Annotated in this window: 33 protein-coding genes; 14 read left to right on the forward strand and 19 right to left on the reverse strand. The window is 35.5% G+C overall.

Annotated elements, in window-relative coordinates; all coding sequences use genetic code 11:
• Positions 1–92: 92 nt before the first annotated feature.
• The 14 genes from B2145_RS00005 to B2145_RS00070 form a co-directional block, all read right to left on the reverse strand.
• Entirely contained in the window at positions 93–3,548 is a 3,456-nt protein-coding gene (locus B2145_RS00005; protein WP_291096855.1) for a DEAD/DEAH box helicase family protein, read from the reverse strand.
• A gap of 43 nt (positions 3,549–3,591) precedes the next feature.
• Positions 3,592–5,352 carry an ATP-binding protein gene (locus B2145_RS00010; protein WP_291096858.1) on the reverse strand — a complete coding sequence of 587 codons (1,761 nt, stop codon included), beginning with the start codon at positions 5,350–5,352 and terminating at the stop codon, positions 3,592–3,594.
• A 94-nt stretch (positions 5,353–5,446) separates the two neighbouring features.
• Positions 5,447–9,148, reverse strand: a complete 3,702-nt coding sequence (locus tag B2145_RS00015; RefSeq protein WP_291096861.1) for a hypothetical protein — start codon at positions 9,146–9,148, stop codon at positions 5,447–5,449.
• 191 nt (positions 9,149–9,339) lie between these two features.
• Positions 9,340–9,921 carry a super-infection exclusion protein B gene (locus B2145_RS00020; RefSeq protein WP_291096863.1) on the reverse strand — a complete coding sequence of 194 codons (582 nt, stop codon included), beginning with the start codon at positions 9,919–9,921 and terminating at the stop codon, positions 9,340–9,342.
• A 12-nt stretch (positions 9,922–9,933) separates the two neighbouring features.
• Positions 9,934–11,115 carry a restriction endonuclease subunit S gene (locus tag B2145_RS00025; RefSeq protein WP_291096866.1) on the reverse strand — a complete coding sequence of 394 codons (1,182 nt, stop codon included), beginning with the start codon at positions 11,113–11,115 and terminating at the stop codon, positions 9,934–9,936.
• 325 nt (positions 11,116–11,440) lie between these two features.
• On the reverse strand, positions 11,441–12,622 hold the full coding sequence (locus B2145_RS00030; protein ID WP_291096869.1) for a PDDEXK nuclease domain-containing protein: 1,182 nt from the start codon (positions 12,620–12,622) through the stop codon (positions 11,441–11,443).
• Positions 12,623–12,651: 29 nt separating this feature from the next.
• Positions 12,652–14,217 (reverse strand): HsdM family class I SAM-dependent methyltransferase, encoded by a 1,566-nt coding sequence (locus B2145_RS00035; protein ID WP_291096872.1) that lies wholly within the window; start codon positions 14,215–14,217, stop codon positions 12,652–12,654.
• Between the two features lie 436 nt (positions 14,218–14,653).
• Complete coding sequence (locus tag B2145_RS00040; protein ID WP_291096874.1) at positions 14,654–15,925, reverse strand: DUF2130 domain-containing protein; 1,272 nt, start codon at positions 15,923–15,925, stop codon at positions 14,654–14,656.
• Between the two features lie 236 nt (positions 15,926–16,161).
• On the reverse strand, positions 16,162–16,815 hold the full coding sequence (locus B2145_RS00045) for a hypothetical protein (RefSeq protein WP_291096876.1): 654 nt from the start codon (positions 16,813–16,815) through the stop codon (positions 16,162–16,164).
• Positions 16,816–16,945: 130 nt separating this feature from the next.
• Complete coding sequence (locus tag B2145_RS00050) at positions 16,946–17,554, reverse strand: ATP-binding protein (protein WP_291096878.1); 609 nt, start codon at positions 17,552–17,554, stop codon at positions 16,946–16,948.
• Between the two features lie 72 nt (positions 17,555–17,626).
• Entirely contained in the window at positions 17,627–18,511 is an 885-nt protein-coding gene (locus tag B2145_RS00055; protein ID WP_291096880.1) for a transcriptional regulator, read from the reverse strand.
• Positions 18,508–18,828: a DNA-binding protein gene (locus B2145_RS00060; protein WP_291096882.1), complete on the reverse strand. Its 321-nt coding sequence runs from the start codon at positions 18,826–18,828 to the stop codon at positions 18,508–18,510. Before B2145_RS00060 ends, B2145_RS00055 begins: the two co-directional genes overlap by 4 nt.
• A gap of 233 nt (positions 18,829–19,061) precedes the next feature.
• On the reverse strand, positions 19,062–19,904 hold the full coding sequence (locus B2145_RS00065; protein ID WP_291096884.1) for an RteC domain-containing protein: 843 nt from the start codon (positions 19,902–19,904) through the stop codon (positions 19,062–19,064).
• Between the two features lie 170 nt (positions 19,905–20,074).
• A complete protein-coding gene (locus B2145_RS00070) occupies positions 20,075–21,325 on the reverse strand; it encodes a site-specific integrase (RefSeq protein WP_291096886.1) in 1,251 nt (416 codons plus the stop codon).
• A 469-nt stretch (positions 21,326–21,794) separates the two neighbouring features.
• On the opposite strand from B2145_RS00070, the gene B2145_RS00075 reads away from it, so the two are divergent.
• The 14 genes from B2145_RS00075 (at position 21,795) to B2145_RS00140 (ending at position 37,483) form a co-directional block, all read left to right on the forward strand.
• A complete protein-coding gene (locus B2145_RS00075; RefSeq protein WP_291096887.1) occupies positions 21,795–23,027 on the forward strand; it encodes a phage integrase SAM-like domain-containing protein in 1,233 nt (410 codons plus the stop codon).
• 45 nt (positions 23,028–23,072) lie between these two features.
• A complete protein-coding gene (locus B2145_RS00080; RefSeq protein WP_291096888.1) occupies positions 23,073–23,927 on the forward strand; it encodes a hypothetical protein in 855 nt (284 codons plus the stop codon).
• Positions 23,928–24,012: 85 nt separating this feature from the next.
• Positions 24,013–24,300, forward strand: a complete 288-nt coding sequence (locus tag B2145_RS00085; protein WP_291096889.1) for a helix-turn-helix domain-containing protein — start codon at positions 24,013–24,015, stop codon at positions 24,298–24,300.
• A 3-nt stretch (positions 24,301–24,303) separates the two neighbouring features.
• The gene (locus tag B2145_RS00090) at positions 24,304–25,914 is read left to right on the forward strand and encodes a DNA primase family protein (RefSeq protein ID WP_291096891.1); all 1,611 of its coding nucleotides are present in this window, start codon (positions 24,304–24,306) and stop codon (positions 25,912–25,914) included.
• Between the two features lie 444 nt (positions 25,915–26,358).
• Positions 26,359–28,401 carry an N-6 DNA methylase gene (locus B2145_RS00095; protein ID WP_291096893.1) on the forward strand — a complete coding sequence of 681 codons (2,043 nt, stop codon included), beginning with the start codon at positions 26,359–26,361 and terminating at the stop codon, positions 28,399–28,401.
• A gap of 14 nt (positions 28,402–28,415) precedes the next feature.
• Positions 28,416–30,809, forward strand: a complete 2,394-nt coding sequence (gene hsdR, locus B2145_RS00100; RefSeq protein ID WP_291096894.1) for an EcoAI/FtnUII family type I restriction enzme subunit R — start codon at positions 28,416–28,418, stop codon at positions 30,807–30,809.
• A gap of 137 nt (positions 30,810–30,946) precedes the next feature.
• A complete protein-coding gene (locus B2145_RS00105) occupies positions 30,947–31,177 on the forward strand; it encodes a DUF2158 domain-containing protein (RefSeq protein WP_291096897.1) in 231 nt (76 codons plus the stop codon).
• A gap of 1 nt (position 31,178) precedes the next feature.
• Complete coding sequence (locus B2145_RS00110; RefSeq protein WP_291096899.1) at positions 31,179–31,823, forward strand: hypothetical protein; 645 nt, start codon at positions 31,179–31,181, stop codon at positions 31,821–31,823.
• Between the two features lie 131 nt (positions 31,824–31,954).
• The gene (locus tag B2145_RS00115) at positions 31,955–33,112 is read left to right on the forward strand and encodes a DUF3800 domain-containing protein (RefSeq protein WP_291096901.1); all 1,158 of its coding nucleotides are present in this window, start codon (positions 31,955–31,957) and stop codon (positions 33,110–33,112) included.
• 110 nt (positions 33,113–33,222) lie between these two features.
• Positions 33,223–33,423: a hypothetical protein gene (locus B2145_RS00120; protein ID WP_291096903.1), complete on the forward strand. Its 201-nt coding sequence runs from the start codon at positions 33,223–33,225 to the stop codon at positions 33,421–33,423.
• A gap of 2,413 nt (positions 33,424–35,836) precedes the next feature.
• Positions 35,837–36,592 (forward strand): hypothetical protein, encoded by a 756-nt coding sequence (locus B2145_RS00125; RefSeq protein WP_291096905.1) that lies wholly within the window; start codon positions 35,837–35,839, stop codon positions 36,590–36,592.
• 1 nt (position 36,593) lies between these two features.
• Positions 36,594–36,989, forward strand: coding sequence for a DUF5675 family protein (locus B2145_RS00130; protein WP_291096907.1), 396 nt, complete (start codon positions 36,594–36,596; stop codon positions 36,987–36,989).
• A 55-nt stretch (positions 36,990–37,044) separates the two neighbouring features.
• Positions 37,045–37,320 (forward strand): hypothetical protein, encoded by a 276-nt coding sequence (locus B2145_RS00135; protein WP_291096909.1) that lies wholly within the window; start codon positions 37,045–37,047, stop codon positions 37,318–37,320.
• Positions 37,310–37,483: a hypothetical protein gene (locus tag B2145_RS00140; protein WP_291096911.1), complete on the forward strand. Its 174-nt coding sequence runs from the start codon at positions 37,310–37,312 to the stop codon at positions 37,481–37,483. Before B2145_RS00135 ends, B2145_RS00140 begins: the two co-directional genes overlap by 11 nt.
• A 223-nt stretch (positions 37,484–37,706) precedes the next feature.
• On the opposite strand, the gene B2145_RS00145 is transcribed toward B2145_RS00140, so the two are convergent.
• The 5 genes from B2145_RS00145 to B2145_RS00165 form a co-directional block, all read right to left on the reverse strand.
• Positions 37,707–38,441, reverse strand: coding sequence for a hypothetical protein (locus B2145_RS00145; protein ID WP_291096913.1), 735 nt, complete (start codon positions 38,439–38,441; stop codon positions 37,707–37,709).
• Between the two features lie 144 nt (positions 38,442–38,585).
• Positions 38,586–38,765, reverse strand: coding sequence for a hypothetical protein (locus B2145_RS00150; RefSeq protein ID WP_291096915.1), 180 nt, complete (start codon positions 38,763–38,765; stop codon positions 38,586–38,588).
• Positions 38,766–38,886: 121 nt separating this feature from the next.
• Positions 38,887–39,309 (reverse strand): DUF6943 family protein, encoded by a 423-nt coding sequence (locus B2145_RS00155; protein ID WP_291096916.1) that lies wholly within the window; start codon positions 39,307–39,309, stop codon positions 38,887–38,889.
• A gap of 58 nt (positions 39,310–39,367) precedes the next feature.
• Positions 39,368–39,583 (reverse strand): hypothetical protein, encoded by a 216-nt coding sequence (locus B2145_RS00160; RefSeq protein ID WP_291096918.1) that lies wholly within the window; start codon positions 39,581–39,583, stop codon positions 39,368–39,370.
• Positions 39,584–41,346: 1,763 nt separating this feature from the next.
• Positions 41,347–41,551: hypothetical protein (locus tag B2145_RS00165; protein WP_291096920.1), on the reverse strand; the 205-nt coding region annotated here is incomplete at its 5' end.

The following is a 41,551-nucleotide window of genomic DNA, read 5'->3' on the forward strand; positions in this document are numbered from 1 at the left end:
GTTTTTCAGCAGACCCTAAATAAATGGGCAACGCACTTTGTCCATCGTCCCTCGACTGCGCTCGGGATGACGCGCTTAGGATAACAGCTCAGTTAAGCATAACCCGCATTTCCATTGACCTGATTGATTACCCTGATGATGGTTTCAAATTTATCTTCTTCCGGGAATATTCCAAAAACGCCTTGATCGTGTTGTTCATTAAAAGGAGATTGCGTCAGCAATTGTTTTTCAATAACTCCTTTTTGGTTGAGGTAGGTTATGATTTTTTGAATGAACGTAATTTGGTTGGCATTCAAATTCCCTTTGGAGATAAAATCAGCAAATAACTGATTGGTTACTTCAATATCTAAACCAACAATATTACGGACAAACTTTCCTAATGGTTGCTCACCGTATTCTTTGATAAAACGGTCTTTGCTTTCCAATGCTTCTTTCAGTAAAAACAGTTCCAATACTTCCAATTCCTTGGAAGTGATAGGCAAGTTTTTATACAATTTGTCAATTACCAGATGCGATCTGTTTTTTCTAATAAAGGCTTCTACACGGTCTTTGTAGCTTTTCAGACTGGTATAGGTTCCCATAACATCCACTTCTTTTACCTGGTCTAAAAGGAGTACATCCGTGAAGTCCGTGTAAACCGGGGTTTCTTTGTCTTCATCTTTAAGGAACTGTATTAAGCTGCGCAATTCCGTTCTTATTTTTTCTAATTCCGTGATGGTTATGGTTGGCCAAAAGCCGTCTTTTTTGATTTGCTCGATTAACGTGATTTTGGCGTAAACTGCCGGAATATTTCTTTTGGTGAATAGCAGTTGTGCAATGGTAACTATATTTGAAATCAAGCCTTGCTGTGCTTTTGACTGATTGATTAATGCCAGTTGTAATTTTCCTATCAGTACATCAAAACGCTTTGCCAGTTCGTCGGTGTCTTCTTTATAGGAAACCAGATGGGACAGGTTGTTTTTGATGTCTAAAACAGCGCTATTGGTCAAATTATTCCATCGGTTTCTTGCTTTGTATTCCATTACATATTTCCAATGCTTCCTTACTTCAAAACGATTTTCATCTAAAACCTGAATTGTTTTTTGCAAATCATCCTTGATTAGCGAACAGTAGTTTTCCTCTTCTTCCGTTGGATTTTGATTGTTGTAGATTGCCATTACAATATCCAGCTTGGTTTCAAATATCAACTGCGACAATGATTTTGTGGCTTTGGGAGTAAATCCATCCGGGAATTCATCGAAGAACTCAAAGTTGGCGCAGATATCAAAAATCAGGAAAAATTCTTTGTCTTTGCCGTTTCCGAAAAGGTTCTTGCACAATCTTGTTCCGCGACCAATCATCTGCCAATATTTAGCAAAGGATTTCACTTCTTTGAAAAACACTAAATTCAATACCTTTGGTGCATCTACACCCGTATCCATCATATCGACCGATACAGCGATTTGCGGGTCTTTTTCGTCACCTTTATCAAAACAGAATTTTTCCAATAAATCTTGTGCTTTGTCCTCGTAGTTGTCAATTACTCTTAAAAAGTTACCGCCTAAATCGGGATAATTTTTATTGAAACGTTCTTCTATGAAAACGGCGTGACGGTGGTTTTTAGCAAAAATGATGGTTTTTCCCAACTTATCTTCGCCTTCCACTTTTTGGCCGTAGTTCATCAGGTAATCTAAAACGGTATCTGCAGTATTGTTGTTGAACAGAAAAGTATTGATTTTACTTTTGTCTATTTCCGGAATTCCTGTAGGTTCGCCGTCTTCGGGAATTCCAAAAATTTCCTCGTAATGTCGTTTGTCTTTTTCGGAAAGTTCGGCGTATTTAATACCTTCTCTCGGGAATTTTACCGGTACCGTTATGGCTTTTGGCGGTACCAAATATTTGGCATCTACCGCTTCATTGAGTTCATAGGCAAAGGTTGGATTGTCATCTTCAATTTCAAAGAGCGAATATGTATTTCGGTCAATATCTTTTTTTGGTGTTGCCGTGAGTCCGATCAGGATGCTGTCGAAATAACTGAAAATCGCCTGGTATTTTTGATAGACTGAACGGTGCGCTTCGTCAATAATAATCACATCAAAATGTCCAATGCCATACAATCGCCCATCTTCATTTTTGAGACTGTCGATTTTATTCATTATCGTTGGATAGGTCGAAAATACCACACGAGTTCCATTATCTTCTTTTTCCTTGGTTAAGTCAATTGCAGATAAATGAGGGAGGTATTCTTTGAAGGCGTTTTTGGCTTGAGATACTAATGCGTTTCTATCTGCCAGAAACAAGATTCGTTTTGCCCAATTGCATTTGGTAAACATATCCACGATTGCAGCTGCCGTTCTTGTTTTACCACTACCCGTTGCCATCACCAATAGCACTTTTCGGCTTTTCCCTTTTAGTTGGTGTTGGTTTGTCGTCACCAATGTTTCTGCCACCCGTTGAATGGCCAACAATTGGTATGGTCTTTCGACAATAGCCGTGTTTACCCGAAATGCCCTTAGGTCTTTTCTGGAAAAACGTCTTTCTATTGCCAGTTGTAACTCTTCTTTGGTGTAAAAACCTTGTACTTTCCTGTCTGGATAAAAGGTATCGTCCCAAAGGTGGGTTTCAAAGCCATTGCTGTAAAAAATAATTGGTCGTTGCCCCGTACTTTTTTCTAAACAATCGGCGTATAGGCTGGCTTGGTGTTTTCCTTTGTGTGCATCGTGCAAGGTGCTTTTGGCTTCAACAACTGCCAGTGGCAACCCATTATCTCCCCATAGCACATAATCAACATATCCTTTTCCGGAAGGATTGGTCGATAGGGGCATTCCTGCCACTTCAAACTCTTTTTCTTTTCCTTCTCTCAAATTATCCCAACCCGCTTCGCGCAATAGTAAATCAATGAGCAGTTTGCGTGTTTCTTGTTCCGAAGTTAATTCGGGAATGGCTTGTTCTACGGTTGTTTCCTGAAAACGAATTTCTTTACGTTCTGCAATGAGCTGTAATTGTTCTTCCAATTGCCGGCGCAAGCCGTCGTTTTCTTCGGCTAATCTTTCTTGTGTTTTTAACGCTTTTTGTGCTTCGGAACGTTCCTGTTCCAGTTTTTCGGCGAGTTCCTGAAGTTGCTTGGCGTTTTTATCATTGGTATCTCCGTAGGGAATTATTCGTTCATCAAACTCGGGAATGTCGGGATTGTTCTCGCTGTAGTATTTGCTTAGAAAAGACAGAAAGCGAAAACTGTTTTTTAAGGAATGTAAAGCATCCAAAGCTTTTACGGTTTTGCCGTGTGCGGCATTGTTTCCGTTGAGGCGCACGATATCCAGTTCGACCAACATACTTGGTTTTAGTATGTTTTTGAAGCTCTCGTTGTGGAGTAAGGCACCTAATTTAGTATCATAGGGCAATTCTAAATCTTCATCATTTTTATACAACCAAAACAAAGTTTTCTCCAACGCACTGCGACACAACAAGGCTGCATAACGTGGTGCCGTGAAGGTGTGTTTTTCGGCATCTGCAATCTCACGATAGATTTCTGGGAATTCCTGTTGAAGAAAGGTAAAGTTGCTTTGCATATTTTTTTATTGATGCGTCTAAAATACTACATTATTTTTGATTTTACTGAGTTATCAGTTTATGAAGTATTTCTCCCTGAATGGTGCGTTTGTATTTTTGGTCTTTATGAGTTGGTTTTTCCGGAATGGTCAATTCTATCCATCCCAAATTTACCAATGGGTTTAAATATTTTTCTCGGTTAAAACTATGATTTGTGAGTCCAATATGTTCCAATATTTCTACTCTTCTTTTTGCTTCGGTCAGGAAATTAAGAATTGCTAAAACCTTGTCATTAAGATTGCTTTCTATGATTTCAATAGCTCGTTTACTAGCTCCGACAGTAGCTCCGACAGCGATATCTTTAAAATCGCTATTTTTCTTTATTTTATTGGGCTCAGCTCCGACAGTAGCTTGGTCACTAGCTAGGTTAGTAGCTCCGTTAGTAATGCTTTCAAAATTTACATTTTCCTTGATTTCATTGGGATTAGCTAGGTTAGTAGCTACGTCGTTCCTGTTTTTTAAATAACGACTAAGCTCTTCCAAATTTGTAAACAAAATATCTTTTTTATCGACTTTAATTATTTGTTCTTTTGCTTGTAACACCGAAAGGAAATAGGTGCTTTGTTCGTCTGTTTCAAAAATAGGTTCCGGTGAATTATTTTCCCTCATAGCGTTTCTTATGGTAGGAAAACCCGTGCCACGTCCTTCGGTCAGGTGTAGCTCTTTGAGTAAATCGCCAATGCGGCGGTTGCGGTAATCGCGTGCCACGATGCGTTTATTTTGTTTTAATATTTGTGCATCTACTGGTGGAACCGGACCAGGGAAACTGAGAATTTCTATTCTGTCCGGCCATAATTGGACCTCAATAGGTTTGTCCATTTCATAGCTTTTATGATATACCGCATTGGACAAAGCCTCTTCTATGGCTTCGTAAGGAAAATTAAAATGGCGGTTAGCTTCTGCTTTATGGGCTACTTTTTCGACTGCTTCTTCGATGATATTGTTTTTGAAATAGTCTAAGACGGCTCTTAGTTGATGATGAATGGGGCCTTTGAAATACTTTTCGGAGAAATTTTTACCGGTTTTGTCTTTGTGAATGACCAATTCAATCCAGGAACGTTCGAGAAACTTCTCCGGATTTCGAGAAAAAAATAACAGTCCCACATTTAACGGACGCAATGCCTCTTTTGGACCATTTACAATTTTCATATTGAGACACAAATCGGCAAAAGGAATTTGCTTGCTTTCTTCGTATAAATCGCTTTTTACTTCCTGAAGAAACGCTTGAATTAATCCTAAATCTAAATCGTCAATGGTTGCTTTGCCGTTTATTCTGTCGTCAAAAGGAATTCGTGCTGTCAGTTCTTGTAATCGTCTTAAATTATCATCCTTGGCAATGATGCTGCGGGAGCCAAAACGAATATAAGGATAGCGTTGTGCTCCTTTTCCTTGCGTGATTGGCGCAGTATAAGGGCGATTGTCACCGGCAGGACACCATAACACTAAAATGTGTTGTCCTTGCAGGACATAAGGTTGTATTAAAGGGAAATAATTGGGAAGCAGTTGATAGGCAAGGGTCAAGACTTCGCCTTGAATTTTGTCCAGACTTTCGGGAGTTAAACCAGCAGGAGGGAGGATAGGTCTTCCATCCTTTTCTGCAATGCCCACAATGATGTAGCCACTGCCCCAATTGTTGATGTCATTGGCAAAGGCACAAATAGTATGCACAATTTCTTCGGGATTCCAGCCTTGTTTGAATTCAAGACGTTCCCATTCTATAGATTGTCCGTTGACTAAATCGTTTATGTTTATTGGTAATGCCATATTATTATAATGCTTTAAAATAATAATCTATAACTCAAAATTAATACAATATACATTACTCTTGAATAAGATTAAAAGCTAATCGTGTTTATTTTTATTTTCTTTTATGATTTATTCTGAAATCATTTTCAAGTACCGAAACTGATGATATATAATTTTTATCTTCCAATATTTTTAAAAGTTGCCTATTTTCTTCACTTTTTGGAATTCTTGCTTTTGAACTAGTATCCGTTATTGGAGAATAAATACCACCTAAGCTTTTCAGAAAAGGTTCTAGATATGAAATATTGTATTTGCTTGAATTTTTAATAAATAGTTTTATCCTATCTATTACAGGTATATTAGTGCTTGAAATGATAGCATTTAAGACTGTATCACTTACAACAAAAGAATTGTCAACAAGCAAAATTGAGCTTAATAGTCTTAAATTGTTATTTGTGATAATTGTTTCTTCGGCACAATAATTTAGAATTTGCAATTTTTCAGAATTATTCAGCATTGTAGATTTTAGGACTAATTCTAAATCGTTACTATCAAATGTAATTTGGTCTAGGATCTTAAAATATTCGCTTTTCCGTTTTTCAAATAGTGATATATTCAAGCCATTCAAATTTTCCTTTAAGGAAACAAAGCTTTTTAATATTGGATTTATACAATTATTGTTTATCAATGATTTGATCTTGTTTTCAGATAAATTTTCAAAATTCAAATCACTATACCACCATGAATTTGATTTAGTAATTAAATCATATGATTGATCAGTTATTTCATTTGATTGAATTAGTTTTTTCCAAAAATCTTTATAAACATCTGTTTCTTTAGGGATTTTTACTTTTGATAATTCCTCAGCATTTTCAAGAATATTAATAAAATTGATAGTAGATGCTGAAATTTCGTTTTCAATTAATTCATCTTCTTCCTGCTCCGTATTTTGACTATTATAAACATGTAGCAAATTTTCCCAAGAAGATACCAATTTGTTTTTCTCAAGTAAAACAGGGTACAATCCCGAATGATTAACTTTTGAGAGTTTTACAATTTTGGTTTCTACTTGTGAGATGATTGATGTTTTATTATTTATTTCTAAATCTTTATTGTTTAATAATTCAACAAGAGATTCTTCTTTTTCATTAATATTACTTGAAATTTTCAGATAAATATCTTCAATGTATTTATTGATGTTTTTCTCAATATATTCAATTAATTGATCTGCTTTCGAATTCTTTATTGAAGAGAAGTTAGAATTGTCAAATTCTACCTGATTGAATTCTCCATATTTTTTAATTATAGAAGCAATCATTCCGATATTAAGCTCATAGTGATTTTTCTCATATATGAAATTCAGCATTTCATCTGGTGAATTTTCAAAATCAATTTCATTAAAATTTAATCCTAATTCTACGATAACTTTTTTAAGTTTCGGATAGTTATTTGTGATATTTAAAAATAGAGGATTGGATATGATTACTTTCTTGAATGTGGATTGTTTAGCAATATTTAGTATAGCGTTTATGTCTCCGGATTCTATGATGCTTTTAAAAATATCTTGTTTTAAATTTTCCAAAAAATCAGGATTAGATTCGATGAATCCCCATATATTATACCATTTGTTACAAAGTAATTTTATAAAGTCTTCCTGCTTTTGAGAAATTTCAAAATATCCTTTAATAAATTCAACAGACTCTTTTGATTCATCTTTAAGTTTGTTAAAAATGGCTTCAATCTGTATGTTATAATTACTGGAATGTATAAGTAAATAATCTAAGAGATCAAAATTCAGTATATATTCCGTTTGAAAATCGAAAGGGTTTATCTTAGGAATTAATTTTTCAATTTTTGAAAGCTTGTAGTCAAAAGGTTGTCTGTTACCATTCTTAATATTGATATAGAATTGATAATCTGAACGAGTAATACTTTCTTCGTGAAATAAGGAAATATAATCTGTATAATCTTCCGCGATATAACCATTTCTCAATAAAATTAGTATAAGATTTCTATTAAGGTTTTCACTTATCTCGATTTCAGATGATTGGTTAGATATTAGTAATTCCGATATTTTGAAGTTCCTTACTGTTTGCTTTTGTTTTTCTAATTCCTGTATTTTATTTTTTAAAGCATTGATTTTACCGTTTTTAATTTCAATAATCTCCTTTTCTCTGTCAAGATATAATCTTGAAGGATTCACCAATTTTTCTATTTCTGTAAACTCAAAATCATGTTGTTTTACTTGTATAGAATCTCTTCTGTAATAACTGTCATATACCATCTGATTATATGAGAAATTATTAGCTTTTAGGTATTCAAAATTTTGGTTTTCAACAATTTCTTCTATTGAGATATTCGTTTGATTTACAAGGAAAGATTGAAATCCAGGTAATTTTTCAATGATTCGGGCAACATACAAAAGGCGAAGGTCTTTAGTATTATCTAAATAAACATTTTCAAATACAAGAATCTGTCCTTTATATACTTCAGTTTTGCTTTCGATTTCACTAATTATTTTTTTTATGTAGTTAGTTTTAGAAGAAAATATATTGTAAAGATCTCCTTCGTTACAACTCAATTTCATGAAATCGTTTGGATAAATATTCTTATAAGTAAGAATGGCGAACAATTTATCATGGATTAAATTTTCATTGAGTTTTTCTTTATACAAATAGAATTCATTTGATATGTTATGAAGTAATCGCATGTCATCAATAAAGAATGAAATATCTTCAATTAAATTATCGCTTAGTTTGTATTGAAGCTGGTTTCTTTTCTTGAATAATATCTCACTTGAATTCGAAGAATTGATAACCGGAATAACTGGGATAATAAAATCAAAAAATTTTGTACGTTCTTTATCCGTAAACATATCATCCCTTACTGCATAGACAAAGGTGATTTCTTTTTTCTTGGTTTTTTCGGAATTGTTTAGCAGTAGGTTGACTTCTCTTAATTTAGTAAATATTTCAGTTTCCTGAAACCTGTCTAAATCTTCAATTATAATAACATTATATGGACAAACTGTGAAAAAGTAAAGTATCTCATCAATGTGATGATTAAGAATAGACTTATTCAAATTTTCTCCGATACTAATTTCGGCATTCTGAAATTTAAGTTTATTGACAGTAATGGCACTTAAAATTCTAACTGATTTCCGAATTATAAAGAAGACACCCAATGCAATTATTAATATTTCACCATAATGAATAATGTCGCATATAGTGCTGTTGATTGCAATATCTTTAAAGACACTTTGGATGAAATAAGGGTTGAAATAGTTATAAATGGCGACTAAAAATAATAGATAACCGAATGAATAAAGGGTTAATTCAATAGTGCTATAACTTTTTATTTTTTTAAACCTTGAATCAGGTATTTTTTCATCTTTTTCATGATAAAAAATTTGTTCAAGTATGCTTATTTCAATTAGCCTTAACAGTTCCGTTTTATCGACTTCAATTTTATTACCTTTTTCATCGAATTGAGATTTTTCTTCTTTGAATGTTGCCAAAGAAATATTAAGGAATTTTAAGTCATTTCCTTTATAATTTTTTTGAAATGTTTTCAGAATACTACTTTTACCAGATCCATAAGGTCCTGTCAGAGCAATGTTTTTGATATCTTCCTTTTTTCTGTTTTTTAAAGCCCATAACAATGCTTTTGAATAATGCCCGTCTTCATCCCCATTATCAATAGGAGATAATGAAGAATATGTCATTTCATCTAATTTTGTTAAAGAATATTTGTAATGCAAAACTTCTAACCAAACTATTATTTTTTTTAGAAAAATGAGAAGCTTTTCTTTCATGAATATTTTTGATTTATGTTAATATAAAAAATGATAATAGTCAAAGTTTTGAAATTTAAAATAGATTGATTTTTAATTTAACTCCCCCTTAAACACCTGTTGCAACAGTCCGTTAAACAAATCCTCGCTTTTTACCATTGTTTCTTGTGCTTGTTGTTTTTTGTATTAAAAGCTGTTTTTTGACAATTTTTTTAATACCTCCAATTATTATTAACCCACTCAGGTCTGTTCTCTGAAATTAAATATTTTTCTTCCTCAGTAAGCTCTTCTTTTAAATCAAGATGCTCTAGTTTGATAATTTTTGAAATATACTTAGTCATTGACATAGAAACTTTTGTTCCATTTGCAATGAAGGAGTTCCCTAATTGTTTATTAAACCTTAAAATCCCTTTATCAATTAAGCCTGAAACGACTGTGTTATCATAGGGCATTGTAATTGAATTTTGACTTTGAATTGCAAATTCTCTCAACACTGCTTTTTCTTTAGGATCTAATTGTGTTAGGATTTGTTTGTATTCAGCTTTTAATTTTTTTAGCTTGTATTCAAAATGTAATTTGTTGAATATCCATATAATTAGATTTACTATTACAAGAACAGTAGAAAATAAAAAAGCCAAACCTACAAATCCTTCGTACGTTTGAAATTTATCCAAATGGAGTTTCTTTAAAATTTCTGATCCAGAAAAAATAAATACTCCCGTGACAATTGAAACAACAAGAAAAATCTTTGTTGGTAGCTTCGTTACATCAAAAAATGATTTAAAAAAATCCATAGTGTTTTGTTTTTAATTTAGCTCTCCCTTAAACGCCCGTTGCAACAACCCTTGAAACAAATCCTCGCTTTTTACCAAGGCTTCTTGGGCTTGTTGTTTTTGGGTTTCTATCAGTTGTACTCGCTCTGCGAATTGGTTTTGAAGTTCTAAAGTTGGTTTTATCATTAAAATTTTTTCAAATTCACCTTTCGTAAGCATTCGTTTCATTCCATTTGAAGCGTGATTTTGTATGTGTTTTTTTGAAATTTTAAAAAGGTTGTATAAATATTTTGGATTAACATCATCAAAAGGTTGAATAGCATTTATTTGTTGATTAAATGACACTTTTCTATCTGTTAGCGAAGCTCTACCGATTGATTCAATACTACCAGCAATACAAGCCACCAGTAATGCGCCATTTTCTACAAATCGGGCTTTAGAAAATCCTTTCTCAGATAAATATTCTTTTGCTTGAGTTACATTTACATATTTATCATTGATGTTGTCAGTTTTTAACCACTCAATAAAATTTGATGAATAATTTTCATCATCATTTCTTGGAGGAGTATTTCCTGTAATTATTTTCCCAAATTTTTTCAGCTCTAACTTCTTCCAACCTTTTTCATTTCTCACCGGATCCCCAAACATATCCAGAAACAAACTTTGCATTAAGGCATCGTATTTTTCTATGAGTTTTTGGTTGTATTGGCGTAGTTCATCCGCTTTGTCGAGAATGGCGGCAATTTTTTGTTGAGTTTGAAGACTGGGGAGGGGAATTTGAAGTTCTTTTACATATCTTTCTAATTTAAGATTTATAATTCCAGTTGTTTTGTTTTGGTAATTATTTGTAAATCCAAATAAATGACTTATGTATAATTGGTATAGTAAATATTTAGGAAATACTTTATCTTGTTTTGGTCTTAAAACAGAAGTAAAATTGTTACATAAATAAGTGCCTTCTAAATCGAAATATACAACTCTTCCAACTGGTTGTGTTGGGCTTCCTCCAGATTTTTCAATAATGATGTCACCTTTCTGAAGTTTTTTATTTTCAACTTTTTTCAAGTCAATATTTCTAAGCACAATGTCTTTTAAATTTAATCTTCCTTCATTTGAAAAATTAGTTGTTCTAATGACTGGTATTGTTGTTCCGTCTGAACCCCATTCACCCGAAATAGGTTTTTCAATTAAATTTATTAATTCAACTTTCTGCATTAGTTCTATAATTTTGTATATTCGTTTTATTATTAATTCAATCGCTCGTTAAGAGCCGTGTTTTAGAGTACCTGCCTCTTCTAAGCAGATAGTCGTCGGTCGAAGGTTCGAATCCTTCTGCGATTACTAGGGTTTCTGGTTCGAACCCTGTCGCGGTCACCTTGTTAATTAAATGGTTACTGGTTTGCACTTCGACTGTGCTCAGTGTGACAAGTCAAGGTTACCCCTGTATCGAATCCCTTCCTCTCTGCTATTATTTTCCCGGGGGTCAGAATCCCTCTTACTCCGCATTTCTTCTAAATTTGTCATTGCTTTTGAGTATTCATTATTCCAACCGTTTTAATTCGTTTTCGATAAAGGCTTGCAATACTTCTTTGCTAGGCAGTTGCAACAAATATTTAGAAACAAATAGTTTTTCGTCCATTCCCGAAAGGGCATATTCTACCAGTTTTGTTCCTTTTTGGGTACCAAGTAAAATGCCTATTGGCGGGTTGTCATCGGGTTGTTTTACTTCTTCCCTGTAATAGGAAACATAAGTGTTGAGCTGCGATAAATGTTCGTGCTTAAATTGATCCGCTTTCAGTTCTATTAAAATATGGCATTTTAAAATACGGTGGTAAAAAACTAAATCTACAAAATAGTATTCCTCATCTATGAGGATTTTCTTTTGCCGTGCTTCAAAGCAAAAGCCATTTCCGAGTTCAACTATAAATTCCTGTAAATGATTTATCAGTGCTTGTTCGAGCGTGTTTTCTTCAATTAAATTGTAGTTGCCTAATTTTAGAAAATCAAAAATATAATGGGATTTTATAGAATCTATAGGGCTTGAAGGCTCAATTTTTTGCAATAATTCGTCAAAACCCAATGCCGTATTTTGAGACAAACCGACTCTTTCAAATGCCAGGGAATGAATTTGTTTTTTTAATTGCGCCACTGAGGGTTGCGTTTTTAAAATTAATAATTCATAAAACTGTCTTTGTGTTGGGTCTTTTATTTTAATGAGCTCAACAAAATGGGTGTATGAAATACGTTGAATGGCTTTTTTATTATACTCTAAAAGCTCAAGATTATTATTGTGGAATTTTGGGGTTGGCAACCCCAAAATGTTTTTATCATCGTTTTGGAATTCTTGGGTTACCAACCCAAGAATTCGATTTTCTTGATTTTCCAATTTTGCGGTTGGCAACCGCAAAATGTTTTCAGCAATCAAATGGGTATATTTTTGATGAATTATATCTGAATAAAAAGGATAGGTGGTGTAGAATTGCCTACATCTCGATAATTCAGGGGATGTTAATCCTTTAATGGCAATTGTTTTGGATAAATTAGCCAATAACTTATTTCCATACGTTGCTCTATCTTTTCCATTTTGTTCAAATTCAATAATATAAAAACCAATTAACCAATTGCGAACCGTCAAGGAAATATTAATCGCCTTAACGCTTTCTTGTTGCAAAACGGTGTGTGTTTGCTGAATGGATTGTGCTAATGTGTCAAAATTTATCATAGCATGGTTGTTTTGAGAATTCCGGTTTTTTATCCTAACATTTTTTCTAAATCAGCCATCGCTTTTTGTCGTTTGCTGTCTATTGCTTTAATATCCGCAATGAGTGTTTGTGGCTTTTCATATACTACTTCATCATAGACAATTTCTTTGTAGCGATTGATGCTGAGGTCGTAATCGTTGGCTACAATGTCGGCTTTTGGGATTAGGAAGGATTTTTGGGTGCGGTCTGTCCCCACCCCAGCCCTCCCCAAAGGGGAGGGAGTTGTGCCGATTGATTTCCAGTCTAGTAAAATATTAGGAATATCGCATTTGCCCTTGAATTCTTCCAACACAGTTTCCGGGTTGGCGAAACATTGCTCGAATACTTCTTCCGAGAGTTGTGCGCTCCGTTTGTCGTCGAGGCTAAAACCATCGGCTTGCATATCGTAAAACCAAACGTTATCCGTGCCGCCCGAGTTGGTTTTGGTAAAGAATAAAATGGCGGTGCTTACTCCGGCATAGGGTTTAAAAACGCCGCTTGGCATCGAGATTACAGCTTGCAGTTGTTGGTTTTCGACCAATTCCTTACGAATGTTTTGGTGTGCGCCACTGCTGCCAAACAATACGCCATCAGGCACTATCACGGCGGCACGACCACCGAGTTTGAGCATTCTTAAAATCAAGGCCAAGAACAGCAATTCGGTTTTCTTGGTTTTGGTCACCGCCAATAAACTGCTTTCTACTTCGTCATAATCGAGTGCTCCTTTAAACGGAGGATTGGCCAAGACCAAGGAATACTGGCTGCTGATGCCGTTGCTTTCGCTCAAGGCAGAATTTCCAATTAAGGTTGGATTTTCCATCCCGTGCAATTGCAAGTTCATAGCCGAAATACGCATCATAGAGGGGTCAATTTCAATTCCGTTGAACATAGTGGAATTATAATGGTCCCGAAAGTCCTGATTCATAAACCAGTCTTCGTGTTTCTCGTGGATATATTGGGAAGCGGCGACCAAGAAACCTGCTGTTCCGCAAGCGGGGTCACAGATGGTATCGTCTTTTTTGGGTTGGGCCATTTCGACCATCATGCGGATGATGTGGCGTGGTGTACGGAATTGTCCGTTGGTTCCGGCTTCGGCAATCTTGCCCAACATGTATTCGTATAAATCGCCTTTGGTATCACGATTGTCCAGCGGTAATTTGTCAATTTGCTGCACGACACGATCTAACAGTTTCGCCGTTGGAATCATAAACGTAGCCCCCTTGATGTATTCGGTAAACGCACCGCCATCTTTGCCCAGGGTTTTCATAAAGTCAAAAACGGTGACGTCATTCAAATGGCGTTGTGGACGTGTGAACAAATTGAACATTACTTCCGGATCTTTGTCCTTGAAGCTACTCCAACGCAATTCTTTTTGTTCTGGAGTATAAATAGGCTTGTCGGTAGTCACGCCGAGCATATTGGTTCTTTTCTCAATCAGTGTTTGCTTGTCGTCCAGTTGTTTCAGGAAGATGAGGTAGGTAAATTGTTCGATTACGGTCAACGGATTTGAGATTCCGCCTGTCCAGAAGTCGTTCCAGATTTTGTCTATTTGAGATTTTATTTCGCCTGTGATCATTCGTTTTATTGCTATTATTTATTAATTTAAACTTCGACTGCGCTACCATTGACATTTTTAATTAATATATTGAATATCAATTAAATGGTAAAATAAAATTGTAAGAAAACACATTATTGTATTTTAATAGCAATTCTACAAAAGACTAGCAATGTGATTCTAATTGCTAGTCGTTCTTTTTTGCATTGCCCAAAAAAGAACCAACGAAACACTTAGCCCTGAAAAAAACTGTTCGCCGACCCGCAATTTTCTCAATTCTGAAATCCAACGAACTCGCTACGCTCAAACAGCGTTGGATTTTTTCAGAATCTTCGAAAAGCGGGTGCCCGGCTGCCACAGTCAAGGGGCGTAGGAATAAAAAAAACATTAAATACGTCATTTTATATTGCTTTTTTTAGAATAAAAATTATACCTCAGTGTGACAGTACCAATTTTATTATTCTAATTCTTCAATTGTTTCGTCGCTATCGTAATCTTGTTCCAAAGCTTTAACGGTTTGAACAGCGTTACCTGCAATTCCTCTGATGGAACCGTACATGTGAACGGTATTGCTAACTACTTTATGAATTTGTTTTTCGCGTTTTTTCCAATGTGCCATCATCGACCTTTTCTCGGCGGTTAAATCAGCTTCCATTTGTGAAAATCCTTCGACAATGCCTTCCATCTGCAGACGGAATTCGTTGCTGGTTAAAAATTCATACAACATGGCCATTTTATCGCCTTTGTTCTCCTGTCCCTGAACGGCTTGGTTTACCTGTATCAACGAGTGGCGCAGTACCGCACTTAATGCTTTAAATTCCTCGAAAGTACAGATGTAAATGCCGTCTTTCATTCCCATTCTGTCCATGTCATTCGGCATGACTTTGGTGACCAAGACGCCTAAATTAGCTTTTTTATCCCGAATATCATTCTTGAATTTCTCAATCCAGCCTATTGTAAAATTTTTGGCATTCTTGCTTTCATAGTAAATGGATCCGCAATTTTGTAGTTCTCGAGTATTTACAATTTGCAAGCAATCGGCACCATTGACTCCTTTTTTTACTTCACCAATTGTATCTAAAGGGAATTGAGAAGCGAGCCATTCCTCAATAGCCAGTTCCATAACTTCTCCTTGCAACTGCATAGAACCTTGTTCCTGCTTGCGTTTCATTTCTTCGATCAGTTTATTTTGATCATCCGATTTTTTCTGAAATTCTTTGATTTTCATTTCATTTTTTTCGGCTTCCTGTTTGACTATTTTTTCTCTTTCCACTTCTAAAATAGCATTCAATTTGATTTGATTTTCGGCTTCGATGGCCTCTTTCATTTCCAACTTTTCTCGATGCAATTTGGCATTTTCGGCTACCATTTTATTGTAATCGATAAGCTTTTCCGATTTTTCAGTAAGTTCTATTTCCTTAGCCAAGAAGAGTTCTTTGTTTTCCTCTTCCAGTTTGATTTTGATTTTTGCAGTAATTTCTTTTTCAGAAACTTTTTTGGCTTGCTCCAACCGGTCTGCAAACATTTCATTTTCCAGTTTCTTCTTGGCTTCAAATTCGGCTTTGGCTTTTTCCAATTCCTCCTTTTTAGAGGCTAATTCTTTAGCTTGTGCACTTGCTTTTTCTTGGTATTCTAAACGGATACCGTCTTCTAATTGGTGTTTTAGAATATCATTCACATCGATAACAGTACCACAATTTGGACATTTAATAGAAGTTTGCTCAGCCATGAGATTTAAGTTTTATTGGTTTACACTACAAACGTATGACGTTGAGGTGCAGAGGGTGTGCATCGGTAGCTTTTTTCTTCAAATTTACTTTTAAACTTTGTAAAAATCTTCGAAAATAAAAGAAGATTATGAATTTTTGCTAAGGTATTTAAAATCTGATAAATAAAAATGAAGAAAGCCGTAAAGGAGTTTTTTTTTAATCAAAGAAGGACAAATTGAATTGATTCCAGATTATATTATATCAGTATTGTTTTTTTTCTTGAATTAATCTTGTAGAGGTAGTCTATTAAATCCGGAAGCTCCACCAGGCTTAATAAGCCATTTGTTGATTGCGGCAGTTGGTTTAACTGAATGTGTTTGATATGTTTCCTGAAGGCTATTTCACCCACAATTTGCATCACAATCCAATCAAGATTTGATTTTAAATCTTTGTATTGTTTTATCTCGTTGTAGTAGGGTAGGTAGATGTTGATTTTTATTTGCTTGGTATTGATGTTGTAATCCATTAAAGCCATTTGTATTTCACTAATTTTGATTTCATAATTTTCGCAGATACAGGGTGAGTCTGTACCATTTTTGTACTTTGTAATATCCTCTAATGGTTTTATAAAAGCTTGAGCGGTAAAGTATTCCAGCGGTGGAGCTTGTTCTTCTAAGGCAATGATTTTTGGGAATAGTTTACGGTAGCCATACCCTGTGAAAATTATGGTGCATTTGTCTTGGTTGTTTGATGGTTTTGTTATTTCAAAACCAATTCGTTTAGAAATGTAGTTAAGTTTATTTATGAATTGGGAGTAGATTTCTTCGGTATTGATTCCGAGAAAGAAAGCGTTTATTATTTCTTGTTCGTTTTTTTGGAAGTAGTTCCAGAAGGTGGTGATTTTTTTCATGGTAAGTAGTGAGAAGTGAGAAGTGAATAGTGAGAAGTTATCGGTTGTGTTTTCAATTTTAAGAGTTACACACCCCTAGCCCCTCTCAAGAGGGGAATTAGGAGTGCTTTTCGATAGAGTTGGGATTTCATTATCGTTTGTCTTTGGTGTTTTTGTCGAAGGCGATGAGGTTTAGCATATTTCGGAGGCGGGAGCGAACCCGGTTGCCGTAGGCGGTTTCAATTTCGGTGGCTGATAGGTTGGTTGTGATGTGGGTGTAGATTTTCTTGGAGATAAAAATGTCGTATCTGGAGAGGATTATCTCCGCCATAACATTGCATTCATTCCCGAAGTATTTGAGGTTCTTTTCGGTACCTAAATCATCGAAACAGTAGTTTTTATGTTCTGCATGGGTGTTGTGTCCGTGACTGTACCGATGGATGACTTCGTAACCGTCCTTGATGAATTCAAAGCTGATATCACGACAGGGTTTCAAAAAGAACTTTTTGTTTGGCTGCGGTACGTATCTCATTAATGCCATTAGGGTCGTTTTGCCACAACCCACAGGACCCGAAAGCAAAATTCCCTTGGTAAGATCTAAGTCGAATTTGGCTGCAGTAGTTTCGTCATCCAGGAAATAGGAGATGAGTTTTGTGATGTTGGGGATGTCCTGCTCGAGAAAGCGGAATTTGTTTCCAAAGTCTTTTTTACCTTTTTGTTCGAGCCAAGAGATTAATTCGGGGTAGTTGTAGTATTCCATAGTTGTAGGTTGTAGGTTGTGGTTTGTGGGTTCAACAGATTGCCACGTCGTTCCTCCTCGCAATGACGGGAATCAAAGAGGTTCGGCATAGTTTTTATCGATTACCGCATGCAAATTATAGGCTCGGGATTGTTCTTTTCGGGGAATGTTCTGAGGAACGTTCACCACGAATTTTGTGGTGTTCAGCATCCAGTTTCGTGCGGAAGCTTTCCAATCTATCATTTTTGTCTTTCCTCCAATGAGCCAACCGTTGCTGGAGTAGTAATTGAAAAAACGTTCTGCCTCGAATTCGGAGTATTCCTGGAACTTGAAATAGTCTTTGACTAATTCCAATGTGGGTTTCTCGTCCCTCAACTCCGCTCTGGATGACACGCTCGAAATGACAGATTTGACTTTTTCTTTTTTTGCGGAACTTTTTTCTTTTTGTTTTTTTTCGGGCTTAGCGAATTGGGAAAGCATTTCATTTTGATTTTTTTCTTGATTTTCTAAAAGGAAGGAATCATCTAAAATTTCAAACTCGGGTTCTATATATATGTTTATATTGTTTTTATTAGTTTTATTATTATATATATAGGGCAGTACATTACCCTGTCCATTACCCTGTCCATTAGCCTGTCCAAAATTTGTACTGTCGGAGGGTTTTATTTTAGATTTCGATTTTATTTCGCATGAAAAATCGATCATATTGATTTTGGTTCCTAAATAGATATTAAAAGAAGGGAAATACTCAATAAACCCAAGGAAATTCAGTTCTCTCATACATTTATGATAGGTGACTTTTGAATTTATTTTGCTGGCACTCATGGTTTCCGATCGTGAAATGTAAATAGGGTTTTGGAAGCGGTTTAGGTTCCAGTATTGGAAGAGCGCCAAATAGAGCGAAATGTGTGTTGGTTTAAAGTTTTGCTGCTGACTTATCTTGACAAAAAATCCCGTAAGGTGTTTGATGTAATTCATGGCTTTTGGGTGTGTGTTTTGTCCAGTATTTTTTGAATATCCTCACTGCTATAGTAGAAAATGCTTCCTATACGGGTATATTTTATGGAGTTATTGACGCGAAAATTTTGAAGCGTCGCAGAGGAAATATTCAGCAAATTCCTAACGTCAACAGACCTCAGCCATTTTTTCAATGGTTCGGCTGCAGGTTTATTCAATTGTATCTCCCTGATGAGCAAATTGCTGAAATTGAGAAGGTCTTTTTTGGTCACCAATTGGTATTGCAGCAGTTCAGGGTTTTGAACTTCCGGGAATAGTTTTTTTTCATTGAGTTCCATAATACAAGATTTGATTGTTATGGAGCAAAGCAAGAAAAAGGAAAAGGATATGTTTGCCAAGTTGTTAGCAACTTGCTAAACATTTGTGTATAAAATGACCTAATTAGTAAGAAATAACAGTCATTTGTCAATTGATTTATTTTGGAATTAGAATGATATTCCATAAATTATTAGACACCATAAGATCCTCTCCAACCTATTTAAGGTTTCGGTTTTACAAAAAAGAACGCGATCTAATGATTTTCCGATACCTCTTTGTAATCGAGTATACCGTTTCTTAAAATATCTGTATACTGTGTGGGATTTTCTCTGATTTTGATGTTCCTGAATATTCTGGAATAGTCGTGTAGCTCTATCTTTAAGATAAATTCAAAGGCTCTGACGATTTCCTTGATCGTTACTTTACCATTGTTGATCGATTTAGAACTATGGATCCCATAAATCATTTCGATAGCATTCGTTTTAGTATCAGTCCACACTAAATTGAAACTGTTTTCATGATTATTCGCCGAATTGGTAAGTGAAGAAGTAAGGGTTTTAATTTTATTTTCAATGTAGGCTTTAAGTTTTTTATTTGCCAAAAGAGTGGCTACTTTGTTTCCTTGCGAGGTGGTAAAAACGGGATCATAATCATAGAACGTCATGTCTGGATTGTTCTTGATATCAAACCGATTCCTAACAAAATATTGTTTGTCCAAACCGGTATTCCCAATCCTATAATACCTTAAAAATTCTGAATTCAATTCTAAAAATTGTTCTAATTTTTTGAGGTGTTTTTGGAAGTATCTAATATTTTTTTTGATACTTCCCTCCGGTATTCGGCTTTCTATGTCGTGAATCCCCTGGTAGTAAATTAAATTAGAAGTGAATTTAGGTTTGATGTGCTTAAAGAACTGGATTTCTTCTTCTTCATCGGTAAAGCTATTGATTGTTAAAAATTGCTTCAACTTTTCTACGAATTCAAAACACATCCAAAAAGCATTTTCACTAGTTTTTAAGGGGTCAACATATTCAAAGTCAACATTATTATTTTCGATTTCAAATTCACATAAAAGGTTAGAACTAAATGCTATCATAATTTTAGAGTTATCAAAATGAGTATGTTAGATGTAATAAAATATACTGAGCATTAAATCTAAACTAACTATATTGATAAAAAAATCCTGTTAAAGTATTTGTATTCAATTTATTATATTAAATTGAAGCCGAAATTTAATTTTTTTCTTTGTTTATGGGCATTAACAATTTAAGAGCCGCTTTTTGTCCACTTTTTTTCTGTTGATAAGTTTTTAAATTTGTTTTTCAGCGCCATCATATCATCGCTTACCTTGGAGTCCAGAATCTTAGCGTAATGCTGGGTAGTCTTTAAATTGGTGTGTCCAAGCATTTTGCTGACCGTTTCGAGAGGGACACCATTAGAAAGCGTAACAGTCGTGGCAAAAGTATGGCGGGCGATATGGAACGTCAGTTCTTTGTTGATTCCACACACCGCTGCAATTTCTTTCAAATACGCATTCATTTTTTGATTGGACAAGATCGGCAGCAGAACATTATTAACTCCAGCCTGGGGATGATTCTCATAGTGACTGATAATCTCCTGAACGATAGGCAGCAAAGGAATTTTAGAGGCCGTGTCCGTTTTTTGGCGGGTGGTGAAAATCCACTTGTCCCCGTCAATCCCCATACTGATGTTTGCCTTGGTGAGGTTTTTGACATCGACGTAGGCCAGACCCGTAAAGCAACTGAAGATGAAAATGTCCCGTACCAGAGCGAGGCGATTAATGCCGAAATCCTTGTTGATCATAGTGTGAATTTCGTCCTCGGATAAATACTCGCGGATGACTTCGTTTACTTTTGATTTGTATCTAGCAAATGGGTTTTTAGTCAGCCACTCGTTGTCGATACACTGGTTAATAATCTTATGGAAATTTTTGACGTATTTCACCGCTGAGTTGTTATTGCACTTGCGGACAGTGCGCAGGTAGAATTCAAATTCGGTTATAAAGGCATAATCAATTTTCTCAATATTAATGTCGGATATTTTGAATTTCCACAGTATGAAATTTTTGACGTGCCTTAGGGATGTTTCATAACGTTCCAGAGTTCCGGCAGCATATTCAGTGCCTATTAATTCTTTTATTTTGCGATTGTGTTCTTCAAAAATGGGAACGAGCATAAATTTACGATCCGAGACACCGAGCAGCTCTTTTTTTAGCGTCTCAGAATTCAGTAAAATGCCTTTTTGGAACAGGTTTTTCTGCGCATCATTAATTTTGGATTTAAGGTGTTCCAGGTGACTGTTTGTTGATCTGGCTTCCTCAGAAGTACCCTTGGCTTTGGCACCCTCCTGTGACCATCTTTCAGGAAGGATTGATTTGTTGGCGCTAAACTCAAAACGTTTGGAGAGGATGGTTACTCTGGCGTAAATAGGGCAGGTGCCGTCGTTACAGGGTTTGGTTTTTTTGATGTAAAAGAGGACAAAGATTGGAGTGTTCATGTTTGGTAGCCTTTTAGTTATTATTAAATTTAAACAAATGAATAACTGTACACAAGATGTCCACTTTTTGTACTGGTGGAAAAATCGTCAAATGGACAGGTTGAGGAGTCGTGGAGGTGTCACTAGATTTTCGAAAACCAAGTGACACCTTTTGAGACACCTTTCAAATGAGATTTAATGAATAATATGGTATACCACAAAAGCAAAAAACCCCACTAAATCCTTGAATTTAGTGAGGTTTGCGATTTAATGTATCTCTACCAGCGGAGAAAGAGGGATTGCAATTTATCAAATCTTCAAAAATGTAAAAACCCTGTTAATACATATAGTGTCAATAAATTCAATGCTTAACAAGGGTTTTTAAATAATTGTCTTTGGATAATTTTGGATAAATTAGGATATATTTTGATAAATGTGGACTAAATGTGGACTAGATTTTGTATTTTTACGGTATATAAAAAGGGAAAATATGGCTTCTATTTATCTACTTCTTCAAAGCAAAAAAAATCCTGCAGTAATCTATGTTCGCTTACGTGATGGAAGAACTTTAGACATCAAAGCTAAAACAAATTATCATATCGATCCCGCAAATTGGGATGAAGCAGAACAGCGACCAACAAAGAAAGCTATGAAGTTAATCGACTTTGCAAACCTGGACACAGATTTAGCTACCTTAAAAACCGACCTTTTGAAAGAGTATAACAAAAGTAAAGGTATTAAAGTTGTTGATGCATTATGGCTTAAAGATTTTGTAAACCCACCACAAGTAGGAGAGAAGTACCCCGACAAATTAGTGGACTACATAGATACGTTTATAGAGTTCAAAAGGGTTGATGTTAAAAGTACTACCATTGTTAAATGCAACGTCATTAAGCACCTCTTGCAGCGTTACCAGAAGCATATAAAGTCTATTTTATACATACGTGATATTGATGCAAAATTCAAAATGGATTTCGAGAAATATAGCCTTAGTGTTGGTTATGCTCCGAACACCACAGCAAGAAACATTCGTTTTATAAAAACCTTTTGCAAGCACGCAAAAACCAACGGTGTAGAAACCCACCATCAACTAGACAGTATCAAAGCTAAGTACTTTAAAGTTGAAAGCATCTATTTAAACCCACAGGAAATTGAAAGTATAGAGAAAGTCAAAGCGAAAGATTTAACCGAAGGATTAGAAAACGCTCGCGATTGGTTATTGATAAGCTGCTATTGTGGTCAGCGGGTTTCTGATTTTTTACGCTTTGAAAAGTCAATGATTAGATACGAGAAAAACAAAGCCGGACAACTAAAACCTTTAATCGAGTTTACACAGGTTAAAACTGATAAAATAATGACTATTCCCTTGCACTCAAAAATTATGGAAATACTCAAAAAATATGATGGTGATTTCCCTCGAAAGATTTCAGATCAAAAGTATAATGAACACATAAAAAAAGTTTGCAAAGCAGCCGAAATAAAGCAGCCTACACACGGTGTGAAATTCGACAAAGACACAAAGAAGAAAGTAGAAAAAAACTATGAGAAATGGGAATTAGTGTCGAGCCATATTGGACGTAGGAGCTTTGCCAGCAACAATTATGGCATTATCCCAACCTCGTTTTTGATGTATATCACTGGTCACACAACCGAAGGAATGTTTTTAACATACATTGGAAAGAGCAACAAAGATATTGCAATGGAGTTGACAAGCTACTTTTAATTAATTTGTAAACCAACTATTACTAACTATACTATACCTTCATCAATGATTCCAGAAGAAAACGTTTCTACACAAAATAGACCAATTGCAAATTTTGAATACCTCTTTCAATATGATGGTTTTAATGATATACGTCAGAGGTTTATGAATACCGATGAGGAGGGTGATTCCTATGATCCTGATACTGATACTAAAACTTCGAGATATCTTAATGGCAGTACCTTAGAGTTTTATTATGCTAAAAAAACGTTTAAAGAGCATTATAGCAGTATGTTGAATAAGCAGTATGGATTAAGTTGTAAAAACATTGATAATCATTACTATGAGCTTAAAGACGACGTTGTAATTATGAATTTCTTTAAAAGTACCCTTTTACTACTAGATCATCTGCTAACTGATGTAGAAAATAGTAAAGATTTAAATGTTTACCCTGAGAATATAGCGGTTCTGAATAAATTAATTAAATTCATTTGCATTAAATATGAACCTTACATACCAAATGGATTATCTGAAAAAAAACTAGGTACAGATCTAAATGCCGACAAAGATGATGATCAAAACGACATTCTAAAATCGACTATTGAAGATTATCTTGAAGAGTTCAAAGATGAGATTAATAGTGATGGCTATGAAAGACTTGTTGGTGCTTTATCTGAATATTTTGCAAAGGGTGCATTCCCTGTATTAAATAGCAAAATTAATTTTAAAAAGATAAATAAAAAAAGGGTAGGTTGGGCTTTAAAAGAGCTTTATAAATCTGAAAAAATCGAAGATTTAGACATTGAATATTTTCGTTTTGCTAAAGAGAGCATTAATCTATTCGCTAATGAAGTTATAGTAACAGAAGGGTTTAATAAATCAAACTTTTATAAATCATTCACTACAAACCCAGCAAAATAATACATACACCTAATACACTTTTGTTACACTTCTGACCACCAGATACACTTTGGATGTTTGCAGCTCAAACTTTAAATATTGAGTTATGCAAAAAAATGCTATTCTTCTACAAGATCTATCACTGGAACAACTTCAACAACTGATAGGCACATCCGTTAAAGCCGGAATTCAGGAATTTCAAAATGAACTTCAAACAAAAGACAAGTCCGAGGAATTACTTTCCCGCGATGAAACCTGTAAATTTCTCAAAATCGACAGCAGTACGCTATGGGCTTGGACCAATAATGGTAAAGTCAAAGCGTATGGAATAGGCGCAAGAAGATACTACAAAAGAAGTGAGTTGATGGACTGTCTAACATTACTAAAAAAATAAGCGATGGATAGCACTAACATACTAACCACCGCCCAATCTGCTGACGCTGACAAAGATACAAATAATTTAGAAAACACATTTATTACTAAAAACAAAATTGAAGTACCCCTCCCAAAAACTGCAGATGAGATATTTCAAGAGCTAATAAAAGGTGTGGAAAAAATAGATTTTGAAAGTTTAGCCTATAATGGATCTTGTGAAAATAATATTGAAGAATCAACCCCAAACGATGAAGTTATTTCTTTGAAAAAAGAAGAAAAGGGAATAAGTGAAAAAAGTGAAAAAGGTGTAAAGAAAGAGCAGCAAAAGAAATTGAGCAGTTTTACACTTACAAAGAACCACTATATTATTATTTGTGTTGAAGAACTTATTAAAGTAGCCAAATTAAATAATTGGGGTTTATGTAAAAAAAACGGCAATATCTACCTCTATAATGGTGCCTATTGGACTGAAATTGAAAGAGAGCGTTTCCAGTTTTTCTTGGGAGAAGTCGCTTTAAAAATGGGTGTGGAAAAATTCAAAGGAAAGATCCACACATTCAAATCCGATTTGTATAAGCAGTTTATGGCAGACTCATTTATGGCTGTATCCCCAAACAATAAAGATGACGTGTTAATCAACTTACTAAATGGTACTTTTGAAATTATGCCTGCCAAAAGAGGGTTAAGGGATTTTGATCAAACTGACTTCTTAAAGCACCAATTGTCGTTTGAGTATAATATAGTAGCACCTGCTCCACTATTTCAAAAGTACTTAGACGAGGTTCTGCCGGATAAAGACAAACAAAAAGTACTTGCAGAATATATGGGTTATATATTTATTAAGCCAAGTCTTTTGAAACTTGAAAAAGTGCTTTTACTTTTTGGCACAGGCGCTAATGGGAAAAGTGTATTCTTTGAGATTATTAGTGCTCTTCTAGGGAATGAAAATATGAGCAACTATTCATTACAAAGCTTGACTAATGAAAATGGATATTTCAGGGCAAAATTAAGTGGAAAGCTTCTGAATTATGTATCTGAGTTAAATTCTAATTTCGAGACATCAATCTTCAAACAACTGGCGTCTGGAGAACCAATTGAAACACGTTTGCCGTACAAAGAACCTTTCATATTAACTGATTATGCAAAGTTAATGTTCAATTGTAATGAATTGCCCAAAGAGGCGGAACATACAAATGCCTTTTTTAGAAGGTTTTTAATCATCAAATTCGATGTAACTATTCCCGAAAGTGATCAGGACAAGGAGCTTTCAAAAAAAATTATTGTAGCTGAATTGTCTGGGGTTTTCAATTGGGTTTTGGCAGGGCTTGACAGGCTATTGAAACAAAAGAATTTTAGTAAGTGTGCTGCAATCGACAATGCTCGAAGCGAATATGAAAAACAAAGCGACAGTGTACAGCTTTTTGTTATTGAAAATGGTTTTGAAGTTTCAACAAGCAAGTATATTTTGATTTCTGAGCTACATAAAATATATAAAACATTTTGCCTTGAAGATGGTTATAAACCCTTAGGGAAGTCTAAATTTATTGAACGTCTAAATTATCTAAACTTATTTGTTAAACGCTTAAACGCAGGCAATGTAGTTTATCTGTCAGGTGATGTTCCAAAAACTTAAAGACAATTTTTAAAGGTTTGGTTTTAGCTACACATTTTACACTTTTTGCACGATTTTATAAAAATCTGTAAGATGTTAATTTTGTCGAAGGTGTAAATAGTGTAAAATGTGTAGTTTTAAAATGAACATTTTTTCTTTATCAATTAATATAGGTTTTGTAATATTCCGACCAACCACCCCCCATTCCTTCTCAAGATAAAGTACGTCACTAAAACGTACTCCATTCTTGAGAAGGATTTTTTTTAAATAATTTACCCGTTTTACGGTTTCCCGTAAACCAATCACAATCCAAAACCATATCTTCGGAAAAAAGTTCATAACTATAAATTGGGCATACTCAATTGTAGTTATTTTTCTATAAATTAGCGGAAGAAATTGAATAAGAAGATTTCTGAGTTAATATATCAACACAACATTTACCCTATAAAACACAAATAAAAATTAATGTTTCAACAGACCTTTAAGAATATAGATGATATCCTGCACAAGGATGCCGGTTGCGGAAGTGAATTAGATTATGTAGAGCAAACCTCTTGGGTATTATTCCTAAAGTATCTGGACGACCTAGAGAAAGACAAAGCCACTGCAGCTGAACTTACAGGCAAAGAATACACGCCTATTATTGCTCCGGAATACCAATGGAACACTTGGGCTTCTCCTAAAGACAAAGACGGCAAACTAAACCACCATACAGCTTTAACAGGAGACGATTTAGAGGACTTTGTAAACATTCAACTGTTTCCTTACTTCAAGAAATACAAACAGTCTGCCGAAAGTGCCGACACCATAGAATATAAAATAGGCGAGATATTCTCCGAGCTGAAAAACCGCATACAAAGTGGCTACAACTTGCGCGAAATCATAAACCGCATAGACGAACTCCGTTTCCGTACCCACGCAGAGAAGCACGAAATGAGCCACCTCTATGAGGACAAGATTAAGAATATGGGCAACGCAGGGCGTAACGGTGGCGAATACTACACGCCTCGTCCTTTGATTAAAACCATTATTAAAGTTGTCGCTCCCGAGATAGGGCAAACCATTTATGATGGAGCTGTGGGAAGCGCAGGTTTCTTGTGTGAGGCGTTCGATTATCTGATGAAAAGCAGAAAGTTGACCACCTCTGACATTACCACCTTACAAAAGAAAACCTTTTACGGCAAAGAGAAAAAATCACTGGCCTATATCATTGGTACAATGAATATGATCCTCCACGGAGTCGAAGCACCAAACATTGTACACACGAACACCCTTGCCGAAAACATTGCAGACATACAAGAGAAAGACCGCTATGATATAATTCTTGCCAACCCGCCTTTTGGAGGAAAAGAACGTGCCGAAGTGCAACAAAACTTCCCTATAAAAACGGGAGAAACCGCTTCGCTGTTCTTGCAGCATTTTATAAAAATACTCAAAGCAGGAGGAAAAGCTGGTATAGTAATTAAAAATACCTTTTTGAGCAACGCTGACAATTCTACAATTGCTATAAGAAGGATGTTGTTGGAGAATTGTAACCTACATACTATCTTAGATTTACCAGTTGGAACTTTTATTGGTGTTGGGCAAAAAACTGTTGTGTTATTTTTTGAAAAAGGTAAGCCTACCTCAAATATTTGGCATTATGAATTAAAAGTTGAGAGAAGTTTGGGTAAAAGGGAGCCTATTAATGAAAATGACTTCGTCGAATTTATTGAATTTCAGAAAGAATTTAAAATCAGTAATAATTCTTGGTTTAGAAATATTTCAGAAGTTGACAAATCTAATTATGATTTAACATTAAATAATCCCAACAAAAAACTTGACGTCCATATTAGACAATCAAATGTAATTTTACCTGAATTTGATATGCTAACGGCTGATACAGCTGATATTTTAAAAAGTCAATTATTTCATAAACAAATTGAAGAATTGTCTTCTTTTGATTTTAGTACTTGGGAGAAATCTACTGTTGGAAAGGTGTGCGAATTTTATAACGGAAAAGCACACGAGAAAGTAATTGATGAAAATGGTGATTATATAGTTGTTAATTCAAAGTTTATCTCAACTGATGGTGATGTCAAAAAATATACTGTAGAACAAATTTTCCCATTGTATGAGGGTGATGTTGTTCTTGTAATGAGTGATCTGCCAAACGGAAAAGCATTAGGAAAATGTTTTTTAATTGACGAAAGCGATAAGTATTCATTAAATCAACGAATTTGCTCTATTAGGTCAGAAAGGTTCAATAGTAAATTTTTGTATTATCAGTTAAACAGGAATAAGCATTTCTTAGACTTTAATAATGGAGAGAATCAAACCAATCTGCGGAAAGGTGACATTTTGGATTGTCCAGTTCTAATACCTCCAGTAGCTGTTCAAGATAGGATTGTAGAAATTTTGGATAATTTAAAAGATGACACTAATCAAATAAAAGTTAATGTTAAAGAAACCTCAGTTTTAGTAGATGAATTACAGCAATCAATATTAGGGTTACCTTTTAAGTTCTAAAAAAAAAGTATAGTATGAACGAAGCAGAAACAAGAGCGGAACTTATAGACCCGAAGTTGAAAGCTTGCGGTTGGGGTGTTATAGAAGGATCAAGGATTCTTCGTGAAAGAAATGCAAAAATCACTGACGGCAAGATACAAACAGGTGGTGGCAGAGCCAAACCTATGATTGCAGATTATATTTTAGTTTATAAAGGTATAAAGTTGGCTGTTGTTGAAGCAAAAAGTAATGAACTTGAAGTAGGCGAAGGCGTGGCACAAGCCAAATTATATGCCGAAAAACTTAACCTAGAAACTACTTATTCCAGTAACGGAAAAGAAATTTACAGCATCTGTATGAAAACAGGTGCAGAAGGATTAGTCGATAATTATCTTTCTCCAGATGAACTGTGGCACAAAATATTTGCTGTTCAAAACGAGTGGAGAGAAAAATTTGCTACTGTTCCTTTCGAAGATAAAAGCGGTACTTGGCAACTGCGCTACTATCAGGAAATTGCGGTGAACAATACCTTAGAAGCCATTGCCAATGGCAAAGATCGTATTTTATTAACCCTATGTACAGGTTCTGGAAAGACCGCTATCGCCTTTCAAATCGCTTGGAAATTGTTTCAAACACGATGGAACTTGAAACGTGATGGAAGCCGCAGACCAAGAATTTTATTTTTAGCCGACCGAAACATTTTAGCAGACCAGGCATTCAACTCATTCTCTTCATTTCCCGAAGATGCTTTGGTACGCATTAAACCCAGTGAAGTTAAAAAGAATGGACGTGTACCAACAAATGGAAGTATCTTCTTTACCATTTTCCAATCGTTTATGTCGGGCAAAGACAAGGAAGGCAATCCAATACCAAACTACGGTCAATACGCCCCAGATTATTTTGACTTCATCATTATAGACGAATGCCACCGTGGAGGTGCAAATGACGAAGGAAACTGGAGAGGTATTTTAGACTACTTTGCTCCGGCAGTACAATTGGGATTAACAGCCACACCCAAACGAGTTGACAACGTTGATACCTACAAATACTTTGGCGACCCAGTTTATATCTACTCTCTCAAAGAAGGTATTAATGATGGTTTCCTGACACCATTTAAAGTAAAACGTATAAGCACAACCCTTGACGATTATATCTACACCAGCGACGACCAAGTCGTCGAAGGAGAAGTTGAAGAAGGAAAACAATACAAAGAAGCAGACTTCAATCGCATCATCGAAATAAAAGCAAGAGAGGCAAAGCGTGTCAAGATTTATATGGACGATGCCAATCAAAAAGAGAAGGCAATTATCTTCTGTGCTATACAAGATCACGCAGCAGCTGTCCGAGATTTAGTGAATCAATATAAGACTTCTAAAGACCCAAATTACTGTGTCCGTGTTACGGCCAATGATGGCGAAATAGGAGAACAATTTTTGCGTGAATTCCAAGACAACGAAAAGACAATCCCAACGATTCTCACGACCTCACAGAAGCTCTCAACTGGAGTAGATGCTAGGAATATAAGAAATATTGTTTTGATGCGTCCTGTGAACTCTATGATAGAATTCAAGCAAATTGTAGGGAGAGGAACACGCCTTTTTGATGGGAAAGATTTTTTTACCATTTATGATTTCGTTAATGCATACCACCACTTTGCAGACCCGGAATGGGACGGAGAACCTATCGAAGATGTCTGTTCTAAATGCGGTCAATCTCCCTGTGGTTGCCAAAAGCCAATGCCTAAACCTTGTGCCATTTGTGGCCAACAACCTTGTAGTTGTCCTAGTGAGCCAAAGCCTCCTTGTCTCAAATGCGGACAACAACCTTGCGTCTGCAAAAAGAAGGTAAAAATTAAATTAAGGAACGGTAAGGAGTTTGAAATTCAACATATGATGGCCACTTCCTTTTGGAGTGCAAACGGCACACCTATTTCCGCAGAGGAATTTCTGAATAACCTGTTTGGCGAATTACCTAACCTCTTCAAGAGTGAACAAGAACTAAGAGAGCTTTGGAGCAATCCAATGACCAGACGAACATTACTAGAGAAGTTAGACGATGCAGGTTTTGGCAAAGAAGAACTAGCCACTTTACAGCAACTTATAGACGCTGAGAAGAGCGATTTATTCGATGTGCTAGAATTTGTTTTCAATAGCGATATCAAGCCAATGACAAGAGAGGAAAGAGTCGCAGCTGCACAAGCTACTATCTTCGCCTTACTCGACAACAAACAAAAAGAGTTCATAGAATTCGTTCTGAGTAAATACATAGAAACAGGCGTAGAAGAGCTAGATCAAGAAAAACTACCGATTTTACTAACAAACAAATATCAATCTCTAGAGGACGCAAAAGAGGTGTTAGGCAATGTGTCAAACATCAGCAAACTGTTTGTGGAGTTTCAGAAGCATTTGTATGAGGAAAAGGTGGCGTAGGGATAGTAATTAGGTATTGGATTAAACATAGATATTATCATACTTATCTAGCTGAAATAGGGCTTTGAATCATTTTACCATACATATAAATGAGTTGTAGGATATTCTCCGAAAACTGAATAAATCGAAAGAAACTTATGAAAGAAATTGTACAAGGAAATGTAGTGAAATTAAAATCAGGTGGTCCAGAAATGACTGTTTTAAGAGTTATTGGCCAAGAAAATTCTAATTCTAGAGAAATTCATTCAGATAAATTATACGTTTTCGGTGGACATAATATTGGAGATGTAGTTTGTGAATGGTTTGATAAATTAGATGCAAAATGTAAAATATTTAAGTCCTCATCATTAGAATTAATAAAAGAATAAAATGAATGTTCAAACTAAATCAGGCGTAGCAAACATATCAGGATTGACAGATTGTTGCCCATATTGTTTCAAATCCATAACACCAAATATTATATATGGATATCATAAAGTAAGTAGAAAACTTGATGTCTTTTTAAGCTGTCCTGACAGTGATTGTTTAAATTCTTTTGTAGGCGAATATGAAAGTAGTTCATCTAGCACATACTATTTTACCAATAAGCTGACAAAAGGGAATATAAAATCTGAACAGTTTAATCATATAATTAGCGATGTATCTGCAAATTTTGTAACAATCTATAATCAAGCATATTATGCCGAACAAACTGAATTGTTAGAAATTTGTGGTGTTGGATATAGAAAAGCACTAGAATTTTTAATTAAAGAATATTGTGTTTTAAAAAATCCAGAAAAAAAAGAAGGAATCGAAAAAAGTATGTTGGCAAAATGTATTGCTGATTATATTGATGATAGCCGAATAAAGAAAGTAGCAAAACGCGCAACTTGGCTTGGAAATGACGAAACTCACTACATAAGAAAATGGGAAGGTAAAAACCTTACTGATTTAAAAACTCTAATCAAACTTACAATTCATTGGATTGAAATGGAAAAACTAACAGATGATTTTGAAAGCGAAATGCCCGATTAAAGCACATCCTACAACAGCTGTTTTGATATAGTGTGTGATTTAGTGGAATTAGCGTTTCGCATCAACTTTTGTGGTTTAAAACTCGCCCATCTCAAATCTGCACACATTAACCAGCAAGCCGAAAACCAAATATGAGCAAAAAAATTGGATTCATTGATGAGTCGGGAGACAAAAGCATTCATTTTGAGAAAGGTGGAGTAACTACATATTTTGTAGTTAGCGCAATAATCATTGATGAAGAATCCGTATCCCAAGTGCGTGAGCAGTTTCAAGAAATTTCTTCAAAGCACACCCAAGCTCCCGAAATTAAATTAAATGCTAAAGCGTTTCAAAATATAGAAAAAAGACTAGAATTGCTAAAGGCAGTCTCAAGTCTTGATTTTCGAATTTACAGTGTGATTGTTGACAAACGTAAAATATTTGAAGATAGCGGACTACAATTTCGGAACAGTTTCTATAAATATATAAATGGGTTGTTAGACCGTGAACTTTACGATTATTATCCGTACCTAGAATTAATTTCTGATAAGCACGGCACGGATAAGTTTATGGAAGGCTTTGTTACTTATGTTGAAGAAAATCATAAACAAACAGAACTATTTAAGGGTCCAACATTTAGTTTCAGCGATAGCAAAGATGAACCACTAATACAATTAGCAGACTTTGTTGCAGGAAGTATAGCTAAGTGCTATGAACCTGAAAAGTTTGATCCACGAAATAGGGAAATACTTGACATTTTAGACAAAAAAATTCTCCATCTACGCGAATGGCCCGAAGTGCCTTTAAAATTTTTCGGTAAGGTTGATAATGTTGATGAACAATATAACCAAGAATTAGTCGACTTCATTTTCTTTCGAATTAATGAGTTCATCCTGTTACATCAAGACACAACAAATCCGGAAATAAAAAATCAATTAATCAGTATTTACTATTTGATCTTTCGTTTCAAAAAGAATCCGTACTCATACGTTTATTCAGATGAAATAATCGATAGAATAAGTGTTCGTGGAATAAACATTAGCAAACGTGTTTTAAATAAAGATATAATTGCCAGGTTGCGAGAAAGCAAAATTCTGATCACGAGTTCGTCAAACGGATATAAAATCCCTTGCAGTAAAGCCGACATTATGAGATTCTACAACAACTATAGTTCTAAAATTATTCCGATGATCGACACAATTGGTAAAGTCGACATTGTCATTAAAAATGCTACCTCGGGAAATATTAATCTATTAGAAAATGAGGAATACAGATTGTTGAAAGATTTAATCGAAACGGCCAGCAGGTAACTCACATCTCTAGCCATATAGAATTTTAGTGCAGGGATGGTTTCTAAGGTATAAAGACTCGATTAGAAAACCTTAACTTGAGTTACTTAAAGGAACTTTTAAAAAGAAAAATGATGAATATTGTTTATTTAATCGGCGTTGTAATTATCTTAAAATTTGCTCATTCTGTCTACAAAGGGCGTGGTGTAGATGCAAAGCAATTACCAATCAACTGTAATAGTGAGACAGATATAATTGACATTAAACCGTCAATAGAAACACCTCCAGAAATACCTGTAGAAATACCAAAGAGCTTAGGTAAAAATACCTAGTTGTATCCTACAGATGATTTTGGAAAATTGGAAGAGGGTAGAGCTCTTTAAAATCATTAATAACAAGGTTATACTAGAACCCAAAAAAATGTTGATCTAGTTGTTTGTGGAATTCCAGAAGCATTTGTATGGAGAGAAGATGACGTAGAGGTAGTTTTTATTTAACATTTTCGGTATAATAGTAACAGCAGCTTGTCAAAAGGTCTCTCTCCGGTCGAAAATTTTGTTACGTGATTCTTTTCCAGTCAGTTGTCGGTGGAAATACCTCCACCTTCCGTTCCAAAGCACTTCACAGCCCAAAAAATCACAACAGCTAGAAAAAAGCAGTTGTGATTTTCTGCTGTTCGTTAATCATCTCCACACATTTTCTTACTTCTTTCGTAGAAGCTACCACATCCACATCACAGCTTCATCTCATTTCTCTCCGTAAAACTTCGATACATTCAATTCAGCAGTGCTATGCCTGTCGCTTCTAGTTTCGCAGCGGCTCGCTCTTATAACTTGCAGTTGGCGTGGCTCCACTTTGCTGTGCCCTTGCATAAGGAACGCTAACGCTGTCTTTATATTTTCCCCAACGAAACGCTCTCAGTATTTCACATCACTCCGTAAACTGCATTCTGTTCCCATACTGAGGCTGCAAGTTATTTACCGCGAACGCCGCACCTTGTTCCTCAAAAAATTCCATAAAAATTCCATTTTTCTCCGGTACTGCCGGGCGTTTTTTTACCAAGAACCTTTTCCTAAAAGATAAAAAATTCAAGCAAATTTAGAGTTCATTCCTCACTTTCAGTCGGTCATCCCTCCCTCCATTTCCGTTCGTCATTTCCTCAATTTGGAAAGCTTTCTTTTTTTTTCTTTTTTTCTTTTTTTCTTTTGAAAAATTTGGTGATGAGCTGCAATTTAAGATATCCTATGCACAAGTACAGTAACCTGCTCATATAATGCCCCACCCCTTTTATATATTTTCGATTCCTATATTATATTATCAACGGGGTAGAGCTGCTTTATGAGACCTTTTTTTTACTTATTATAGCTACCCTATAGGCTTGGTCCTAATAAAGATATTATTTACTCCGGTGTTAATGTTTACTTAGCTTAAAAAGCTCTTATACAAGCCGTTTTTCAACAGCTAGGAGGTTGTTTTAACTGCTTTTCAAATAACTTCGCACCAGATCTAACGCTGTTAATACCATTTTGCGACAGCAACAACTTGAAAATCCCTAGAGTTATATTGAATAGGCTATAAATTTCTAAAAATTTTTATTCCTATGCGCGTGGCTAGTCACTATATACAAAGCCCCCCGGTCAATTCCCTGGGGAAAATAAAAATGGGAGGTAAAATTTCTAATCCAGTTTTTTGTTTGATTTAATTTTGAGGGAGGGAGTCCTCTAAAAAAAAATAGTATAACAGCTGCTTAAAATTACCAATAGACATAGAGTTGGAATGGAATACGAAGCCGTACATAGACGTTTTCTATGAAAAGCTTCCGATGTGTCAGGAGTGGAATTTACAAGCTAAAACCAGCGTAAAAGGATTATATTCTATTGTAAATATTTTTTTTTATGTGGTATAGTAAGAATGTGGGCTAAATGTGGGCTAGGATAGGAAATAAAAAACCCTAACTAGCTGATAATCAGTCGTTAGGGTTTTAAAAAAGCGGAGAAAGAGGGTCTTATTTATTTTAGAAAAGTGGCGTAAAATAAGGCTTCGCAAAGCTTTTATTTTAAGTGACACCTCGACTGACACCTCTTAATTTGATGCAAATTATATTAAATTCCAAGTATTCAAATATAGGGATAATTAAATGAATTATGAAATAAAAACACCATAATTTGAATAGGTAGCATACCATTTATTGAACTGGTTTGGTTCAAATTTTGAACATCTAAAACGCAGTTTTTATCCAACTATTAAAGGTTCAACCTGTTCAATTTTCAGACTGGTGTACTGGCAAAACTCCTCTATGCTTACAAGTTCATATTCAAGCTTTCTGAGCTTCTTTCTGATTGTTTGCATCATTCTAACACTTTGGCGATAACTCTTTCCGGTAATGCGTTGTATATCCTTCGGGTAGATACACAACCTCTTGTTTTCGATTTTCATACACTATCTATAGCTTTGACTAGGCTATGGTATACATAAAACTACTGTAAACCAGTTTGCTAGACTCAATAAAATTAGTAAAAAAAACCTTTCGATTTGCAAATGCAATTTACTCCAATTTTTGACGGCAATAAATGGTCATTTATGTCGATTTGTGCCATTTGTGTCGAATAGTGACATATGGAGTGGTAGTGGCTTTTTTATGTGGTTTAATTGGCTAAAATTTGTTTGGAAATCAATCGGGAGATGTTGCAACGGGATGATGATTGAGGGAATTTGAAACGATTATTAATTTAAATTTTAGAAATTATGGCAAGGCAAAAAGGCATAATTAAGTTGAAAGGTACTATCGGAGATATTACTTTTTACAAAACCAAAGACGGACATCTGGCTCGTGAAAAAGGTGGGGTTGACGCGAGCAGAATCAAGAGTGATCCTGCGTTCCAAAGAACTCGTGAAAACGGTGCTGAATTTGGAAGAGCCGGAAAAGCCGGCAAGATTTTGAGAACGTCATTGAGATCTATGCTTATCAATTCTGCCGACAGCAGAATGGTGAGTCGATTGACTCAAGCGATGGTTAAAGTAATCCAAGCTGATGTAACTAGCGTGAGAGGATTACGAAATGTGATTGATGGCGAGGCGGAATTGCTAGCCGGCTTTGAATTCAACATCCAAGGGAAACTGGGCACCAGTTTGTTTGCGCCATTTGTGGGTGTAATAGACCGTGGGACAGGAGAAATCTCAGTTGATTTAGCGGAATTTATTCCAGCTAACATGATTGCTGCACCAAGTGGAACCACACATTTTAAAATCATTTCGGCAGGTGCCGAGATTGATTTTGAAGCAGAAACGTTTGTTGAAGCTCATTCAGAAACTGCTATTCTTCCTTGGGATGCCGTGGCTACGGTTGCCATCAACCAGGTGAATGCAGTTACTCCAGCAAGCACAAAACCATTATTTTTGGCTTTGGGAGTGGAATTCTACCAAGAAGTAAATGGACAGATGTACGCCTTGAAAAATGGCTCATACAATCCATTGGCCTTGGTTCAGGTGAGCGGCTTGTAAGGTGGTTTTAGAACTATCAAGAACTTATTTCCCTGATGGAACCAATGGTAAACTCGAATGCGATGGCAAATTCATTTGTAACACTATTGAATTGCCTTGGAAGAAAAACGAAACGAAGGTTTCCTGCATTCCGGAAGGGAAATATTTTATTAAAAAGCGATACAGCAATAAGTTTAAATGGCATTTGGAAGTTTTGGATGTAATAAATAGAAGTTTAATTTTATTTCATCCTGCCAATAATGCCCTGCAAGAATTGAATGGCTGCATTGCTCCAGTGACGAAACTTTCTGGACCTGGTTTGGGTCTAATGTCAAGAAAGGCTAATGCCAAATTAAAAGACTTGGTTTATAAAGCTTTGGATAGCAAAGAAAGTATCGAATTGATTGTTAAATCTTGATTCCCGTTCCCGTCTTCACGGGAAGGACAAACGGGAATGATAAATGCATAAAAAGATGAAATTAGTTGAACGAATTAATGCACCCACACCCAAGTTTTTCAAGATATTGAGAAGTATTGGTTTGGCTTTGTTGGCCATCAGTGGAACAGTTGTGGCTGCACCCATTGTTTTACCCGCAACTGTGGTCGCTGTTGCAGGTTATATGGCAGTTGCAGGAGGTGTCATATCGGCGGTTAGTCAAATGACAGTAGCTGATGAGATCCTTCCCTTCGACAAGCTCAGGACAGGCTCGGCTCAGGATGACAATAATAAGCCAAGAGATGGAGACTAATATTTCCCTCCGAGCTGGAACCGTATCTGGAACATTTTTGAGCATTTTGCCCAATATTCTTTCGGAAGATATTGCAAAAACAGTTATCTTAGCGGTCGTGGGAGCCACCGTAAGTTTTATGGTTTCGCTCCTTTTAAAATGGTTGACAAAAATCAATAAATAAATAGTCTGGTTATGATTGGTAACCTTTTCTGGACTAGCTAAGAAAGCCTAGTCGTGACTAGGCTTTTTTATTTTAACGTTCTGGCGCTTGGAGTGGCTGGGGAGTTAATAGCAGAGTATTTTTGGCTGAACGAAAATATGATTGAAAATGCTAATTCCACTAAATCCCCAGTCAATCCAAACGCCTGTTATGCCTTCGTGCTTCTTCTTCCGCCACATTTATTTTATAATAGTTTCTCCCAAATAATTGTCGCAACCAGTGAACCCAAAGTTCCTATTATAAATGCTGAAATTGTAGATAACACAAGCGTCCAAACAGGGTATTTTTTAATTAAGTCAGCAAGTCTATAATACAACCCCTTTTTTATTGCTTTCAGCTCTTCTTGAATTGTGGTTATTGTATTCAAAGGCACTCTTTCTATGGTCAATCTTTGAACGCATGAGTCACAAATGATGGGTTTGTTGGTTGAGTAAACTACGTCACTTTTTATGCCATTCATATCAAATAAACAGCCTCTGGTTTCGTCATGAGTAAAGGTTGTTACTTCGTCTCTTGACGGAATTTTGTTTCCGTGTCTTTTGTAAATAAGGGTATAGGAATAAAGAAGTCTGTAAACAAGATTTTCAATCGGAATGTTACTAATATTCAGGATGTCTGCCATTTCGTAAAATGTCATACAAATTCTATTATCAGTAAAACGCCTTGCATAGTAATTGTCTTCTAATGGAACATGGGTCATTGCTATTAAAAAGTCGCCTTCAAAAGTGTCAGGGAGTTGCTCTACAATATTCTCATCTGAAAATTCCCAACTTAAACCGTCGGCATTATTGATTATTGAATAGTTGTCAATTTGCCCGACAATTTCAAATACGTCAGATTCCCAATTTGATAATTTCGTCTTATCAAGGTCAACTGGAAGTTGTCCGAGAATTATTAATTTGATTTTAATCTTACTCATTTCCTATGGTGTCGTTTTTAGCATGAGGCATAATTTGTAGATTGGTCTGACAAAATCATCATAATCCACGCTTATTTGGGTTGCTTTGTCTGACAAACATCAGACTTTATTTCTTTCAAATATACATAATTATAAGATTTAGTTTCAGATTTCCTCGAAAATATTCAAAGTAACTTCTTCGATAACTACTACCGCATAAGAGCAATACAATCCGTTGTATTTTGCGCAGTCCATAGCTTTTGGTCTGCTGTCAAATATTCCGTAAAAGACTCTTGAAATTTTGCTTTTCCAAATATCGGTTTGGTATAAAATAAACAGTTTCATATATGTAAGTTTTAATTTTTAAGCGGTCATATATGTTATCGCCTTTACTTATTGGTGTTTGCTTGCACAAACTAGTTGTTAGTGGCGATTTCATAGTATAGATAATTTAGGTTAAAAAACATTATTTACTGCAATAGCGGTTCAAAATCACTTTTCGCATTTCGTTGATAAGTACAATGTTCTGATGCAATTGATCCTCTTTCTGTTCCAGCAACCTCAACGCCTGGACTTGTTTCTGGTGCAGCTCGTGTTCCTGCATCATTTCATTGACTTTAAAATCAAAATCTTTTTTAAAATCCTTGATACGCAAGAATGGAATTACGGACCCAATTAAAAATTGGTGCCAGAAGTTTGATTTCCAAAGGCTGTAGGCGAGCCAACAGACTGTTTCGGTATCCTTTTTGTCTGGACAGATGATTACAAAGCTGTTGGTAAAAGGTTCTTTTTGGGGTTTTCCGCTATTCATTCCTTTATTGAGAATAAAGATTTGGTTTCCTTTGTAAACAGTGTTTTTTTGGTGTGTTTTGATGATGAAATTTAGCATGGCATCGGATTTTATATGATGGCTGAACTTTGATTTTTAAAAGCGAGTTTTCACGGAGTCAATTCAAATATTCGATACTCATAAGGCGCAAAAAGAGTCCGAAATCTCGGGTTTCGTTTAGCCTGTCTAAAAGTCTTAAGGCTTCTTCTTTTGGCATTTGGAACCGGTACAGAAAAGTATCACCGCCTTTTATCAGTTTGTCTTTTTGGATACTGTAAACATAATCTCCGATAAAATCCCCGCCTTCGATGATGTAATATACTGGTGTTTTCATGGTGTGTAGATGTTAGTTTTTGAATATCAAACCTTTAAAAAATATTTTTTTCGGAAATCAAGATTTTAAAATCTGTAATTAATGAAGAAAAAGAAAGCCATCTCCAAAAATCAAATTTCAAATAAGAAAGGAAAAAATTAAAAATACGCTCTAGAAAAGAAAGCCTCCGGTAAAAAAATATTTCCCGTCAAAAAAAATCAATCAAATGCGTAGCTTTTGATGATTTTTCACTGGACTTCTTATTTTTTTCTTCCTCCGGGGGCTATTCTTTTCAGAGGAAGATTTTTTATTTTTAGGCGTGCCGGTTCTTTTGTTTTGAAATTTGATTTTGACCTTTGCTTCACTTTTTTTTTATTTCCTCGAAAAACGTACCTGATCGTAATCGGATGTTATGGCTGTTGAATTTTAGTCGGAATATGATTTTTAGTTATTGCAGCTTGACTTGATTCCACTGAATGTCAATCGGAGTAAAGACATTATTTTATGCAGTTGCAGCACGGGATAATTCCACTATATGTGTTTTTTGCGTAATGGAGGGACGGGGAAGTGGAGGAAGCAGACGCGAAAAATACCGACCCAGCAGTGCTTTGGCTCACGAGGTAAAAATGCCAAAATTAAATTTTTGTGATGGTTCGGAAGATATTGAACGGACGTACTAATTCCACATAGTGTGATGCGAGGTACGTCAGCCATCACAAAAAACTAAAAACAAATTTTTGCCTTGTGAGCCTTAGTAATGCTAGGACTCGGATTTATCGGCTGGTTCTGGAGCTCCCCGTCCTGGAATGGAGCTCTTATTTGTTATGGACATGCAGTCCTCCAGCTGCTGGGCGGAAGCAGCACTATAAGGACTGGCGCTTTTTCGCGCCGAGCCAAAAAGGCTGGAGCCCAGCAGCTGGCACTAAAAATTAACGTCAGACGCAACCCCGCAGCACTTAGGCTGGCAGCCGGATTGTTTCTGCGGAAAATCTAATTCCAATAAACGTGATACGGAGTGCTGTTCTCTGCCAGCCTTAGCGATGAGTGGGATTGCGGCGTTCCTTAATTTAGTGCCCTTATTTTAAACTGCATGTCCTGAACAAAATTTTGTGTACCGTTTCTCGATAGCAGGATGTTTCTGGCTTTGGATCATTTGATTTTTGATATACTTCAAACGGAAGCGGGGTTTTGAAATTTACCGGAATGGTGATGTGAATATGCATCAAAAATCAAATGCTGAACTTTCCTAGTGCGTTGGCAGCAGCGTGAGCAAGTGTATGGATTTTTATTGTGCCGATTTGAAACTGTATGCCACTATGAAAATCCATACTCTTGCTGGCTTTTTTTGCTTTTGTGGGTGCCTGAGAAATAGTGTTCATGTTCAGTTTTTAGTGTTCAGTAGGAATGTGTTGTGAAAATGGAAAGCACCGACAAAAGCAAATGCAAATACTTCCTAGTGCGTTGGCAGTAGCGTGAGCATGTGTATCGATTTTTTATTTGTGGATTGGGATGTTTGTGATTGCTTTTCTTGGTGGCTTGATGCCTATTGTTGTTTAAAGAAGGAAGGTTTAATGTTGGAAAAGCGTTGTTATAGAAACGCTAAGCATTGAGCCACAGAAAAGCAATGGACTACTTTGCTTCTGACAAATAAAAAATGATACTCTTGCTGGCTTTTTTTGCTTTTGTGGGTGCTTTAATCTAATTAGCATTAAATCCACTCTTTTAAAAAGCACCTACAAAAGCAAATGCAAATGCTTCCTATTCTAATTTTTATTCCGTAAATTTCATTCTCTAAATTTTTCAAAAGCTTTATAGATATTGGAATACGAAAGGTTTTCATCTCCAAAACTTTTTGATCTCAGAATAGCTGTTTCTAATTTGTTGTCGGAACATAGGTCAGACACCCATTTTTCTTTTTCAAGAAACATGGTCTTCTTGTCATAATTTCCCATAAACGCTTTCAACCCTTTTTCAACATCTTTCGAATTA

The sequence above is a fragment of the Flavobacterium sp. UBA5153 genome, assembly GCA_002413745.1.
Classification (GTDB): Bacteria; Bacteroidota; Bacteroidia; order Flavobacteriales; family Flavobacteriaceae; genus Flavobacterium.

What these genes read in the sequence shown, in the direction of transcription:
- B2145_RS00005 (WP_291096855.1), bottom strand. Translation starts at nt 3,548, where the DNA reads ATGCAAAGCAACTTTACCTTTCTTCAACAGGAATTCCCAGAAATCTAT.
- B2145_RS00010 (WP_291096858.1), bottom strand. Translation starts at nt 5,352, where the DNA reads ATGGCATTACCAATAAACATAAACGATTTAGTCAACGGACAATCTATA.
- B2145_RS00015 (WP_291096861.1), bottom strand. Translation starts at nt 9,148, where the DNA reads ATGAAAGAAAAGCTTCTCATTTTTCTAAAAAAAATAATAGTTTGGTTA.
- B2145_RS00020 (WP_291096863.1), bottom strand. Translation starts at nt 9,921, where the DNA reads ATGGATTTTTTTAAATCATTTTTTGATGTAACGAAGCTACCAACAAAG.
- B2145_RS00025 (WP_291096866.1), bottom strand. Translation starts at nt 11,115, where the DNA reads ATGCAGAAAGTTGAATTAATAAATTTAATTGAAAAACCTATTTCGGGT.
- B2145_RS00030 (WP_291096869.1), bottom strand. Translation starts at nt 12,622, where the DNA reads ATGATAAATTTTGACACATTAGCACAATCCATTCAGCAAACACACACC.
- B2145_RS00035 (WP_291096872.1), bottom strand. Translation starts at nt 14,217, where the DNA reads ATGATCACAGGCGAAATAAAATCTCAAATAGACAAAATCTGGAACGAC.
- B2145_RS00040 (WP_291096874.1), bottom strand. Translation starts at nt 15,925, where the DNA reads ATGGCTGAGCAAACTTCTATTAAATGTCCAAATTGTGGTACTGTTATC.
- B2145_RS00045 (WP_291096876.1), bottom strand. Translation starts at nt 16,815, where the DNA reads ATGAAAAAAATCACCACCTTCTGGAACTACTTCCAAAAAAACGAACAA.
- B2145_RS00050 (WP_291096878.1), bottom strand. Translation starts at nt 17,554, where the DNA reads ATGGAATACTACAACTACCCCGAATTAATCTCTTGGCTCGAACAAAAA.
- B2145_RS00055 (WP_291096880.1), bottom strand. Translation starts at nt 18,511, where the DNA reads ATGAATTACATCAAACACCTTACGGGATTTTTTGTCAAGATAAGTCAG.
- B2145_RS00060 (WP_291096882.1), bottom strand. Translation starts at nt 18,828, where the DNA reads ATGGAACTCAATGAAAAAAAACTATTCCCGGAAGTTCAAAACCCTGAA.
- B2145_RS00065 (WP_291096884.1), bottom strand. Translation starts at nt 19,904, where the DNA reads ATGATAGCATTTAGTTCTAACCTTTTATGTGAATTTGAAATCGAAAAT.
- B2145_RS00070 (WP_291096886.1), bottom strand. Translation starts at nt 21,325, where the DNA reads ATGAACACTCCAATCTTTGTCCTCTTTTACATCAAAAAAACCAAACCC.
- B2145_RS00075 (WP_291096887.1), top strand. Translation starts at nt 21,795, where the DNA reads ATGGCTTCTATTTATCTACTTCTTCAAAGCAAAAAAAATCCTGCAGTA.
- B2145_RS00080 (WP_291096888.1), top strand. Translation starts at nt 23,073, where the DNA reads ATGATTCCAGAAGAAAACGTTTCTACACAAAATAGACCAATTGCAAAT.
- B2145_RS00085 (WP_291096889.1), top strand. Translation starts at nt 24,013, where the DNA reads ATGCAAAAAAATGCTATTCTTCTACAAGATCTATCACTGGAACAACTT.
- B2145_RS00090 (WP_291096891.1), top strand. Translation starts at nt 24,304, where the DNA reads ATGGATAGCACTAACATACTAACCACCGCCCAATCTGCTGACGCTGAC.
- B2145_RS00095 (WP_291096893.1), top strand. Translation starts at nt 26,359, where the DNA reads ATGTTTCAACAGACCTTTAAGAATATAGATGATATCCTGCACAAGGAT.
- hsdR (WP_291096894.1), top strand. Translation starts at nt 28,416, where the DNA reads ATGAACGAAGCAGAAACAAGAGCGGAACTTATAGACCCGAAGTTGAAA.
- B2145_RS00105 (WP_291096897.1), top strand. Translation starts at nt 30,947, where the DNA reads ATGAAAGAAATTGTACAAGGAAATGTAGTGAAATTAAAATCAGGTGGT.
- B2145_RS00110 (WP_291096899.1), top strand. Translation starts at nt 31,179, where the DNA reads ATGAATGTTCAAACTAAATCAGGCGTAGCAAACATATCAGGATTGACA.
- B2145_RS00115 (WP_291096901.1), top strand. Translation starts at nt 31,955, where the DNA reads ATGAGCAAAAAAATTGGATTCATTGATGAGTCGGGAGACAAAAGCATT.
- B2145_RS00120 (WP_291096903.1), top strand. Translation starts at nt 33,223, where the DNA reads ATGATGAATATTGTTTATTTAATCGGCGTTGTAATTATCTTAAAATTT.
- B2145_RS00125 (WP_291096905.1), top strand. Translation starts at nt 35,837, where the DNA reads ATGGCAAGGCAAAAAGGCATAATTAAGTTGAAAGGTACTATCGGAGAT.
- B2145_RS00135 (WP_291096909.1), top strand. Translation starts at nt 37,045, where the DNA reads ATGAAATTAGTTGAACGAATTAATGCACCCACACCCAAGTTTTTCAAG.
- B2145_RS00140 (WP_291096911.1), top strand. Translation starts at nt 37,310, where the DNA reads ATGGAGACTAATATTTCCCTCCGAGCTGGAACCGTATCTGGAACATTT.
- B2145_RS00145 (WP_291096913.1), bottom strand. Translation starts at nt 38,441, where the DNA reads ATGAGTAAGATTAAAATCAAATTAATAATTCTCGGACAACTTCCAGTT.
- B2145_RS00150 (WP_291096915.1), bottom strand. Translation starts at nt 38,765, where the DNA reads ATGAAACTGTTTATTTTATACCAAACCGATATTTGGAAAAGCAAAATT.
- B2145_RS00155 (WP_291096916.1), bottom strand. Translation starts at nt 39,309, where the DNA reads ATGCTAAATTTCATCATCAAAACACACCAAAAAAACACTGTTTACAAA.
- B2145_RS00160 (WP_291096918.1), bottom strand. Translation starts at nt 39,583, where the DNA reads ATGAAAACACCAGTATATTACATCATCGAAGGCGGGGATTTTATCGGA.